This is a genomic window from Sphingomonas soli NBRC 100801, assembly GCF_001591025.1.
In the GTDB taxonomy this organism is placed as follows: domain Bacteria; phylum Pseudomonadota; class Alphaproteobacteria; order Sphingomonadales; family Sphingomonadaceae; genus Sphingomonas; species Sphingomonas soli.
Window position 1 is genome coordinate 1 of sequence record NZ_BCTZ01000003.1, and the last position, 55,053, is coordinate 55,053.

General features: G+C 64.6%; 57 protein-coding genes, 2 tRNA genes and 1 CRISPR repeat array (1 of these 60 only partly in view). Of the genes, 20 read left to right on the top strand and 39 right to left on the bottom strand.

Annotation, left to right across the window (positions count from 1 at the left end; all coding sequences use genetic code 11):
• Positions 1-1,550: direct repeats of the CRISPR family, unit length 36 nt; unit sequence GTTGCTGTTGGCCCGCGATTTCTGAACTGCTAGGCC.
• Positions 1,551-1,622: 72 nt separating this feature from the next.
• The 4 genes from cas2 to SSO01S_RS01790 all read right to left on the bottom strand — a co-directional run bounded on the left by cas2 (position 1,623) and on the right by SSO01S_RS01790 (position 6,666).
• Positions 1,623-1,964, bottom strand: a complete 342-nt coding sequence (gene cas2, locus SSO01S_RS01775; RefSeq protein WP_218000321.1) for a CRISPR-associated endonuclease Cas2 — start codon at positions 1,962-1,964, stop codon at positions 1,623-1,625.
• The gene (cas1, locus tag SSO01S_RS01780; RefSeq protein ID WP_066794299.1) at positions 1,961-2,899 is read right to left on the bottom strand and encodes a type II CRISPR-associated endonuclease Cas1; all 939 of its coding nucleotides are present in this window, start codon (positions 2,897-2,899) and stop codon (positions 1,961-1,963) included. The genes cas2 and cas1 overlap by 4 nt, the downstream gene beginning before the upstream one ends.
• A gap of 42 nt (positions 2,900-2,941) precedes the next feature.
• Complete coding sequence (gene cas9 / locus SSO01S_RS01785; protein ID WP_066794301.1) at positions 2,942-6,082, bottom strand: type II CRISPR RNA-guided endonuclease Cas9; 3,141 nt, start codon at positions 6,080-6,082, stop codon at positions 2,942-2,944.
• 507 nt (positions 6,083-6,589) lie between these two features.
• A tRNA-Arg gene (locus SSO01S_RS01790) sits at positions 6,590-6,666 on the bottom strand.
• 78 nt (positions 6,667-6,744) lie between these two features.
• Here SSO01S_RS01790 and SSO01S_RS01795 point away from each other — a divergent pair.
• The 3 genes from SSO01S_RS01795 to SSO01S_RS01805 all read left to right on the top strand — a co-directional run bounded on the left by SSO01S_RS01795 (position 6,745) and on the right by SSO01S_RS01805 (position 8,703).
• On the top strand, positions 6,745-7,476 hold the full coding sequence (locus tag SSO01S_RS01795) for a queuosine precursor transporter (RefSeq protein WP_066794304.1): 732 nt from the start codon (positions 6,745-6,747) through the stop codon (positions 7,474-7,476).
• The gene (locus SSO01S_RS01800) at positions 7,476-7,802 is read left to right on the top strand and encodes a hypothetical protein (protein WP_066794309.1); all 327 of its coding nucleotides are present in this window, start codon (positions 7,476-7,478) and stop codon (positions 7,800-7,802) included. The genes SSO01S_RS01795 and SSO01S_RS01800 overlap by 1 nt, the downstream gene beginning before the upstream one ends.
• A 73-nt stretch (positions 7,803-7,875) precedes the next feature.
• Positions 7,876-8,703: an alpha/beta hydrolase gene (locus SSO01S_RS01805; protein ID WP_066794311.1), complete on the top strand. Its 828-nt coding sequence runs from the start codon at positions 7,876-7,878 to the stop codon at positions 8,701-8,703.
• 59 nt (positions 8,704-8,762) lie between these two features.
• Here SSO01S_RS01805 and SSO01S_RS01810 read toward each other — a convergent pair.
• From SSO01S_RS01810 to SSO01S_RS17430, 9 genes are all read right to left on the bottom strand, one after another.
• Positions 8,763-8,837, bottom strand: a tRNA-Cys gene (locus SSO01S_RS01810).
• A 476-nt stretch (positions 8,838-9,313) separates the two neighbouring features.
• Positions 9,314-9,979, bottom strand: coding sequence for a phosphoribosylformylglycinamidine synthase subunit PurQ (purQ, locus tag SSO01S_RS01815; RefSeq protein ID WP_066794313.1), 666 nt, complete (start codon positions 9,977-9,979; stop codon positions 9,314-9,316).
• Positions 9,976-10,206, bottom strand: a complete 231-nt coding sequence (gene purS / locus SSO01S_RS01820; RefSeq protein ID WP_066794316.1) for a phosphoribosylformylglycinamidine synthase subunit PurS — start codon at positions 10,204-10,206, stop codon at positions 9,976-9,978. The genes purQ and purS overlap by 4 nt, the downstream gene beginning before the upstream one ends.
• Positions 10,207-10,284: 78 nt before the next feature.
• Positions 10,285-11,655 (bottom strand): surface lipoprotein assembly modifier, encoded by a 1,371-nt coding sequence (locus SSO01S_RS01825; RefSeq protein WP_066794320.1) that lies wholly within the window; start codon positions 11,653-11,655, stop codon positions 10,285-10,287.
• Positions 11,655-12,887, bottom strand: coding sequence for a HupA family protein (locus SSO01S_RS01830; RefSeq protein ID WP_066794323.1), 1,233 nt, complete (start codon positions 12,885-12,887; stop codon positions 11,655-11,657). The genes SSO01S_RS01825 and SSO01S_RS01830 overlap by 1 nt, the downstream gene beginning before the upstream one ends.
• A 168-nt stretch (positions 12,888-13,055) precedes the next feature.
• Positions 13,056-13,835, bottom strand: a complete 780-nt coding sequence (gene purC / locus SSO01S_RS01835; RefSeq protein WP_066794326.1) for a phosphoribosylaminoimidazolesuccinocarboxamide synthase — start codon at positions 13,833-13,835, stop codon at positions 13,056-13,058.
• Between the two features lie 108 nt (positions 13,836-13,943).
• Complete coding sequence (locus SSO01S_RS01840) at positions 13,944-14,645, bottom strand: DUF4349 domain-containing protein (RefSeq protein WP_169798299.1); 702 nt, start codon at positions 14,643-14,645, stop codon at positions 13,944-13,946.
• Between the two features lie 251 nt (positions 14,646-14,896).
• Positions 14,897-15,793: a DUF4349 domain-containing protein gene (locus SSO01S_RS01845; RefSeq protein ID WP_157073589.1), complete on the bottom strand. Its 897-nt coding sequence runs from the start codon at positions 15,791-15,793 to the stop codon at positions 14,897-14,899.
• Positions 15,794-15,927: 134 nt separating this feature from the next.
• The gene (locus tag SSO01S_RS17430; protein ID WP_157073590.1) at positions 15,928-16,077 is read right to left on the bottom strand and encodes a hypothetical protein; all 150 of its coding nucleotides are present in this window, start codon (positions 16,075-16,077) and stop codon (positions 15,928-15,930) included.
• Positions 16,078-16,189: 112 nt separating this feature from the next.
• On the opposite strand from SSO01S_RS17430, the gene gcvA reads away from it, so the two are divergent.
• The 3 genes from gcvA (at position 16,190) to SSO01S_RS01860 (ending at position 21,236) form a co-directional block, all read left to right on the top strand.
• A complete protein-coding gene (gcvA, locus tag SSO01S_RS01850; RefSeq protein ID WP_369404235.1) occupies positions 16,190-17,083 on the top strand; it encodes a transcriptional regulator GcvA in 894 nt (297 codons plus the stop codon).
• A 97-nt stretch (positions 17,084-17,180) separates the two neighbouring features.
• A complete protein-coding gene (gene parC / locus SSO01S_RS01855) occupies positions 17,181-19,433 on the top strand; it encodes a DNA topoisomerase IV subunit A (RefSeq protein WP_066794337.1) in 2,253 nt (750 codons plus the stop codon).
• Between the two features lie 159 nt (positions 19,434-19,592).
• Complete coding sequence (locus SSO01S_RS01860; protein WP_066795140.1) at positions 19,593-21,236, top strand: putative bifunctional diguanylate cyclase/phosphodiesterase; 1,644 nt, start codon at positions 19,593-19,595, stop codon at positions 21,234-21,236.
• Here the strand turns inward: SSO01S_RS01860 and SSO01S_RS01865 are convergent.
• The 4 genes from SSO01S_RS01865 to SSO01S_RS01880 are packed head-to-tail and all read right to left on the bottom strand — an operon-like array spanning position 21,182 to position 24,058.
• Positions 21,182-22,363, bottom strand: coding sequence for a CCA tRNA nucleotidyltransferase (locus SSO01S_RS01865; RefSeq protein WP_066794339.1), 1,182 nt, complete (start codon positions 22,361-22,363; stop codon positions 21,182-21,184). The two genes, SSO01S_RS01860 and SSO01S_RS01865, sit on opposite strands and share 55 nt — an antisense overlap.
• The gene (locus SSO01S_RS01870) at positions 22,351-22,941 is read right to left on the bottom strand and encodes a CoA pyrophosphatase (RefSeq protein WP_066794342.1); all 591 of its coding nucleotides are present in this window, start codon (positions 22,939-22,941) and stop codon (positions 22,351-22,353) included. Before SSO01S_RS01870 ends, SSO01S_RS01865 begins: the two co-directional genes overlap by 13 nt.
• A complete protein-coding gene (locus SSO01S_RS01875; RefSeq protein WP_066794345.1) occupies positions 22,938-23,504 on the bottom strand; it encodes a DUF1285 domain-containing protein in 567 nt (188 codons plus the stop codon). The genes SSO01S_RS01870 and SSO01S_RS01875 overlap by 4 nt, the downstream gene beginning before the upstream one ends.
• Before the next feature lie 32 nt (positions 23,505-23,536).
• Positions 23,537-24,058 (bottom strand): GNAT family N-acetyltransferase, encoded by a 522-nt coding sequence (locus SSO01S_RS01880; protein WP_066794349.1) that lies wholly within the window; start codon positions 24,056-24,058, stop codon positions 23,537-23,539.
• A gap of 139 nt (positions 24,059-24,197) precedes the next feature.
• Here SSO01S_RS01880 and SSO01S_RS01885 point away from each other — a divergent pair, with 139 nt between their 5' ends.
• Positions 24,198-24,566: a dihydroneopterin aldolase gene (locus SSO01S_RS01885; RefSeq protein ID WP_066795143.1), complete on the top strand. Its 369-nt coding sequence runs from the start codon at positions 24,198-24,200 to the stop codon at positions 24,564-24,566.
• A gap of 27 nt (positions 24,567-24,593) precedes the next feature.
• Here SSO01S_RS01885 and SSO01S_RS01890 read toward each other — a convergent pair whose 3' ends face one another.
• Complete coding sequence (locus tag SSO01S_RS01890; protein ID WP_245646548.1) at positions 24,594-25,430, bottom strand: hypothetical protein; 837 nt, start codon at positions 25,428-25,430, stop codon at positions 24,594-24,596.
• A 218-nt stretch (positions 25,431-25,648) separates the two neighbouring features.
• On the opposite strand from SSO01S_RS01890, the gene SSO01S_RS01895 reads away from it, so the two are divergent.
• The 4 genes from SSO01S_RS01895 (at position 25,649) to SSO01S_RS01910 (ending at position 28,170) form a co-directional block, all read left to right on the top strand.
• Positions 25,649-26,320 carry an energy transducer TonB gene (locus SSO01S_RS01895; RefSeq protein WP_066794352.1) on the top strand — a complete coding sequence of 224 codons (672 nt, stop codon included), beginning with the start codon at positions 25,649-25,651 and terminating at the stop codon, positions 26,318-26,320.
• 72 nt (positions 26,321-26,392) lie between these two features.
• On the top strand, positions 26,393-27,145 hold the full coding sequence (locus tag SSO01S_RS01900; protein WP_066794355.1) for a MotA/TolQ/ExbB proton channel family protein: 753 nt from the start codon (positions 26,393-26,395) through the stop codon (positions 27,143-27,145).
• Between the two features lie 95 nt (positions 27,146-27,240).
• Positions 27,241-27,732 (top strand): ExbD/TolR family protein, encoded by a 492-nt coding sequence (locus tag SSO01S_RS01905; RefSeq protein ID WP_066794358.1) that lies wholly within the window; start codon positions 27,241-27,243, stop codon positions 27,730-27,732.
• Positions 27,733-27,744: 12 nt separating this feature from the next.
• Complete coding sequence (locus SSO01S_RS01910; protein ID WP_066794360.1) at positions 27,745-28,170, top strand: ExbD/TolR family protein; 426 nt, start codon at positions 27,745-27,747, stop codon at positions 28,168-28,170.
• Between the two features lie 311 nt (positions 28,171-28,481).
• On the opposite strand, the gene dcd is transcribed toward SSO01S_RS01910, so the two are convergent.
• From dcd to SSO01S_RS01935, 5 genes are all read right to left on the bottom strand, one after another.
• Positions 28,482-29,036: a dCTP deaminase gene (gene dcd / locus SSO01S_RS01915; RefSeq protein WP_066794362.1), complete on the bottom strand. Its 555-nt coding sequence runs from the start codon at positions 29,034-29,036 to the stop codon at positions 28,482-28,484.
• Positions 29,037-29,076: 40 nt separating this feature from the next.
• Complete coding sequence (locus tag SSO01S_RS01920) at positions 29,077-31,023, bottom strand: sialate O-acetylesterase (protein WP_218000322.1); 1,947 nt, start codon at positions 31,021-31,023, stop codon at positions 29,077-29,079.
• A 69-nt stretch (positions 31,024-31,092) separates the two neighbouring features.
• Positions 31,093-31,533, bottom strand: a complete 441-nt coding sequence (locus SSO01S_RS01925; RefSeq protein WP_066794367.1) for a cytidine deaminase — start codon at positions 31,531-31,533, stop codon at positions 31,093-31,095.
• Complete coding sequence (locus SSO01S_RS01930; RefSeq protein ID WP_066794376.1) at positions 31,530-32,222, bottom strand: GH25 family lysozyme; 693 nt, start codon at positions 32,220-32,222, stop codon at positions 31,530-31,532. Before SSO01S_RS01930 ends, SSO01S_RS01925 begins: the two co-directional genes overlap by 4 nt.
• A 3-nt stretch (positions 32,223-32,225) precedes the next feature.
• Entirely contained in the window at positions 32,226-32,708 is a 483-nt protein-coding gene (locus tag SSO01S_RS01935) for a UPF0262 family protein (protein WP_066794380.1), read from the bottom strand.
• 83 nt (positions 32,709-32,791) lie between these two features.
• On the opposite strand from SSO01S_RS01935, the gene SSO01S_RS01940 reads away from it, so the two are divergent.
• Positions 32,792-34,285 carry a replicative DNA helicase gene (locus SSO01S_RS01940; RefSeq protein ID WP_066794383.1) on the top strand — a complete coding sequence of 498 codons (1,494 nt, stop codon included), beginning with the start codon at positions 32,792-32,794 and terminating at the stop codon, positions 34,283-34,285.
• Between the two features lie 327 nt (positions 34,286-34,612).
• On the opposite strand, the gene SSO01S_RS01945 is transcribed toward SSO01S_RS01940, so the two are convergent.
• From SSO01S_RS01945 to SSO01S_RS02005, 14 genes are all read right to left on the bottom strand, one after another.
• Complete coding sequence (locus SSO01S_RS01945; RefSeq protein ID WP_066794385.1) at positions 34,613-34,828, bottom strand: hypothetical protein; 216 nt, start codon at positions 34,826-34,828, stop codon at positions 34,613-34,615.
• Between the two features lie 8 nt (positions 34,829-34,836).
• The gene (locus SSO01S_RS01950) at positions 34,837-35,172 is read right to left on the bottom strand and encodes a hypothetical protein (RefSeq protein WP_066794387.1); all 336 of its coding nucleotides are present in this window, start codon (positions 35,170-35,172) and stop codon (positions 34,837-34,839) included.
• A gap of 96 nt (positions 35,173-35,268) precedes the next feature.
• Positions 35,269-36,030, bottom strand: coding sequence for a phosphoadenylyl-sulfate reductase (locus tag SSO01S_RS01955; protein ID WP_066794389.1), 762 nt, complete (start codon positions 36,028-36,030; stop codon positions 35,269-35,271).
• A complete protein-coding gene (locus SSO01S_RS01960; RefSeq protein ID WP_066794392.1) occupies positions 36,023-36,448 on the bottom strand; it encodes a DUF934 domain-containing protein in 426 nt (141 codons plus the stop codon). The genes SSO01S_RS01955 and SSO01S_RS01960 overlap by 8 nt, the downstream gene beginning before the upstream one ends.
• Entirely contained in the window at positions 36,441-38,072 is a 1,632-nt protein-coding gene (locus SSO01S_RS01965; RefSeq protein WP_066794395.1) for a nitrite/sulfite reductase, read from the bottom strand. The genes SSO01S_RS01960 and SSO01S_RS01965 overlap by 8 nt, the downstream gene beginning before the upstream one ends.
• Positions 38,073-38,074: 2 nt before the next feature.
• Positions 38,075-38,371, bottom strand: coding sequence for a DUF2849 domain-containing protein (locus tag SSO01S_RS01970; RefSeq protein ID WP_066794398.1), 297 nt, complete (start codon positions 38,369-38,371; stop codon positions 38,075-38,077).
• On the bottom strand, positions 38,368-39,153 hold the full coding sequence (cobA, locus tag SSO01S_RS01975; RefSeq protein ID WP_066794401.1) for a uroporphyrinogen-III C-methyltransferase: 786 nt from the start codon (positions 39,151-39,153) through the stop codon (positions 38,368-38,370). Before cobA ends, SSO01S_RS01970 begins: the two co-directional genes overlap by 4 nt.
• A 66-nt stretch (positions 39,154-39,219) precedes the next feature.
• A complete protein-coding gene (locus SSO01S_RS01980) occupies positions 39,220-40,518 on the bottom strand; it encodes a glycoside hydrolase 5 family protein (RefSeq protein ID WP_066794405.1) in 1,299 nt (432 codons plus the stop codon).
• Between the two features lie 139 nt (positions 40,519-40,657).
• Entirely contained in the window at positions 40,658-40,951 is a 294-nt protein-coding gene (locus tag SSO01S_RS01985) for a TFIIB-type zinc ribbon-containing protein (protein WP_218000323.1), read from the bottom strand.
• Complete coding sequence (locus SSO01S_RS01990) at positions 40,938-41,573, bottom strand: Bax inhibitor-1/YccA family protein (RefSeq protein WP_157073619.1); 636 nt, start codon at positions 41,571-41,573, stop codon at positions 40,938-40,940. Before SSO01S_RS01990 ends, SSO01S_RS01985 begins: the two co-directional genes overlap by 14 nt.
• A gap of 88 nt (positions 41,574-41,661) precedes the next feature.
• Entirely contained in the window at positions 41,662-41,877 is a 216-nt protein-coding gene (locus SSO01S_RS17090) for an HP1242/YdcH family protein (RefSeq protein ID WP_083942785.1), read from the bottom strand.
• Positions 41,878-42,088: 211 nt separating this feature from the next.
• A complete protein-coding gene (locus SSO01S_RS01995; RefSeq protein ID WP_066794414.1) occupies positions 42,089-43,291 on the bottom strand; it encodes a hypothetical protein in 1,203 nt (400 codons plus the stop codon).
• A 133-nt stretch (positions 43,292-43,424) separates the two neighbouring features.
• Entirely contained in the window at positions 43,425-44,840 is a 1,416-nt protein-coding gene (gene astD, locus SSO01S_RS02000) for a succinylglutamate-semialdehyde dehydrogenase (protein ID WP_066794417.1), read from the bottom strand.
• Positions 44,841-44,899: 59 nt separating this feature from the next.
• The gene (locus SSO01S_RS02005) at positions 44,900-46,252 is read right to left on the bottom strand and encodes a protein adenylyltransferase SelO family protein (protein WP_066794420.1); all 1,353 of its coding nucleotides are present in this window, start codon (positions 46,250-46,252) and stop codon (positions 44,900-44,902) included.
• Between the two features lie 18 nt (positions 46,253-46,270).
• Here SSO01S_RS02005 and SSO01S_RS02010 point away from each other — a divergent pair, with 18 nt between their 5' ends.
• From SSO01S_RS02010 to SSO01S_RS02025, 4 genes are all read left to right on the top strand, one after another.
• The gene (locus SSO01S_RS02010) at positions 46,271-47,137 is read left to right on the top strand and encodes an alpha/beta fold hydrolase (RefSeq protein WP_066794423.1); all 867 of its coding nucleotides are present in this window, start codon (positions 46,271-46,273) and stop codon (positions 47,135-47,137) included.
• Between the two features lie 163 nt (positions 47,138-47,300).
• A complete protein-coding gene (locus SSO01S_RS02015) occupies positions 47,301-48,434 on the top strand; it encodes a glycosyltransferase family 4 protein (RefSeq protein WP_066795150.1) in 1,134 nt (377 codons plus the stop codon).
• A gap of 64 nt (positions 48,435-48,498) precedes the next feature.
• Complete coding sequence (locus SSO01S_RS02020; RefSeq protein WP_066794425.1) at positions 48,499-49,902, top strand: NAD(P)H-dependent flavin oxidoreductase; 1,404 nt, start codon at positions 48,499-48,501, stop codon at positions 49,900-49,902.
• A 187-nt stretch (positions 49,903-50,089) separates the two neighbouring features.
• A complete protein-coding gene (locus SSO01S_RS02025) occupies positions 50,090-50,776 on the top strand; it encodes a glutamine amidotransferase (protein ID WP_066795153.1) in 687 nt (228 codons plus the stop codon).
• A gap of 240 nt (positions 50,777-51,016) precedes the next feature.
• Here SSO01S_RS02025 and SSO01S_RS02030 read toward each other — a convergent pair whose 3' ends face one another.
• On the bottom strand, positions 51,017-52,015 hold the full coding sequence (locus SSO01S_RS02030) for a 2-hydroxyacid dehydrogenase (protein ID WP_066794427.1): 999 nt from the start codon (positions 52,013-52,015) through the stop codon (positions 51,017-51,019).
• Between the two features lie 77 nt (positions 52,016-52,092).
• Between SSO01S_RS02030 and SSO01S_RS02035 the strand changes: the two genes are divergently transcribed.
• Positions 52,093-52,584, top strand: coding sequence for an SH3 domain-containing protein (locus tag SSO01S_RS02035; protein WP_245646549.1), 492 nt, complete (start codon positions 52,093-52,095; stop codon positions 52,582-52,584).
• 22 nt (positions 52,585-52,606) lie between these two features.
• On the opposite strand, the gene SSO01S_RS02040 is transcribed toward SSO01S_RS02035, so the two are convergent.
• Positions 52,607-53,794, bottom strand: a complete 1,188-nt coding sequence (locus tag SSO01S_RS02040; protein ID WP_066794433.1) for an acetyl-CoA C-acyltransferase — start codon at positions 53,792-53,794, stop codon at positions 52,607-52,609.
• 87 nt (positions 53,795-53,881) lie between these two features.
• On the opposite strand from SSO01S_RS02040, the gene SSO01S_RS02045 reads away from it, so the two are divergent.
• The 3 genes in view from SSO01S_RS02045 to SSO01S_RS02055 are tightly spaced (at most 10 nt apart) and all read left to right on the top strand, a layout consistent with a single transcriptional unit that may run on beyond the window.
• Positions 53,882-54,142: a hypothetical protein gene (locus SSO01S_RS02045; protein ID WP_245646550.1), complete on the top strand. Its 261-nt coding sequence runs from the start codon at positions 53,882-53,884 to the stop codon at positions 54,140-54,142.
• Complete coding sequence (locus tag SSO01S_RS02050) at positions 54,135-54,869, top strand: prepilin peptidase (RefSeq protein WP_174520749.1); 735 nt, start codon at positions 54,135-54,137, stop codon at positions 54,867-54,869. Before SSO01S_RS02045 ends, SSO01S_RS02050 begins: the two co-directional genes overlap by 8 nt.
• A 10-nt stretch (positions 54,870-54,879) precedes the next feature.
• A protein-coding gene (locus SSO01S_RS02055; RefSeq protein ID WP_083942786.1) for a coniferyl aldehyde dehydrogenase crosses the window boundary here: on the top strand, positions 54,880-55,053 show its beginning. 1,233 nt of this gene lie beyond the right edge of the window; 174 of the gene's 1,407 nt are visible here — the first part of the coding sequence; it begins with the start codon at positions 54,880-54,882; the stop codon falls past the right edge of the window.

Below are 55,053 nucleotides of genomic sequence, written 5' to 3' on the forward strand. Positions count from 1 at the left end.
GTTGCTGTTGGCCCGCGATTTCTGAACTGCTAGGCCTCGTAGTTGCCCTTGCCGTCTTCACGAAGTGTTGCTGTTGGCCCGCGATTTCTGAACTGCTAGGCCTAGCATGAAGCGCATTCGCATCACCGGCCCGTTGCTGTTGGCCCGCGATTTCTGAACTGCTAGGCCCGACCTGGCCGAGCGGACCGATGCGCGTGAGTTGCTGTTGGCCCGCGATTTCTGAACTGCTAGGCCCGACTTCGTCGAGCACGCGCGCGGCGTTCTGTTGCTGTTGGCCCGCGATTTCTGAACTGCTAGGCCCCAGAAGCCCTGGGCGCCGCGCATGGGAATGTTGCTGTTGGCCCGCGATTTCTGAACTGCTAGGCCCAGTGTCTTGGCGCCAACCTTGCGGACATAGTTGCTGTTGGCCCGCGATTTCTGAACTGCTAGGCCAGACGCCCCCAACGGCCTTGTTTACAGCCGGTTGCTGTTGGCCCGCGATTTCTGAACTGCTAGGCCCCTGGAGCTTCACTGCTGCACCTCGTCTTTGTTGCTGTTGGCCCGCGATTTCTGAACTGCTAGGCCACCGAGCCGGTTGGTGCCGATACCCAGGCTGTTGCTGTTGGCCCGCGATTTCTGAACTGCTAGGCCCTCAATTCGCCACCGCCTTGCAGGATGGCAGTTGCTGTTGGCCCGCGATTTCTGAACTGCTAGGCCCGATGGGCCGCACCATTTCCTCGATTGCCGGTTGCTGTTGGCCCGCGATTTCTGAACTGCTAGGCCAAGATCTACCGCGAAGTCTCGCGCGTGAAGGTTGCTGTTGGCCCGCGATTTCTGAACTGCTAGGCCTAGCGGGATTGAGAACGCACTCCGGCCAGGTTGCTGTTGGCCCGCGATTTCTGAACTGCTAGGCCTCCGCGCGCAAAGGCGCGTCACCTGTTCTGTTGCTGTTGGCCCGCGATTTCTGAACTGCTAGGCCAGACGCGGAACTCGCCCCAAGCCTTCGAATGTTGCTGTTGGCCCGCGATTTCTGAACTGCTAGGCCTGGCCGCCATGCGCTCCTGTTGCTGGGCCTGTTGCTGTTGGCCCGCGATTTCTGAACTGCTAGGCCTGCCCTGACTCTCGTCCGCGACCGCGACCAGTTGCTGTTGGCCCGCGATTTCTGAACTGCTAGGCCACCATCGTTGGTCATGATCATCGAGAGGGCGTTGCTGTTGGCCCGCGATTTCTGAACTGCTAGGCCCTCAATCCACAACGGAGAGCGAAAGCTTGAGTTGCTGTTGGCCCGCGATTTCTGAACTGCTAGGCCGCCGACGCCGGCGACGAAGCGGATCATCTCGTTGCTGTTGGCCCGCGATTTCTGAACTGCTAGGCCGGCTGGCGCGCGGCCTGTCGCTCCGGGATGTTGCTGTTGGCCCGCGATTTCTGAACTGCTAGGCCGACGTTGGTCGTGGTCGCAGCGCCTGCATTGTTGCTGTTGGCCCGCGATTTCTGAACTGCTAGGCCTTCAATCCGGCTGATTTTATCCATGATTGGTTGCTGTTGGCCCGCGATTTCTGAACTGCTAGGCCGGATGTGCCGCCAACCTGTTGTATGCCATCAGGAAAGTCTCACATCCGGCCCGGCAAAAACCGGCTGTCGGATCAGAATAGCGCCAGTTGATCAGGATTATTGCGCGGCCGTTTGCGGCGTTGGCTAGAGAAGCGGACGATATTTTCATACTGCTTGTCCGTAAAGGTGAGGACATGGATATCGCCCTTCTCCGGCAGGTTTCGTTCGATTCGTCTGAGATGCGAATCGTAACTCTCCCGGCCATTGCAGAACCGAGCATATACTGAAAACTGGCTCATCTCGAATCCCTGATCGAGGAGGAACTCGCGGAATTTGGTGGCTTCGCGCGCCTGCTCCTTGGTCGTAACGGGCAGGTCGAACATCACGAAAATCCACATTAATCTATAGCCGCTGAGATGCGTTCCATCGCTCATTCGGCCGCGAAAGGATCCAGCGGGCGGGTCAGTTTCATCCACCCTGCATGCGCCGGTGGGATAAACAGCACCAAATCGGATGCACTTGTTTCAAAACTGCGCGCCAGGGACTGGGCGAGGCGTTGCGCCGCAACCGAGACTGGTGACATTTCCTCTCCGATCCGCAGATCGAACGCGATCAGCTGGGCGAAGCGGCGCTTGATCGCGGGATCGAGCTTCTCGACGCCCTGGCCGATCAGCGACAGAACCAGCGCATCGACCAATGGACGGAATGGCTCCACCAGATCGTCGGCCAATGCGAAGGCATTGCCGCGGTTTGCGTGGAAGATCCCGATCGTCGGATGCAGCCCCGCAGCGACGACTGCCCGGGCCACCGTTGCCCGCATCACCGCATAGCCATAGTTGAGCAGGGCGTTGGCGCCGGGCGCATTACGATCGCGACGGAAGTCGGGACCCATCAGCGCTGGCCAGTAGCGCCGCGCCGCCTGCGCCTCGAGATTTTCGGGATCGCCGGAGCGCACCCGCCGGCCGAGCAGCGCGAATGCCCCGGCCTCGCGCGCGCCATGGAAATCCAGCAGCGCGCCTTGCATCGCGATCTTCGCCTTGACGATGCGCTGCCAAAGTTGCTTGGTAAGCGGCTTGCTCGCTTCCCATTGCGCCCGCATCCGCCCACCCTGGGCATGAAATCCTGCAATAGGCAGCGTGACGGCCACCGGGCTGTGGTGCGCGTTGCAGAACACGATGGGGCTACCGCGCTCGGCGAGGGCGGCGACGAGGTTACCGGTCCAGGTGCAACCATGCGCGTGGAGAATGATCGCGTGCACATCGTCCAGCGCGATACGCCCCACCTCATCGCGATCCTTCGACACGATCAGGAAGCCGCGGTGGGACGACAGATGCAGCCCCTCGGTGCCGATATCGACGATACGTTCCACTCGCCCTCCCGCGGCTGAGGCTAGGGGAGGGCGGCCACCGTGTCAGCGCGGGCCGGGGTCGAGAATGCGCCCTAATGGATCGACCCGGACTTGACGCGCCTTTATCTTCTTCAGCCCGCTCGCCGAGGAGAGGACATATTTGAACGGGTCAAGCTCGTTGGGAGACGCGTCCCGCGCTTTCAGCGGGCCAGCCTCGTTGTCCCGGGCCAAAGCGATCTGCCCATTACCTGAGAACTTCACCACCCGCACAATCTCCCGCAGTCCACCGTCGCGCTCGATCGCGAGCATGTCGTTTTGGCGTAGGCTCAGCACCTTCTTGGCGGCGGGATGCGGTCGGCGGTCGGCCTGGTCGGGCTGGTGCGCGTCGAACATAGAGACGATGTCAGACACCCATTTCCCATCGGGCAGCCGCCATACATCGAAGCGCGCATTGGAATCGCCCTTATAGGCCTTGTACACGCGCCCCTGGGCATCCTTGATCGGGATGACGCTCAGTGGTTCCCGCACGCGTAGCCGCCGGATGCCAGCAAACTGCGGATGGTTCTTGCGGAAGCGCTCGAGCGCCGCCTGGAAGTCGTTGCCCATTTTGCCCGCAGTCGCGTCGGCGAGCGCCTGGCGCAGCACGGGATCCTCGATCCGCTCCGGGTCTGCGATATCGGCGGGCTTGAGGCTGGCCAGCGGCACGCGGTGCACCACGATCGGGAGCCCCTTGGCCGAGGTTATGCCGGTCAGCCCATAGGCCGTGTCGTTGTGCAGCCGACCAGCGGTCATGCCGCGCCCCGGCGCGGGCTTGCCCTTGCGGCCGTGATCGGGCTTGTGGCTAACGGTCACGGCAAGCAGCCGCTCGCGCAGCTGCTCGCGAAAGCCGGGCCAGGGCGGCTCCAGCCCTTCGAAGAGCCGATCGAGATTCTTGTCCTCGGCCTGGCCCGCCGTCCGCGCGATCCGCTGCAACAGGCCGCGCGTCGTCACCGCGACCACCGCCGCGTCGATCGCATGGTGGCGGTGGTCCAGCCGGTTCTTCGGCGCATTGCTGTGCTTGTTCTCGACGATATTGTGGTCGAACAGGATATCGTTCAGCCCCCACAGCCGCCGCAGCATCGCGGTCATTCGGCCGGGAATGACATAGACGCTGCCTTCGTCCTTGGTCGCGTAGAGGCTGCCAAGATACTTGCCGGCAAGCCTCGACAGATATTGCGTGTCTGTCAGTTGCCGCGCCAGAAAGCCGCCGTCCTTTTCCGCGCGCGCCATCGCGTCGGGGCCGAAGCGCCACTGTTTGGATTTGTGCAGGCGCGCCACCTGCGCCGAAATCACCTCCCAGCGTTCCTCGTCATGGCCCCATTTTTCATAAGGGGTGCGATTGCCCTTGGCGCGGTTGCAGGATCGGTGCGCGACGACCTTGTTGCCGGCGCTGTCGTCAAGCGAGCGGGAATAGGGGATGATGTGGTCGACGTCCGCCTCCCCCGAAAACAGCATCCGCATCCCGATCGGGTCGCCGCAATAGGGGCAGCGGCGGTCGAGCGGATTGGCGGGATTGAGCTCCTCCCACAGGCGCAGCAGCATCCGGTTTGCGCCGGTATCGGGAAATCCTTCTGCGAGCAGCTTTTCGGACCGCTTCACCGCCGCAGCGGTATCGCGGCGGATGCGGCGGTTATGCTCCTCCTTGTCCTTTTCGTTGAGCTTCAGCTCGCGCGCCAGCTCGACGACAATCTGGTCGGGTCGGCCATGGACGGCGATGATCGCGTTCACCAGCTTCTCCAGCTGGCGCATGCCGATATGAACGGTGGGGTTGGTGATCTTGCCCCAGCGCTTCTCGGGCGGATCGTTCGGATTCTGCGTGCCCGGCGGAATCTCGCGGCTCAGCAGCTCGCCATAATAGGGGAGTTGCGGCAGGATCTCGCCGCTGCGGTGATCGGAATGATGCCAGCCGCAGCGGCGAACCGCCTCGTCATAGGTGATCACATCGGCCTGCAACTCGTCCAGAATGCGCGCCGTCGCCGTCGGGCCCAGCCGCCCATATCCCTCGGGCAGCGAAGTCTTCGCCGTGGTCGCCGCCTGCGCCTCGTCCAGCCCGCATTCCTGAGTCAGAAAGGCGTGGAGCGCATCGGGATCCTCCTCGTCCAGCAGCCGCTCGATTATCTCCCACTGCCGGTCGCGGTCGAAATGCTCCCACGCGGTGCCGAACCGCTTCTTGTCACCCAGCACCGCGCGGATCTCGTCACCCGCCAGTTGGGTCCGCGTCTCGCTCGCCTTGTTGAAGCTCTGTCCGGGCGCCAGTTTGATCTTGGTCGCCAGCGATGTGAACAGGATCGCCTTCTTGTGCGACAACTCGCGCACCAGCCGGTCGCGCTCGTCCAGCGTCAGCTTGCGATTGGCCTCGCCGGGCGTCGTCACCTCAAGCTGGTTGACCTCTTCGTATAGCCGGCGCTGCTGGAACAGCGGATGCGCCTTGGCCAGGCGGCGCTCGTCGGGCGCGAAGGTGCACAGCCCCACCTCCTGTTCCTTCAGCGGCCGCTGGAAGAACAGGATGCGGTGGAGCGCGGCGCGGGCGGCTTCGGTCAGCAGGGCAGGGTGATGCTTCGCCTGTTCCTCCCAGATGCGCTGGAACTCATATTCGACATGGCGGCGCTGCGGGTAGAAGTCATATTCCTGGTGCTCGCCGCCCATTCGCACGCGCTTCGTCTCGCGGCGATTGAGGAACTGGCCCAGCGTATCGGCACCTTCCTCGGCCATCGCCTGATCCAGCGCACGTGCCCCGCTGGCGATCTTCCCGTCCTCATTGTCGTTCGCCTTGCGCTCGGCCTTGCGGTTCGATTTGAAACCGCGCCGCTGGTTGAGGTGGAGCAGCGCGCGCCCGATCTCATGCGGCGTCAGTTTCTCATCGAGCGCCCGGGCGCGGAGAACATAGGGGTCGAGCGCCGCGATCAGCTTCGCCTCGTCCGTGTCCGCGGGCATCAGCCCATGCACCACCAAAGCGTCCAGGAATGCGGAGCGCCGCCCGATATAGCGGTCCCGCCGCCGCCGCGCCGACCGAGCCTCGCGCCGATCGACTGCGAGCGACGTTCCCGACTGCGGGTCGCGGCCATCGGAGAAGATGCGGACGCCGATATCGATAATCCGCGCATCGTCTTCGATCAGAGACCAGCCGATCGAATTCGTGCCAATATCAAGCCCCAGCCGCCGCATACTTTCGCCCCCCCCAACGCGCGACAGTGACTCGCGCGAGCCGCCCGTCTCAAATCCCCCATCTCCACGGTTCAAGTCAGTGGAAGTAACGTAACGCTAAGTGGATTGGTTGATTGGTCAATATTCTTTGTGGGAAGAAGCCGCCGGACAGTTCAAAATCGAACAGATTCCCTGACCGCCGATAGAACTCCGCTCCGCGAGGTTTTCGGAGATCATATTTTGAAAGACCCCGCGCCGACGTGTCGCGCCCTCAAACAAAAAAGGCGAGGCCGTAGCCTCGCCCTTATTTGGTGCAGTCAGACTGCTTGTTAACAGCCGGCCCGCGATTTCTGAATGGTCAGATTGCGCCCGGCACTGCCTCATGTCAACGCAGATTGCGCAGAGCTTCGCCAAAACGGTGCCATTGCCTCCTCCGCCGGGAGAAGGCGCCGTGACGGCATTTACGCGCGGCAGTCCCCGGCGCGAACCGGATAAGGGCAATCCGGGCGCGTCGGCCAGAATCGCGATTGGCGCGCCCGGCTGGATTCGAACCAGCGACCACAAGCTTAGAAGGCATGTGCTCTATCCAGCTGAGCTACGGGCGCGCGCCGCATCCCGTTAGCGCGGATTGCATGGGGTGCAAACTGCGATAAACTCGGCCGCACTTGGCGCGGGGGAAAGCGATGCCGGCTCAGGTTTCAGCGCATGAAGTGGCTGCGCGCCATTTCCGCTATTTCGATTTCGTGATGGCCGCCTTCGTTGCGATCATTCTGCTTTCCAACGTGGTGGGGGCGGGGAAGGTCGCGCAGGTCTGGCTGCCGGGGTTCGACGTCTGGTGGCCGTTCGGCGCGGGCATCCTGTTCTTCCCGCTCTCTTATGTGATCGGCGATGTGCTGACCGAGGTCTATGGTTATGCGGGCGCGCGGCGGGTGATCTGGGCGGGCACCGTCGCGGTATTGTTCATGGCGCTGATGTCGTGGGTGGTGGTGGCGCTTCCGCCCGCGCCGAGCTGGACCAATCAGGGCGCGTACGAGACGATCTTTGGACAGGTGCCGCGCATCGTGCTTGCGTCGGTCTGCGCGTTCTGGGCCGGCGAGTTCGTCAATTCCTATGTGCTCGCGCGGATGAAGGTCTGGACGCGGGGCAAGGCACTCTGGGCGCGCACGATCGGATCCACGATCGCGGGGCAGGGGGTGGACAGCCTGATCTTCTATCCGCTCGCCTTCTGGGGCGCGGCGGGCTGGACCAATGAACTCGTCATCACCGTGCTCCTCACCCAATGGCTGTTCAAGGTTTCGTGGGAGGTGATCCTGACGCCGGTCACCTATCTGGTGGTGGGTTTCCTCAAGCGCCGCGAGGGCGTGGACATCTTCGATAAGGATACTGATTTCACCCCGTTCACGGCCCAGGTCTGATGAGCCCGCTTCAATCGGCCAAATTCTGGCTGATCGATCATGTCCATCTCGCGAAGGATGCACTGCACATCTATGTCGGGCTGTTGCTGTTCTTCGGTGTCGCGCTGGCGTTCAGATGGCCGGTGCGGAGCTGGAAGCCACTGGCGGTGGTGCTCGCGGCGGCGCTGATCGGCGAGGCCTGGGATCTGCGTGACAGCGTGGCGTTCGATACGCCCATAAACCTCTGGGCGAATTGGCATGACGTGTGGAACACGATGTTCTGGCCCTGCGCGATCCTGCTGCTCGCGCGCTTCTCTCCGGCTTTTGGCCGCACCCCCAGCAATTGAACCGGTTGCACAGTAATCACTTGCGCGAATGTGAAGGTGTGCGCAGTCTTGTCTGACCTTACGGGAGGCAGGCATGGCGGCGACCGAGGCGACGTTCCCCGGATCGGGCGGGCTCAACATCTTCTACCGGGCATGGCGGCCAGAAGGCCCGCCGCGCGCCGTGGTGGTGATCTGCCACGGCGTCAATTCGCATGGCGGGCAGTATCTCTGGGCGGCCGAGCGGCTGGCGGAGCAGGGTTTCGCTGTGTTCGCGCTCGACCTGCGGGGCAGGGGCCGCTCGGACGGGCGGCGCTTCTATGTCGAGGATGCCGCCGATTATGCCGGGGACGTCGCGGGCACGATTGCGATCGCCAAGGCGACATATCCGGGGATCAAGCTCTTCCTGCTCGGCCATAGCGCGGGCGGCGTGACGGGCTCGCTCTATGTGCTCGATCACCAGCACGAGATTGACGGGTTCATCTGCGAGAGCTTCGCATTTCAGGTGCCTGCGCCCGCCTTCGCGCTGGCGATCATCAAGTTCCTGGGGAAGGTCGTGCCCAGGCTCGGCGTGCTCAAGCTCCATAACAAGGATTTCTCGCGCGATCCGGCCTGGGTCGCGGCGCTGGATGCCGATCCATATACGCAGAATGAGAAGCAGCCCGCAGCGACCGTCGCCGCGCTGCTATATGCTGCGGACCGGATGCGCGTGGATTTTCCCACGATCACCATCCCGCTGCTGATCCTCCACGGCACCGAAGACAAGGCGACGATGCCCGCAGGCAGCAAGTTCTTCTACGAAACCGCCGGATCGGCGGACAAGACGCTCAAGCTCTATGAGGGCCATTACCACGATCTGCTCGCCGATTACGGCAAGGAAAGCGTGATGGCGGATATCGGGGTGTGGCTCGCGGCTCGCGTATAGGAGAGCGGCGGACGGGCGCGCGGCATCGGCCGACAAAACCATATAGGTTTGTTCGGCAATGGAGTCCGAGGCCGGAATCGAACCGGCTCTTCACGGGTTTGCAAGCCGCTGCGTTCCCATTTCGCCACTCGGACCCGGGCCGGGCCAAGCCGCTGCCCTCAGGGGTGGCCGGCGGGATTTGCACCCGCTAGCACCGGAATCACAAACCGGCCGCGCACTATATTGCGTTCGGCCACACCTGAAGGCAGCAGAAAAGCTCGGAAAAATCGGGATTTCATGAGGCTGTGGCTTGCCGGCTTGAACCGCGTGCCTGACTTTATGACCGCACCCGTCAGACGGGCGCAGCCTAGCTATCCGTCAATGTCGGTGGGTAGCGGGTCGCGGACGCGAACAGAGAGGGATTGCGGTCATGATGCTCGCTCTCTAGCAGAGAATTATCCCCGTGGGAAGCCTATTTGGATAAAAATATCCGTGACGCGGCTGCGGCGGCAAATGAGACTCCCTGTCTGGAGCCGAGCGGACGCGATTGAGAGGTCCGGCTGAGCGGGCTTGCCGATCTGGGGAATAGAAGGTCCGGGGGCGAATCGCTGGCGGAATCGGCTTGTTCCGCTCAGGCGATCGCTTCGAGGAGCCCTTCGAACAGGCGGCGTCCGTCCGTGCCGCCATGCGCCGCTTCGATGCGACGTTCCGGGTGCGGCATCATGCCCAGCACGTTGCCGCTCTTGTTGAGTAGGCCCGCGATCCTGCGCGCGGAGCCATTGACGTCGGTGGCGTAGCGGAAGGCGACGCGTCCTTCGCCTTCGATCTCGTCGAGCGTCGCTGCGTCGGCAAAATAATTGCCGTCATGGTGCGCGACCGGAATCGTGATGCCTTCCCCGGCAGCATAGGCCGATGTGAAGATCGACTGCGAAGTCTCGACCGTGAGCGGCACATCGCGGCATACGAAGTTCAGCCCGGCGTTGCGCATCAGCGCGCCCGGCAGCAGCCCGGTTTCGGTGAGCACCTGGAAACCGTTGCAGATGCCGAGCACCGGCACCCCGCGTCCTGCCGCTTCGACCACCGCGCGCACCACGGGGGAGCGCGCAGCAATCGCGCCGCAACGCAGATAATCGCCATAGGAAAAGCCGCCGGGAAGCGCGATCAGGCCCAGGCCGGCGGGCAGTTCGCTTTCGCCATGCCACACCATTTCGGGTTTGCGGCCGGTCACGCTTTCCAGTGCGACTGCGATGTCGCGATCGCAGTTCGAGCCAGGGAAGACGATGACCGCGGTCTTCACTGCTTTTCGATCCGGTAATTCTCGATCACTGTGTTGGCGAGCAGCTTGCGGCACATCTCGTCGATCGCGGCGTCGCTGGTCGACTCCGCGACCTCCAGCTCGAAGATCTTGCCCGCGCGAACGTCGTCGACGCCCTCGAATCCTAGCCCGCCCAGGGCATGCTGGATGGCCTTGCCCTGTGGGTCGAGCACGCCGTTCTTTAGGGTGACGATGATGCGCAGCTTCATGGCCGCGCCCTATGGCGTGCCGGGCCGAGTCTCGCAACGTGAAATCTGCCCGCGCCCGGAAAGAGAGCGGCATGCGCGCTAGAAATAACGCGCCACCGCGAATTTGAAGCGCAGCCGGTCGTTGGCGAAATAGGGCAGGGTGGAATCGATCCGCGAATAGGAAGCGCTCACCTGGGGCGAGAAGCCCCAGAGCCGGATCGAACGATTGCCCAGCGTCGCTCGCGCCGAATAGCGCCAGTCCTTGCGGGAGTCGTTGGAGAAGATCGTCATCGGCATGTCATAGACCGCCCGGCTAGCCGTGCCGCTGATCCCGAAGGTGATGCCATGCGGCAGCTCTCCGCCGAACCCCGCGATCACGCCCAGTTCCTTGCTCGAATAGACTTTCGCGACCAGCGCATCGCGCCGCGCGAACACGCCTGCGGAGGCGACGAGGCTCTTGCTCACTGCGCGCTCATAGGTGGCGTACAGGCCGGTCTGCCAACCGTCATAGTTGCCGTCGAAGCGCGCGTCGGTCTTGCGCGTATCAAGCTGCACGCCGATCTGCTGAGTGTTGCTGAGACGCATCTGGAAGCCGATCTTGATGCCGAACTGGCTGGTGACCAGCCGCCCGCCATACCAGCGCCGCGCGGTCAACGCCTGGAGCGATACGCTGGTGCCTTCCGATATCCGGTATTCGGCCCCGGCTGCCGCCTGGGTCTGCACGTCGTCGAAAGCTGTTCCGGCATAATTGCTGCCGCTGCCGTCCACATCGATCAGTGCCGAAAAGCGCTCCGCAACCGGCAGGCGCAGCCCGCCCGAAACCGAGGCGGTCTGCCCGGTGCCCGATCGCGCCTTTGCCTGCGCATCCAGCGTCAGCGGTAACTGCCAGCCGCCGAAATTGATGCTCACCTGATCCACCGAGGTGGCGTTGTTGATGTTGCTGTCCGGCGCGATGCCGAAATCCAGATCGAGCCGCCATGCGCGCCGCGCGCGAATCACGTCGCGCACCGCGCGGATCGTGCGCGCCACGTCCTCGGGCAGGTCGTCGGTCTGCTCGGCCAGACGAAACTGCTTGTCGGCGCTCTGATATTTGCCGAGCGCCAGCATCTCGCGGCCCAGCTCCAGCCGCACGCGGGTCTGCGAGGGGTCTTCGGCAAGGATCGCCATGTAGAATTCGGCTGCTGCCGCGTGCTGGCCCTGCGCCGCTGCCAGCTGCCCGCTCAGGTAGCGGGTTTCGAGCTTGTACGCGGGGACCGTCGCGAGCGCGGCAAGCATCGGCCGCGCCTCATCGAAGCGCTTGGCCTCGATCAGCTTGGCCGTCTCGCCCAGGAGCTGATCCGGGGTCAGCCGGGCCTTGCAGGTCTCTGCCCGGCACTGGTCGAGCAGGGATCCGTTGGACAGGGATTGCGCGCCAGCCGCTGCCGGCGCCAGCAGCGCCGCCCACAGGGCAAACGCCGCGAGGAAGCGCATTACGGCTTCTTGCCGGTGTAGGCGCCGAGGATGTCGATCCGCTCATCGGGCGTGCCGCCGACGATGCGCCAGCCGCCGCCGATCTCCTGGCCGTTGGGCCCGAAGAATGCGCCGTCGAAGCTCGAGCCCGCGATCAGCAGCGTGAAGCTGCCCAGGCCGGGCCGGGTGAAGGTCGCGGTGGTGAAGCGGCCGGTGAAGCCGCCCGTGTTGACCAGATCGATCGTGCCGATCGCATTCGCCGAGAATACCGAGCCGGTCGGCAGCGAATGCACGCGGCTGGTATAGGCGTCATAGGTCGGTGCCAGCATCGTGCCGGTGAAGGTGGAGGCGACCGCCAGCGTTGCGAAGTTGATGTCGGTGCTGTGCGTGCCCTGCATCCATTGGAGGTAGGTAGGGGCGCTGGGATCGGTGTCGAGATTGGGGTTGAACGCGACCGATGCGATCATCTCGCCGGTATAGGTGCCGGAGCCGGTCTTGGGCACGGCGGTGTTGTTGGTCCGCTCGCCGAACACGAATGCCGCGCGGTCCAGGCTGTAATTCTCGCGCAGGCGCGGCGTGACCGATCCTGTCGGCGTCTCCTCGGCGGCGCTGATCGTGTTGCGCACGAAACCGGCATAGGTGACGTATTTCGTGGTGGTGCCGGGCTTCTGGTAGAAGAATGTCTGGTTGGTCGAGGTGTAGCCGTCCGCACCCACCGCATAGGTCGATCCTGCGGCGCCATAGCCCGATGTATAATAGGCGCTGGCGGGGGATAGCAGCGAACCGCTGCCGCTGCCTGCCTCCAGATACTGGATCTGCCGCGCCGAATCGAAATTGGGAACGCCCGGCTGCGGCTGGATCGCGCCGCCAAAGTCCGTGCGGTGCGCGGGGTCCTGGAAGCGGAAGGCCGCGACGTTCACCATGCCCTTCGGCCGGGTGATCGTCAGCTCGAAGATCGCGTCGCGGGGATTATAGGTCAGGCTGATGCCGCTATCGCGCGCCGTGTTTGCGTCGCCCGCGTAAAGCTGTCCGGCTTGTCCTGCGCCGTCAGACAGCGTGGAATATTGATAATGCTGGACCGCCCCGAGACCTTCATAGGTCTTGCTCTCGGTGGGGCTGACGAAGCTGTGCGTAGGGGTGGGCGTGCCCACCGGGGCTGCGGCGCTGCCGACGGTCTGCGGGCGAGTGTCGCCGCCACAGGCGGCCAGCGTGACCGCGCCCGAAAGGGCAACCAGGTTGCGGAACGAACGCATCGAAAATCCCCCTGAGAGTTCCGATGCAGGGGTAAGCAGATGTGGTTAAGAAGCTGTTTATGCCCAAAGCGTAAAAAGGGATGACCCGGGCGCAACTATAGCGCCTGGCCATGTTATTCGCGGCTCGGATGCCGCTTTACTGCCTTTTCATCCGATGGCGCGGGAGTGTTACTTCCCGCGCTTCTTCCGGTGCGTTTCCAGATCGAGAACCGCAGAATCCTCACCCTCGGGCAGCAGGCCAAGGCGGCGCGCCACTTCCTGATAGGCTTCGACCTCGCCGCCAAGATCGCGGCGGAACCGGTCCTTGTCGAGCTTCTCGTTGGTGGTCATGTCCCACAGGCGGCAGCCATCGGGGCTGATTTCGTCGGCCAGGATGATGCGCGGATAATCATTATCCCAGATCCGCCCGAATTCGAGCTTGAAGTCGACCAGGCGGATGCCGATTCCCGCGAAAAGACCGGCCAGGAAGTCGTTCACGCGGATCGCCATGTCGGCCATGTCGTGCAGTTCTTCCTGCGCGGCCCAGCCGAAAGCGAGGATATGCTCGTCGGTGACCATCGGATCGCCGAGCGCATCGTCCTTGTAATAATATTCGATGATCGTGCGGGGTAGGGGCGTGCCCTCTTCTATCCCCAGCCGCTTGGCGAGCGATCCGGCCACGACATTACGCACCACCACTTCAATGGGCACGATCTCAACCTGACGAATAAGTTGTTCGCGCATGTTGAGACGGCGTATGAAGTGTGTGGGTACCCCGATATTGCCGAGCAGCGTAAAGACATGCTCGGAGATCCGGTTGTTCAGCACGCCCTTGCCGCTGATCGTGCCCTTTTTCTGGGCGTTGAACGCGGTCGCGTCGTCCTTGAAATATTGGATGAGCGTGCCCGGCTCCGGGCCCTCATAGAGGATCTTCGCCTTGCCCTCGTAGATCTGCCGGCGGCGTGCCATTTGAGTCCCCTGAAATACATGGCCCCGGCGCCGCGGAGGACCGCGTCTGCGCCGGGGCCGTGGAATGGCCGGGCCTATATCGGAAGGGCCGCCGCCACGCAATCAGGGTTAGGCGGGTGTCCTTTCGCCCTTTCGGCGGAGCCAGCGGACCAGCATCCCCAGCGGGAAGACGAGCAGCACCCACGGCAGCAGGTAGATCGCCAGCGTGAAGACGGCGCGCAGCCCGATCAGGAAGGTGGCGGCAGATGCCTGGGTGGCATCGCCGAGTTGCGCGCCGACGCTGCCTGCATTGGCCGAAGGCGCGATGGCCAGGTATCGAATGTCGAATTCGGACATTGCAACGCGGCCCTGCTGCGTTTTCAGCCAGGCGTGGGCCTGCTCAAGGTCCTCCTGCGCGGCGGTGACGCTCCGTTCGGCCTCGACCAGCTCGCTTACGCTGCCTTTGCGGGTGCGCAACACGGCGGTGAGCCGCGCCACGAGCAATTCGCGCTGCTTGATCCGTGCCTGTGTGTCGACGATCGATTTGGAAACGTCCTCGCCCTCCACCTTCGTATCGGTGGAACGGCCGCCTGCATCTTCGATAACCTTGGAAAGCTCGCTGGAAAAGGCGCGGGCCTCGCTGCTGACGACGCGCAGCTTGAGAGAGCCGGCCCCGGTCTGATCGGTACCCGTGCCGCGCTCCAATGACAGGATCTGGCAGCGCGCGGCGCCCATATCCTCGCACAGGCCGCGGTGCCGGTCCTGCGTGCTGGCGAGCTTGTCCTCGGGAATGAGGAAGCCGAGCGACCAAGCGTAGGCCAGTTGTGGCACGCTTCCTGCGACGGTGTCCGCCTTTGCGCCGTCGTCTGCGGTGGCGGCGGTTCCGACGGATTCGCTGGCGGTGCTGTCCTTGTCTGCAGAGCAGGCGCTCAGGCTAAAGGTGGCGACAGAAAGGGCAATTAAGGCGCGGATGGCATTATCTCCCGTAGTCCGGGAGATAATGCCATCACAACGCTATGACTTAATCAAGACACAATCGCGCCACATTTACGGTGAAATTGTGGCAAGGCTGGTCCCGACCGCTAATCTTCGTCCCGATCGAACCAGCGTTGCATCAGCGTGCGCTTGTCGCGAGCGGGGGGCGGAGGCGCGTGATAATCGCCATCGCCGTGCTGATAGGCGGCGGGCTCGGCGTCACCATTGCCAACCGGGCGACCATGGATGATCCAGCGCAGGATAAGCACCACCACCAGCATCAGCAGCAGCCACGGTCCCACGCCCGCGAGGATCACCACCAGTTGCGCCAGTGAGTTGTTCAGCGTCTGTCCCGCATTGCGGAAATTGGCGCTGGATGATCCGAGACCGGTAAGCGCGTTGCTCGATTCATAGGTGAGCAGCAAAGGCGCTGTCGCCAGGGTCTGACCCTGGCTTGCTTCGCTCTCCGCGATTTCCGCCAGCGCCGCAGTGATCCGCTGCGCGCGTGCTGCCCCTTCGGGCGTGCGCAGGCCCTGTGCGTTGCTCAGCCGCTCGCGCAGGCGGTTGACCACCGCCGTGCTGCGCGCCTGGGTGGTCGCGTCGGAACCCTTGATTTCCGTGTCGATCAGCACGCCGTCCGAACCGGTGACGTTGTTGGTGACGGCGTCGCCAAAATTGCGAGCGATCGAGGGGTCAATGCGGATCGTCAGCACCGCGCGGGTATGGTTCGAATCATCCACCCGGTAGCGCATCGACAGGATACGGCAGCGCGCCGGCCCCAGCCGGTCGCACGCATCCGCGTTCGACTGGAGCACGCCCTTCACCCGGTTGCCGGGCAGGCGATAGGCATAGCGATAATCAAATCCCGTGCCGGTAGAGGCAAAGGCTTCCGCATCCGCCGCAGTGGCGAATTCCGATTTGTCCTTGGCTGCGGAGGGTTTCGCCGTCCCATTGTCGCAACCCGCGAGCAGCGCCAGCGCCGCCAAAGCCCATACGACTCGCATCGAGTCCTCCCTGTTGGTTGACAGGGAAGTAACCGGTTTTTGGGCGGCGCCCAACTGGATGCCACGAGCGAGCGTTCCGTTTCGGGAAGCACATCCCTCCGCGCCCTTCCCGAGGCGCAAAAGGTTGAGCCGGGTCAGCGGCGCGAGTGCTTCCAGGGGGCGTCAAACTGGATCTCGGTAAGCCGCTTGAATCCATAAGACAGCTTTTGAATCAGCGTTGCGACAGAATCGCTCAGATGATGATGGGCGTCGGCCCAGTTATGGCTGTCAAAATCGCGTCCCATTTCTGATCTCCTCAATTTTCAGACGCATCGGAGATGGTCGTTTCGCAGCCGGAGCGCCAACAAATCGTTGGACGCAATCGACAAGTACGGCTTATGCTAGGTAATGCGCCGCATGCCCCCTCTTTCCGCCGTTCGCGTTTTTGAGGCTGCCGCGCGTCACGGCAATTTCACCCGCGCTGCCGAAGAACTGGGCATGACCCAGGCTGCGGTCAGCTATCAGGTGAAGCTGCTCGAGGAGCGGCTGGGCGCCAGCCTGTTTCGCCGCGAGGGACGCGGCGTGGTGCTGACCGACGCTGGCGCGCGCGCGGCACCGCAGGTTAGCCGCGCTTTCGATGCGATCGATCAGGCTTTTGCCAGGGTGCGCGCCGATGAAGAGGGTCTGCTCGTCATTTCCACCTCGAATACGTTTGCCAACGCCTGGCTCGCCTGGCGGTTGGGCAGCTTCCAGATGGCGCATCCGGAGATGGCGGTGCGGCTCGATACCAGCGACACGATCGCCGATCTGGAGAGCGGCGAGATCGATTGCGCGATCCGTGCGGGCCGCGGGGGCTGGCCCGGCCTGGCCGCAGAAAAGCTGCTCGAGGTTGATTTTACGCCCATGGTCAGCCCGGCTTTCCTCGCGCGTCATGGCGATATGCAGCCCTCCGATCTGCTCCACCTGCCGCTGATCAGCCCGCACGACGCCTGGTGGACGGCGTGGCTGCGGGAAGCCGGCGTCGATGTGCCGGATGGTCCGCCGCGCCCCGGAGTCCGTCTCGACAGTCAGGCGCATGAGGGACACGCCGCCATGGCGGGGCAAGGCGTCGCGATTCTCACGCCCTTTTTCTGGCGAAACGATCTGGCGGAGGGTCGCCTCGCGATGCCGTTCGATCAGGTTACGACGCGGGGCTATGCCTATTGGTTTGTCGCGCCGGAGAGCCGCCGAAACGTGCCCAAGATCAAGCGCTTCCGCGAATGGTTGATCGAGGAGATGGTCCGAGAGAGCCCGGTGCCGGTATTGGGCTGATGTTTTGCGGGCGGACGCGTCCTGCCTCTACCTATCCCCATAATTTCCCGGCTCCGGATTGGCTTGGCCGCTATGGCTTTGCTATCGCGGCGCTCTCATGACTCTTGATACCGAAATCACCGATCCCGGCAGCCCCATCGACGGCCCCACCGACGTCCCGTTCGATAGCGCGCTTTCGGAGCGCTACCTCGTCTATGCGATGTCGACGATCACGGCGCGTTCGCTGCCGGATGTCCGTGATGGGATGAAGCCCGTGCACCGCCGCTTGCTCTGGGCAATGCGGCTGCTCAAGCTCGATCCGGCGAGTGGCTACAAGAAATGCGCCCGCGTCGTCGGCGATGTAATTGGTAAGTACCATCCGCATGGTGACCAGTCGGTCTATGATGCGATGGTCCGCCTAGCCCAGACCTTTGCACTGCGTTACCCGCTCGTCGACGGGCAGGGGAATTTCGGCAATATCGATGGCGATAACGCCGCGGCGTATCGCTATACCGAAGCCCGGCTGACCCAGGTCGCGATCGATCTGATGGACGGGCTCGACGAGAATGCGACCGATTTCCGCGCCACCTATAACGGCGAGGACGAGGAGCCGGAGCTGTTTCCCGGCCTGTTCCCCAATCTGCTCGCCAATGGTGCGTCTGGCATCGCGGTGGGCATGGCGACCAGCATTCCGCCGCACAATGCCGCCGAACTGATCAACGCCGCCGTCGCGCTGATCGACAATCCCCAGGCCGACGTGCTGCAGCATGTGACCGGCCCCGATTTCCCGACCGGCGGCGTGGTTGTCGACAGCCCGGCGGCGATCGCAGAGGCCTATAATACCGGGCGCGGCAGCTTTCGCGTGCGCGCGCGCATCGAGAAGGTGGTCGAAAAGGGCGGGGGCTGGCACCTCGTCGTCTCCGAAATCCCCTACGGCGTGCAGAAGGGCAAGCTGATCGAGGGCATTGCCGAGCTGATCAACGAGAAGAAGCTGCCCATCCTGGGCGATGTACGCGACGAATCCGCCGAGGATATCAGGGTTGTGCTTGAGCCGCGCAGCCGCACGGTCAGCGCCGAGGATCTGATCCACAGCCTGTATCGCCTCTCGGACCTTGAAGTCCGCGTGCCGCTCAACCTCAACGTTCTCGATGCGCAGCACACGCCGCGGGTGATGAGCCTCCACGAAGCGCTCAGCCAGTGGCTCCAGCACCAGTTCATCGTCTTGCAGCGCAAATCGCAGCATCGGCTCGACAAGATCGCCGACAGGCTCGAACTGGTCGCGGGCTATATCATCGCCTTCCTCAATCTCGATCGCGTCATCGAGATCATCCGGACCGAGGATGAGCCGAAACAGGTGATGATGGCCGAATTCCAGCTCACCGACCGCCAGGCCGAGGCGATCCTCAACATGCGCCTGCGCTCGCTGCGCAAGCTGGAGGAGATGGAGCTGAAGCGCGAACAGGAGGCGCTGGAGAAGGAAAAGGCCGAGCTGGAGCAGTTGCTCTCCTCGGACGCGCGCCAGCGCACGCGGATGAAGCGCGACCTGGGCAGGATGCTCGTCCGCTATGGCCTTGATACGCCGCTCGGCAAGCGTCGCACCACGGTCGAGGAAGCGGCACCCGCTCGTGAAATTCCGCTGGAAGCGATGATCGAGCGCGAGCCGATCACCGTCATCCTGTCACAGCGCGGCTGGGTTCGCGCTATGAAAGGCCATGTCGAGACGGGGAGTGGCGAGGCGCTGAAATTCAAGGAAGGCGATGGTCCTTTCCTCGCTTTTCATGCGCACACGACCGACAAATTGCTGCTCGCGGCGGACAATGGCCGGTTCTACACGCTGGCGGCGGACAAGCTTCCCGGCGGACGCGGCTTTGGTGAGCCGGTGCGGCTGATGATCGATCTGGATGGCGATCGCCAGATCGTGACGCTGCGCAGGGCCGCGGCATCGCAGCGCCTGCTGGTTGCTGCCAGCGACGGGCGCGGCTTCGTTGTCAAGGCAGAGGACGTCCTCGCAGAAACTCGCAAGGGAAAGCAGGTCGTGAACCCCCGCGCAGGCGCGCATCTGAAGGTCGTGCGCGGCATCGCCGACGACGAAGACATGGTCGCGGCGATCGGCGACAATCGCAAGCTGGTGGTGTTTCCGCTCTCCGAAGTTGCCGAGCTGGCGCGCGGGCAGGGCGTCCAGCTCCAGCGCTACCGCGACGGCGGCCTGTCGGACGCAACCACCTTCAAGATGGCCGAGGGGCTTAGCTGGGCGATGGGCGGGGAGACCGGCCGGATGCGCACCGAAACGGATCTTTCGGGATGGCGCGCGGCGCGCGGCGCCGCGGGGCGGATGCCGCCCACCGGTTTCCCGCGCGACAACCGCTTCTGAACGCTGCGCTAATTCCTGGATACTTCAGAGCGATTTAACCATTTCGGGTTTAGCGCTGGCGGGATGGCGTTCCGTAGAGCCAAGCCTGTGCCCGTGCCAACGACCGAGCGTGCCCCGCCGGTGCTGGATCCGCGCGCCTTCGGGCCGACTTCGGCAGGCATGGTACTCGATATGCTGCCGATCCCGGCCGCGATCGTCGCGCTCGCTGAGGAAAGCCTCCATTTCGAAGGTATCAACAAGCCATTCCGCATGGCTGGCCTGGGTGCCATCGCTTCGGAATCGCCGGTCATCCGCCTACTTGGCGATCGCATCCGCCGCTTCGTCGAATCGGAAGAGACCAGCGAGGAATTTCCGTGGCGTTTCGGCAGCGAGGTCGATAGCCGCCATTTCCGCGTGAAGCTGGCCCGCCGCAGCTTCAACAGCGAAAAACTGAAATGCATGGTCAGCCTGGTCGACCAGACCTCCGAGCTGCGTACCGAACAGAGCCTGCGCCGCGAAATGGCGACCGACAGCCTCACCGGCCTGCCCAACCGGACCGGCTTTTCCGACGAGCTCGAAGACACGATCACGCCAGAAAATTGCGGCGGCCATGCCGTCATGGTGATCGATCTGGCGCGCTTCGGACGCGTCAATGCGTGCATGGGCGGGCTTGCCGGAGATGAGCTGCTGATCTCGGTGGCGCGCCGGATCAAGGGTGCGCTGCGCGGCCGCGATGTGCTCGCCCGGCTGGGCGGAGACGAATTCGGCGTTCTGCTGACGCTTGATGACGGGCCGCAGGACGCGCTGCACGTCGCCAAGCGTATCGAAGCGGCGCTCACCAATCCCTTCCGCCTCTCCGATTTCGAGATTCGCGTCGAATGTTCGATCGGCATCGCGATGGGTTCGGACAATGACGGCGATCCCGAGGATCTGATCCGCAACGCCCAGTTCGCGGTGAAGCGGTCGAAAAAGACCAGCCGCGCGGAAGTCTATCAGACCCATGCCTTCGATATCGCCCGCGAGCAGTTCAGCATCGAAACCGAGCTGCGCCGCGCGATCGAGAATGGCCAGATGGCGCTTTATTACCAGCCCATCTGCGACCTCAACACCGGCAAGATCACGTCGTTCGAGGCGCTTGCACGCTGGACCAATGAGGAGGGCGTGACGCTCTCCCCCAACGATTTCATCCCGGTAGCCGAGGAATCGGGCCTGATCGTCCCGCTCGGGCGCTGGGCGATGGACGAAGCGGCGAAGACGATCGCGGCATGGGATCGTGGCGCCGGCGGCGATTGCGGCGCGCGGGTCGCGGTAAACCTTTCCGCGATCCAGCTTCACCGCGACAATATCCCCGACATGGTCAAGCGAGCGCTCGATACCTATGGCGTGCCGGGCACCCGGCTCACGCTGGAATTGACCGAAAGCGCCATCGTCACCGATCCGGATCGCGTCGCGCGGGTCATGACCGCGCTCAAGGGCCTGGGCGCCACGCTGGCGATGGACGATTTTGGCACCGGCTATTCGAACCTCGCCTTCCTGCAGAAGCTTCCGATCGACGTGCTCAAGATCGATCGCAGCTTTGTCTCGGGCATGCTCGCCGATCGTGACAAGATCGCCATCGTTCGCGCGATCCTATCGCTCGCGCAGGCGCTGGGCATGAAGACCACGGCAGAGGGCATCGAGACCAATGAGCTGGCGCAGACGCTGGCCGCTTTGGGCTGCAGCTATGGCCAGGGCTTCCTCTATTCGCGCGCGCTAGCCCGCGACGACGCTTATTCGCTGCTGATCGAGCGCAACGGGCCGCCCGCGATTTCATCGGCGATCTGATCGACGCGCGCCGCGTCCGGAAACCCTTCCGCGATCCAGCGATCCTCCACCTGCCGTAGCAGCCGCGCGACCTCTGGCCCCGCCTTGATTCCCCGCGCCAGGATAGCACCGCCCGACAGCGGAAAGCGCGGCGCTTCCCAGCTTGCGGCGGTCACGGCATCGCGCACCGAATAGTCCGACAATAATATGCGATCGATCGCGCTTTCCTGTCCCGCGCGGTAAACCAGCGCCCTGGTGTCTCCCTCTGGCGGAATCACCGCGGCCGACAGGCGGCGGCGCTGGAGGTTGGAAAGCTTGAAGCGCGCGCCAACGGCCTCGACGTCTTCGGAAGGGACCAGCGCGGCAAGGCGGCGAATCGGATCCGGTGCGATGCCCGCTTCTTCCTCGCGCGCCGCAACATAAGCCAGCCGATCGGCGGAGCGCACTGCGAGGACGGGCGCGAACATGCGATGTTCGAGCATCAGCCGCACGACCCGAACCGCATCCTTCGCCACCAGCAGCTTGAGCAATTCGTCGCGAATCCGCTCGCGGCTCAGCGCCATCAGGTCGTTGGCGCGATCCGAGCAGGCTTTGAGCGCGGCGCCATCGGGTTCGTCGCCGAATCGGGCAAGGAAGCGGAAGAAGCGCAGGATGCGCAGGTGATCCTCCGCGATCCGCTGATAGGGATCGCCGATGAAGCGCACATGCCGCGCTTCCAGATCGGCAAGCCCGCCGAAATAATCGGTGATCTCGCCCGTCGCCGGATCGGCATAGAGCGCGTTCATGGTGAAATCGCGCCGCGCCGCATCCTCGCGCCAGTCGTCGGTGAAGGAAACGGTCGCGCGACGGCCATCGGTGGAGACGTCGCGGCGAAGTGTCGTCACCTCTACCGGCCCGCTCTCGATCACGGCGGTCACCGTCCCGTGCGCGATTCCCGTCGGCACGGCGGTGATCCCGGCTTCCTTCAGATATTGGACCACCGTCTCCGGCGCGAGCGAGGTAGCGAGATCGACGTCCGATACCGGGATGCCGAGCAGCGTATCGCGCACGCAGCCGCCAACGAATCGCACATCGCCCAGCACGCGGACCAGCCCGTCCAGCCCTGCACGGTGCCGCCACTCCGCATCGGGGAGAATCATGCCGTCCATTGCAGCCGCCGTGAGAGATTGACGATCATCGCCGCAGTCGCCCCCCAGATACGGCGCTCGCCCCACATGATCTCATAATATCGGCGCTCCCGGCCCAGATACTCGACCGTGTTGTGCCGGTGATTGGCGGCGTCGAGCAGGAAGGAGAGGGGCACTTCGAAGACGCTGGCCACTTCCGCTTCGGCGGGGACCAGCACAAGCCCCGGCGGCACGACGCCCAGCACGGGGGTGACGTCATAGCCGGTGATGGTGCGGTAACGCTCTGCCAGGCCGATCACGTCCACGGCCGCGCGGGGCAGGGCGATCTCCTCCTCGGCCTCACGCAGCGCCGCAGCGACCGGGCCGTCATCTTCGGGATCGATTCGCCCGCCTGGAAACGCGACCTGGCCAGGATGCCGGCGAAGCGCTTCGTTTCGCTGGGTCAGGATCACGCCGGGGTCGGCGCTGTCCGTCACGGCGACGAGCACTGCGGCGGGGTGGCCCGAGATGCCAGGATCGAAATCGAAATGATCGCCCGGCAGCATCGCCGCTTCGTGCGGCGATTCAAGCGCGGCGCGCAGCCGGTCGGCGAGAGTCACTTGGCCGGCTCCAGCGCGAAGAACGCGCCGTCGCTCCATACGCCCGCCGGATCGCTGCCGTTGGCCAGCGCGATCTGGGCGAGTTCGTAATAGACCGGACGTGCGACCAAAGCTTCCAGCCCGCCGCGCACATGGAGATAGGGGCGGGGGCCCTCCGCAGTCTCTTCGAATCGCAGCGCGCGTTCCGGCCCGGCGGTCACCAGATCGCCGGTGTTCAGGCGGAAGGCGAGCTTCATTGATTCGCCCGCGCCCTCGGCCTTCATCTCCACCGCCTGGAACGGCGCATCTTCCACCTCGATGTCGAGCTTTTCGACCGGCGTGACCAGCACGAACCGGCCATCGGCCTCTCGGCGCAATATGGTCGAGAACAGCCGCACCATCGCGGCGCGTCCGATCGGCGAGCCTGCGTGAAACCAGGTTCCGTCGCGGGCGATCCGCATGTCGCTATGGCCGCAATGCTCCGGATTCCAGCTATCGACCGGCGGCAGGCGGCTTTCCTCCGCGAGCCGCGCAATCTCTGCGAGCGAGAGGCTGCCGAAATCGGGAGGCGGCGCGGAAGACATTCCTGTTCCGTTAGGCGAGCGCGCCCCCGCCCTCAAGCCGCCTGGCGGATTCGCGGGCCCAGCATGCCGGCGCAATCTGGCACATTGCATCCGCGCGCGAGCAGGCGGCGCGGCTCGAATGGGCCGGGCAGGCGCCAGCGGCCGGTCCGCTCAGCCGTGAAGCCGAAGAAACGCTCATAATATTCCGGGTCGCCGATCAGCATCAGCGCATCGCAGCCGGGCGTCCGGCAATCGGGCACGGCCGCCAGCATCCGCTCCATCAGCGCGCGGCCAATGCCCTCCTGCTGCCATTCGGGCTCGACCGCGACCGGGCCGACCATGTTGAGCGGGATCGCGCCGCCTTCGTCGCATAGCAGCGACACGGGCCAGCACTGGATCGTGCCCGCCAGTGCGCCATCCTCGCGCACCGCGGCGAAGCTCAGCTCGGCGATCGGATCGGTGCCGCCGCGGATGCGATATGCGGTACGCGCACGTCGATCGGTCCCGAAAGCGCGGTCGAGCAGCGACTCGACGGCCTGGGGGTCGATCTGGGCGAGCGGCACCATCTTGATCACTACATGCATATCCTTTGTCCGGGGGCGCGGCCTTAGACCTCTCCCGCAGTGAAGCAAGGATGAATGTCTGCCCGGCAGGCTTTCGCGCGCTGCCCCTTCTGCTATGGGGCCGCGCAACAATTTCCCCGAAAGGCCCGCTTTGTCCGATCTCCTCCAGCTTCAGGTGCATGATCTCGAAGTCGATGTGCTGACCGGAATCTATTCGGAAGAGACGCATCTCCCGCAGCCGCTGCGAATTTCGATGAATGTCGATATCGACATGCCCGAGCGTTTCGCGCCGGATACGCCGCTCAGCGCCTCGAAAAGCTATATCGACCTGAAGGAAGCCGCCACCGCGCTGCCCGAGGGGGTCCATTTCAAGCTGATCGAGGCGGTGGCCGACTATATCTGCGACACGCTGTTCGTCTCGGACAAGCGGGTCCGCCGCGTCGAGATAAAGATCGTCAAGCTCGCCATCGCGGAGCGCGGCGAATCGATCGGCGTCACGCTGGTGCGCAACCGCCGCTAGAATCGCCTCGCTGCTGCAAACCAGGCCTCAGGCACACGGCCCCAGCGCGCGAAGGACCATCGCATAATCCTCCGCGGCGATGCGCGCATTCTCGGGATCGTCCGATTCGAACGCTTCCGGGCGCAGCGTGCGGGGCAGGCCGCATGCGAGCCGGTACCAAAGCAGCGTGTTTGGCGCGGGCGGACCGGCCGAATCGTCGACAATGTCCCCTAATGATACACTCCAGCGCGGCGCTTCGCCCGGCCGGCGGACCACCTGAAGCGATACCGGCGCATTGCTCTCGGTCGTCAGGAATATCTGCGTCTCGCCTTCGCCGGGGAGCGCGCCCGGCACGTGGAAGGCGTTGCCCACGCCCGTGATCCCCGGCGGCGCATCGGCGGCCACCGCCTCGCGCGTGATCGTGCGGACCAGTGCGTCGCTTTCCGGCAAGTAATTGCGCTGGCTATTGATTCCGGTGAGCTGAATCTGGTCCGTCCGCCCCGGCACCGGCTTCGCGAACAGCAGCACGCGCTGTTTCTTGAGCTTGGGGACCTTGCCGCGAGAATCGAGCGGCACATCGGCCACATAAGCGACCTGCACCGGCATCGCATTATTGCCGCGAATCAGCGCGAGCACGTCTGCGACGATATAAAGACGGGCATGGCCGGCGGCGACGCCAATCGCCTGATCGGGCTCCAATTTGGTGGCCTGACGGATGCGCGCATCGAGGATCAATGGCGCGCGCACGACCTGCCCCGCGAGCACGGCGTAACTCGGCCCGGAATGGACCAATGTGGCCGGATTCTGCGGGTTTTGGGCGAAAGCGGGCGCAGCGGCGGAAACCGCCATCGCGCAACAAAGCGCAACATTTCTGATACGGATCATGCCTAGTCCGATACCCGATCGCGCATGGGGTTTACAGAAATAATTCCATCGCGGCACGGAACCAGTGCTGAATGTCTGACAAAGCGTTTGCGTACCCCGGGACACCGCGATAGAGGTCGCGCTCTGCCGAAAGGACGCAACAGCGCGGCAGGCGGACTTGTGCGCGGGAAACCGTGGCAGGAGGATCGCAGTCAGATTATAGGAGTGACGTTCCCGCAATGGCTTACGCTGACCGGAATACAGGTGGTAGCCGCATCGTCGCGATCGTATTGGTCGCGTTGATCGTCGCCGGCATGGGATATGCCTTCGTCACCGGACTAGCCTTCCAGTATGTTAAGAAGGCCACTGAAAAGCTCGACGTGTTCGATGTGAACGATCCGCCGCCGCCGGAAGAGGTTCCCCCTCCGCCGCCGCCGCCGGATTCGCCGGTTCCCCCGCCGCCTACCCTGGTGGTGACGCCGCCCGCGATTGTGTCGGTGCCGCAACCCTCGCCGCCCATGATGACGACGCCGGTTCCACAGCCCGCGCCGCCCATCGTGCCCCCGGCTCCTCCGGCGCCGCCGGCTCCTCCTGCACCGCCGCCTCCGCCGCGCATTGCAAAGAAGCTGACGCCAAGGGGTTCGCCCCAGAGCTGGGTGACCGACGACGATTATCCGTCCGCTGCGCTTCGCGCAGAACAGGCGGGAACCGTGGGCTTCCGCCTCGACGTCGATGCGGCGGGCAAGGTGACCGATTGCACCGTCACGTCTTCGAGCGGCTCGTCGCTTCTGGATAATACGGCGTGCTCGTTGCTCAAGCGCCGGGCCCGGTTCAATCCGGCGGAGGATGCGAGCGGCAACAAGATCCCGGCTGCGTTCAACAGCCGCTTCACCTGGAAGATACCGAGATAATGAGTGTCCGGCGCGCCGGGGAGGCGCGCCGGATGTTTTGCCAAACGCGCTATTTTTAGAGGAAAGACCGAAATGCTCACGACCATTCTTGCCGCTGCGGCGCCCCACGCTGAGAACCCGTACGGCCTCCAGGCAGCACTCCGTGAAGGCGGCATCATCGCCCAGTCCGTGTTCGGCATCATGGTGATCATGCTTTTCTTCTCGCTCTACATCCTGTTCACCAAGCTGTTTGAGCAGCAGAAGATCATCGCGCAGGCCCGCCGCGTTCGCGCGTCGTTCTGGAGCGCGGCTTCGCTGCGTGAAGGCGCTGCCAAGCTCGAGAAGAACTCGGCATATCGCCAGATCGTCGAAGACGGTCTTGCGGCGCAGGAGCAGCACAGCCGCCTGACCGATCCGGTCGAAGCGCATGACTGGCTGCACAACTCGCTGGCCCGTTCGGAGGCCGACATCCTTTCGCAGCTGAAGAAGGGCCTGTCGTTCCTCGCTACCGTCGGTTCGACCGCACCGTTCATCGGTCTGTTCGGTACCGTTATCGGTATCATCCGCGCACTGGTGAAGATCGGTTCGTCGGGCCAGGCTTCGATCGACGCGGTCGCAGGTCCGGTCGGTGAAGCACTGATCATGACCGCCGTTGGTCTCGCCGTCGCCGTTCCGGCCGTGCTCGCCTTCAACTGGCTCCAGGCTCGCAACAAGAAGATCAGCGAAGACCTCAGCGCGTTCTCGAACGACATCCTGGGCTACCTGGCTTCGAACGGCGCTGTGCGCCCGGCTGCTGCCAAGGGCGCTCCGGCCAAGGCCGCTGCTGCAACGACCACCAAGGGCTAAGGGTAGTCGGGATCGCGGGCTTGCCGCGATCCCGCCTTCCGCCGCGCAGGGCATGTCCCGGCGGCAATGAACGCGTAAGAATAGGATAGCGCGCAATGTCGATGAGTGTAGGCGAATCGGACGACGATGGCCCGATGTCGGACATCAACACCACGCCGCTGGTGGACATCATGTTGGTGCTCCTGATCATCTTCCTGATCACCGTTCCTGTCGTGATCCAGACGGTTAAGCTGACCCTGCCGAAGGTGCAGTTCGAGCCGACGATCACGAAGCCGGAGAACGTGGCGCTGTCGGTGACTGGTGATGCCAATGGCTGTCAGGTTTATTGGGGCATGACGCCGGTGAACAGCACGGAGCTGCTCGACAGGGCGGTGAAGAAGCTCAAGTTCGAGGTCGAGAAGGTTGGCGGCGAAGCCGCTTTCAAGGCTGATCCGACGCTCGAGCTTCCGGAAGTGCATATCCGTGGTGACGTGGATACTCCGTATCGCTGCATCGGCGGCACGATCTTCACCATGCAGATGGCAGGTTTTGCAAAGGTCGGGTTCATCTCCGAACCTGAAGCTGGCACTGCTGTTACCCGTCTTTAAGGAGTAGTTCGCATGGGAGCGAGCGTAGGTAAGAGCGATGATGGTCCCATGATGGAGATCAACACGACGCCGTTGATCGACGTCATGTTGGTGCTGCTCATCATGATCATCATGACCATCCCGATCCAGAGCCACGCGGTGAAGGTCGACCTTCCGCAGAATACGAACACCAACCAGCCGGTGATCGATACGCAGAAGAACAAGATCTACATCCAGCCGGATGGGGTTGTTCAGTGGAACAGCATCCCTGTCGATGACGTGACGCTGCGCCAGTATCTGGATGCGACGTTGCAGATCAGCCCTGAGCCGGAGCTGCACTTCCAGCCCGATCCTCAGGCGCGCTACGAAGTCGTCGATCGTGTCCTCGCGATCGTGAAGCGTGCGCAGGTGAACAAGCTCGGCTTCGTCGGCAACGACCAGTATCGCAGCGCGTTCTGATCCATCTGTAGCGCTCCGGCGCGGCAAGCGATCAAGGGCGGTCCTTCGGGGCCGCCCTTTTTCGTTGTCCGCAGCGCTGCTTTGGGCCTTGCAATGTCGGCTTTCGGCTGCCTGGTCGCGCCGGTCGAGGGGCTCGGTCGCTTCTTTGAAGTCGTCACCCGGATACGTCTTCGTCACTGCGAACATTGGGAACATTCGCATGTCGAGGCCCGCGCGCCGCCGGAATTTTGTTCAGGTCAGTCTGCTGCGCGAACGCGCGGCTGGCGGGCTTCAGTGACCGGTCGCGCGAACCATCGCGCGTCTGGGTACCCTCAGAGCCGCGGCAGCGTCACGCCGCGCTGGCCCATATATTTGCCCGCGCGATCGGCATAGCTCGTCTCGCACGGCTGCTCGCCCCGCAGGAACAGGAACTGGCAGGCGCCTTCATTGGCGTAGATCTTGGCGGGCAGCGGCGTGGTGTTCGAGAATTCGAGCGTCACATGCCCCTCCCATTCGGGCTCGAGCGGCGTCACGTTCACGATGATCCCGCAGCGCGCATAGGTCGATTTGCCCAGGCAGATGACCAGCACGTCGCGCGGCACGCGGAAATACTCCACCGTCCGCGCCAGCGCGAAGCTGTTGGGCGGGATGATGCAGCAATCGGTCTGGCGATCGACGAAGCTCGTTGCGGCGAAGTCCTTCGGATCGACGACGGCGCTGTCGATATTGGTGAAGATCTTGAATTCGTCCGCCACCCGCGCGTCATAGCCGTAAGAGGACAGCCCATAGCTGATGCAGCCCTCTCGGCGTTGCCCCTCGACGAAGGGCTCGATCATGCCGTGGTTGAGCGCCTGCTCGCGAATCCAGATGTCGGAAAGAATTGCCATGGCCAAACCTTCGCGGCTGCGCGCCTCGCGGGCAAGGGGGCTATTCGATCCTTAGCTCGAAAGGCGTCACCGGCAGCCCTGATCCGTCGGTCAGGTTGCACACCGGGCTGTCGCCCCAGCAATATCGCAGGCGGTCGGCCGGGCCTTGTCCGGCATCGATCCGGATCGTGTCGCCCGCGATCCGCGCCGGAACGAATCGGCAGGTGCCGGGTCCCGCGCCACACAGCTCGAAGCTTGTCGGCACGCCGCTGAACGTCAGGAGCATCTTCTCGATCGATCCGAACGCCACGATGACGCCGTCTCCCTCGCGTCGTGCCGCGAGCGGCTCCGCGCCCGAGCGCGACAGCGCGGCGCCATAGCTCAGCACCCGCGCCGCGCGGGAAAGGCGGTGGCCAACATCCTGCTTGTTGGTTGGGTGGATGTCGCCGACATCGCCCAGATCGACCGTCACCGCGATCGCAGCGTTCCCATCGGCCCGCGCCGCGCGGCGCTGCGCCTCGCGTATCTCCGCCGTGCCGCTCTCGATCGGGGCGGTGTTGCGCGCACCCCATCCGGCAAGCTGCGCGATCAGGAAGGGTGCCTGAGGATTCTCGAACTGTGCCCGCCAGCCCGCCATCATGCCCGCCAGCCGATCGGCATAGCCCGCGGCCTTCCCCGCATCGGTCTCGCCCTGATACCAGGCGATGCCGCGCAGCCCATAGGGGCCAATCGGGGCGATCATCCCGTTATAGATTCCCGCCAGCCCCGCGATCCCGTCCCACGGCGCGCGCGGCGGCTCTCCCGCGCTGGAGGGGGTGGCGATCAGATATTGCCAGTCCTTCGCCTCGGGCAGCGGCACCACGCGGCCATCGTCCAGCCGGATGCCGCGCTGTGCCGGCGTGCCGGCCAGCCCGCCATTTCCCCAACTGTCATATACCGACAGGGCAATCCGGTTGCGCCCCGCCTTCAGCGTGCCCGGCGCGAGCCGGTACGCGCGCGGCACGCCCCATGCGGTGTTGGTGCCCACGCCAATGCCGTTGACCCAGGTCATGTCGGTATCGTCGGGCGGGCCGAGCAGCAGCGTCGCGCCCTGCTTCGCCTGCGCGGCGGTCAGCACCACTTCGGTGCGGTAGAAAACCAGCCCGTTGAAGTTGCGCAGCGCCTCGACGCCCCAGCTCTCCCAATTGTCGAACGAAGGCACCGGCTTCCAATCGCCCTTCGCACCCGGCTGCCAGGGTTCGGCGGGGCCGCGTCCGGTGGCGGTCCACCAGTTGCGCCAGGTCGCGCCCCATGCGGCCGATGCCCGGGCCGGGTCGGTGCGATAGTCGCGCAGCAGCTTCAGCCGTTCGGCGGCCGTTGGATCGCGCTCCAGCGATACCTCGCTGCGCCATGCGTCGATCGCGGTGCCGCCCCAGGATGCGTTGATCAGCCCGATCGGCACCTTCTCTGATCGGCGCAGGTCGCGCCCCATGAAATAGCAGACCGCTGAAAAGTCGATGACGCTCTGGGGATCGGCGATCTGCCACTTCACCGGGGTGCGGAAATGCCGCCCGGCGGCGGGGCTCACATTCTTGCCCACGGTCAGCAGCCGCAACTGCGCATCGGCGGCCCCAGCGGCTTCCATCCCGCCGTTCAGCGCGCCGCGCACCTGGAATTCCATGTTCGACTGGCCCGAGCACAGCCATACATCGCCGATCAGCAGGTCCTTCGCGATGCTGGTCGCTGCGCCTGTGGAAACGGTGAGTGTATAGGGGCCGCCGGCGGGGAGGGCGGGCAGCCCGGCGCGCCAATGGCCATTGCCATCCGCCTTGGCCGTGGTCTGCGCGCCCGCCATCTCCACGCTGACCTCCGCGCCGGGCGCAGCGTCGCCCCATATCGCGATCGGCCGGTCGCGCTGGAGCACGGCATGATCCTGAAACATCGGATGGAGCAGGGAAGGCGCGTCCTGCGCCAGAGCCGCTCCCGGCAGCAGGGCAAGCGCAAGAACCGCGCGAATCATCCGGTGCATCAGCCTCTCCCTCGTTAGCGCTAACAAAGCATGGCACCGGGGGGCAGGCAAGCAGCCGTCGTCTCGGCCTCAGGCCAGCCCGAGATCCTTGGGGCCGAACGCGGCGGGCAGCAGTTCGGAAAGCCTGTAGGTCGTCAGCGCGTCGCCCGTCGCGCCGCCGCAATGCACCGGCAGATCGCGTCCGCCCAGTTGCGCCGCTTCGTTGATCACCTGGCGGCAGCGTCCGCAGGGCGAAACCGGTGCGGTGTCCGCATGCCCCATCCGCCCGCCGATCACCCCGATCGCCACAACATCGCGCAAGCGCCCCATCGAGCTCACCGTTCCCAGCGCCACCGTTTCGGCGCAGAGCGTCAGGCCATAGCTCGCATTCTCGAAGTTCGCGCCGGTCACCACGCTGCCGTCGGTCAGCAGCACCGCCGCGCCCACGGCGAATTTGGAATAAGGCGCATAGGCGTTCTTCGAAGCCTCGCGCGCCCTGGCGACGAGCATCTGGGGGTCATAGTCGGTCATTTCGCCATCACATTCCAGTTCACGGGGCCGCTGAGCCCTTCGATACGGCGAAAGCTCGATGCCTGCCATATCGTCCAGGGACGGGAGAGATAAGAGGGTGGGAAGAAAGCCTGCCGGCTCCACAGGATGCGGGCAAAGGCTTCGCTGATCGCGTAGCGCGCCTCGAAATTCTTGCTCACGCGCAGCACCACATGCTCGCCCAGATGGGTCTCGATCGCCTCGATGAAGCGGCCAAGCTCGCCGATCACGACGCCGCGCTCCGGCCGCGCGGCGCAATCGGACTGGAAGTCCAGATCGATCGCGGGCGGAAGCTGGTCGTCCGAACGCGGCACCAGCCGGACGAAATTGGCGGCCTGATCGCTCGCCAGCTGGCAGAGCGAAAAGGCGTGGAGCGCCCCGCGCCGGAAGCCCGCCTCGAATGTGCCTCGCCAATTCTCGGTAAAGCGCAGGTCGGTGCCGGTCGCGCCGGTTGTCGCATGGATATAGGCGAATTGTGCGCCGGATTTCTTGACCGTCCACCATTCGATCGGCCCCTGCGCCTCGCTTACATCGACGCCCTGTACCGGGAAATCATTGGGGTGCGGCCGCCAGTTGATCGCGAAAAGCCAGGCGCACAGGCCGGTCACCGCCAGCACCAGGGCGATGGCTGCGGCCAGCCGGAAGCGCCGCGCGAGGACCCGGATGTGCAATGGTCAGCCCTTGATGTGCAGTACGCAGATCAGCGTGAACAGCCGCCGCGCAGTATCGAAATCCACGTCGATCTTGCCCTCCAGCCGTTCCCTGAGCAGCGCCGCCGCCTCGTTGTGGATGCCGCGCCGCGCCATGTCTATCGTCTCGATCTGCGCGGGGCTCGCGTTGCGGATGGCCTGGTAATAGCTATCGCAGATCGCGAAATAATCGCGGATCGGGCGCCGGAAGCGGGCAAGGCCCAGCACCAGTATCTCCAGCGGCGATCCATCCTCGCGGCGAATCTCCAGCGCCAGCCTGCCTTCCTCCACGCTCAGGTGCAGCCGATAGGGGCCGGCATAGCCATCCGCATGGGCGCGCTGGGGCGCAAAGCGGTTGTCTTCGAGCAGGTCGAAGATCGCGATGCGCCGTTCCTGCTCGATATCGGCCGAGCGCCACAAGATAGTGCGCTCGTCCAGAGTCACGTCTATGATGCGCGGATCGGCCATTGCCCGCCCCTTATGGGGTAATGCCCGTTATCCACAAGCGCCCGCCGTTGATGGCACATCGCTTTATGAGCAACAGAAGAATCATGGCCCAGCCGATCCCGTTCCCAGCACCCGAAGCGCCCGAAGGGCTGCAGCTGCCGCAGAATATCGAGGCGGAGGCCGCCTTGCTGGGCGCGATGATGATCGACAACCGCGTGGCGGAGGATGTTCTCCAGAAGCTGCGCCCCGAGCATTTCTATGAGCCGCTGCACGGCCGCATCTATGATGCGATCGCCAATATGGTGGGCGATAACCGCCTTGCCACGCCGGTCACGCTTCGTCCGCTCTTCGTGAACGATGCCGCGATGAAGGAACTGGGTGGCCCCGCCTATCTGGCGCAGCTCACCGGCAACCCGGCGAGCCTGATCGGCGCGCGGGCGTTCGCGGATCAGGTCTATGATCTCGCCGTGCTGCGCGCACTGGTGACGGTCGGGCGCGATCTCGTCGATTCGGCGCTCGATACCAGCGAGGATATCAATCCCGCCAAGCAGATCGAGCAGGCCGAGCTCAAGCTTTACGAAGTCGCCGAGACGGGCGGCGAGGATAGCGGCGCGAAGAGCTTCATGCGCGCCGCAACCATGGCGGTGCGCAATACCGAGCGGGCGATGAATTCGGGCGGCAGCGTCTCGGGCGTCACCTCGGGACTGACCGATTTCAACGCGATGACCGGCGGTCTCAACCGGTCCGATCTTCTGATCCTCGCCGGGCGGCCGGGCATGGGCAAGACCTCGCTCGCCACCAACATGGCGTTCAACGCCGCCAAGCGCTGGATGGACGATCTGGAGGCGGGGATTCCGGAGGAGAAGTCGATCGGTGCCCCGGTGGCGTTCTTCAGCCTCGAAATGTCGGCCGATCAGCTTGCGCTGCGTATCCTGTCCGAACAGTCCGAAGTCTCGTCGGAGAAACTGCGCACGGGCAATATCAGCCCTTCCGAATTCCAGAAATTCGCGCGTGCTTCGGGCGATATTGAGCGGCTGCCCCTGTTCATCGATGATACGCCGGGCCTCACCATCGCGGCGCTGCGCACCCGCGCGCGGCGGCTCAAGCGCCAGCACAAGATCGGTATGGTCGTGGTCGATTACCTCCAGCTGCTCACGGGCAGCAGCAAGAGCCAGGGCGACGGCCGCGTGCAGGAAATCTCGGAAATCTCGCGCGGGTTGAAGACCCTGGCCAAGGAGCTCAACGTCCCCGTGCTCGCGCTCTCGCAGCTCAGCCGTGCGGTGGAAAGCCGTGAGGACAAGCGCCCGCAGCTATCGGATCTTCGTGAATCGGGCTCGATCGAGCAGGACGCCGATATCGTTCTGTTCGTCTATCGCGACGAATATTATCATGATTTCAAGGCGCCCAAGGTGCCCGACGGCAATTCGTCCGCAGACGAGATCGCCAAATATCAGGCGTGGCAGGACCACCAGCTTCAGGTCGCGAACAAGGCCAGCGTGATCATCGCCAAGCAGCGCCACGGCGCCACCGGTACCGTCGATCTGCGTTTCGATCGCCAGTTCACCAAGTTCAGCGATCTCGCCCCGAACAGTTATTGAGGGATTTGCTTCGCGGTTTTCTGCGTTTTCGTTGCGCAAGTTAGGCCGTAGACTCATTAAAGCAGCCTGTCGGCTAGCGATCCCTTGCGGACCTTGAATCTTCGTCACCCCGGGCTTGTTCCGGGGTCCACGAAGCCTCGGATGTTAAGACTGGAGCCTCTTGTCCACCGAGTGCCGCCAGGTGGATCCCGGAACAAGTCCGGGATGACGGGTGTCGACCTGGAGTATGTCGGCCCTGAGAACCGTGGTCGCGGCCGGTGCGAAGCGATCGCACCGCAAGCGGGCGAGCCTGACCGAGCAGGCGAGCTTGCCTCGCAAGCATGGTGCTCAGTCGGTCGCATAGCTTTCGAGAAAGCCGCAGCGATTGCAGCGGAAGGTGCGCACCGGGACTTTCTCTCTCGGCAGTTTGATGCCGCTCCAGAAGCTCTTCACCGGTTGCCCTTCGACCCAGTTGCTGACGCCGTGCGCGCCATAGGTTTCGTCCACGATGAATCCCTCGGTGAACGAACTGCCGCATTTGGGGCAGGGGCCAGGTTTCTGCATTGAACCTCCTACTGAGTCTGCTCGCCCATCGCTTCGCGCATTTCCTGCGCGGTGCCGACATGGCCGCCGATCCGCGGCTCCTCGCAGCTCGGAAATATCGAATCGAGCCGCTTGCGCAGCGTCTCCTCGAATTCGCCCTGGCCGTGCTTGCCGCGCCGCGAGATGGTGATGTCCTTGCGGATCGCATGCTTGATCCGCTCGACCGCTGCATTGTCCAGCACGCCCACCGCGACCAGCTCGGCACAGAGCTGGAGAAGCCCCACCGACGTTGCCTGCGCGCGCAGGCCGATGAAATCGAGGCTCTCATGCAGGCGGATCGCCTGCTCCTTCTCGGTGCGTTCCATCCTCGTCCTCCACAAGCTCTCCCGGGCGGAAGCCGCCGGTGGCCTGGGCATAGGCTAGAACAATACCTGCCGTCTGCAAGTGTACCGACGGTGGTGTCAGAACACGGGCAGGTCGGGGTCTCCGTCGGCGACGGGGGTGTGGATGCCGCACTCGGTCTTGTCCCAGCCGCTCCAGCGGCCCGAACGCGGGTCTTCGCCCGGTTTCACGATTGACGTGCACGGCGCGCAGCCGATCGAGAGATACCCCTTTTCCACCAGCGGGTGCGGCGGCAGGTCATGCTCCGCGAAATAGGTGGCGATGTCTTCGCGGGTCCAATCGGCCAGCGGGTTGAACTTCAGCCGGTCGCCGTCAACCTCGAAGCGGGGCAGGGCGCTGCGCGTGCTTGCCTGATGCGCCTTGCGCCCGGTGATGCTCGCGTCGAAGCCGGCCATCGCCTTTTCCAGCGGGATGACCTTGCGAATCTCGCAGCAACCGTCGGGATCGTAGGACCAGCGCAGCCCGGTGCCGTCGCGCGCCTCGATCGCCTGGGGGTCGGGGTGGATGACACGCAGGTTCAGGCCCAGCCTTTCGGCGAGCATGTCGCGATACGCGAGCGTCTCCGCGAAATGCTTGGCGGTGTCGAGGAACAGCACCGGCACGCTGGCATCGACCGAGGCGACCAGATGCAGGAGCGCCGCCGATTCCGCGCCGAAGGAGGAAACCAGCGCAACTTCGCCCAGCAGATGCTCGCCCAGCACCGCGCGCACCAGTTCCTGCGTGCCCGTGCCGCGGAACATGTTGTTGAGCCGGATCGCATCGTGCGCGGTAAAGCGCGGCGACAGGTCGATCCGGTCCACCCTGCGCGCCGTCTCAGCCATGGCGGCGTTTCCAGACGGGCGTCTGTGCGTCTGCCGCCGCCTGATAGACATGCTCGTACCGCGCCAGCGATGCCGTGAGCACGGCTTCGTCCACCGGAGCCTCAGGCGCGAAACTGTCAAAGCCGCAGCGGCGCATCAGTGGGATCTGATCGACCAGCACATCGCCCTGCGCGCGCAGTTCGCCGGTATAGCCCGCCTCGCGCAGCACCCGCGCGGACGAATAGCCCCGCCCATCGCGAAACTTGGGGAAGCTGACTTCGACCAGCGCAATGCGATCGAGATAGGGCAGCAGCGCGCGCGCATCGTCGCCCGCCTCGATGCGCACGGCGGTCGCGTTGGATTGGCCAAGAAAGCTGTCGAGCGTCACAGCGGGCTCGTCATGCGCTGCGTCGTCGCGGAAGCGCAGAATGTTATCCATAAAGGGCATCCTTGAACGGCTCCATGCCGATGCGGCGATAGGTGTCGACAAAGCGCTCGCCCTCGGTCCGCTGGGCGAGATAGACATTGGTTGCGGTCTCGACCGCATCGACGATGCCGTCCTCCGAGAAGCCCGGCCCGGTGATCTTGGCGAGGCTCACATCCTCCGCCCCCGATCCGCCGAGCAGCAGCTGGTAATTCTCGGTGCCCTTACGATCGACCCCGAGGATGCCGATATGCCCGGCATGGTGGTGGCCGCATGCATTGATGCAGCCGCTGATCTTGAGCTTGAGCTCGCCCAATTCGCGCTGGCGCCCCAGATCGGCGAACCGCGTCGAGATCTTCTGCGCAACGGGAATCGAGCGCGCATTGGCGAGGCTGCAATAATCGAGCCCCGGGCAGGCGATGATATCGCTGATCAGGTCGAGATTGGCCTCTGCCAGGCCCGCATCCGCCAGCTTCTGCCAGACCGCGTACAGATCGGCCTTGCGGACATGCGGCAGCACGATGTTCTGCGCATGCGTGACACGCAGCTCGTCAAAGCTGTATTCCTTGGCCAGATCGGCCATCAGGTCGATCTGCGCGGATGAAGCGTCACCTGGAATGCCGCCCTGCGGCTTCAGGCTGATATTGACGATCGCATAGCCCGCGGCCTTGTGCGCGACGACATTCTGATCGAGCCAGACGGCGAAATCGGGATCGCTGCGGTCGATCTCGTTGGAAAGCCCTGCTTCGAAAGCGGGCGGGGCAAAGAACGCCGCGATGCGATCGAATTCCGCCTGGGGCGGATCGATGCCGAGCTTCTTCACCTCGATGAACTCTTCCTCGACCTGACGGCGATATTCATCGGCGCCGATCTCGTGGACGAGGATCTTGATCCGCGCCTTGTAGATGTTGTCGCGCCGGCCGTAGCGATTGTAGACGCGCAGGCACGCCTCGATATAGCTGAGCAGGTCGTCCGCGCCGACAAAGTCCTTGATTTCCGGCGCGATCATCGGGGTGCGGCCCATGCCGCCACCGACGAAGACCTTGCCGCCGAGAACGCCGTCGCGCTCGACGAGCTGGATGCCGATATCGTGCAGCCGCATCGCCGCGCGATCCTCGTCCGACGCGATCACCGCGATCTTGAATTTGCGCGGCAGGTAGCTGAACTCGGGGTGGAAGGTGCTCCATTGGCGCAGCAGCTCTGCCCAGGGCCGCGGATCGGCGACCTCGTCGGCCGCAGCGCCGGCATATTGATCCGACGAGATGTTGCGGATGCAATTGCCGCTCGTCTGGATCGCATGCATCTCCACCGACGCCAGATCGGCGAGGATGTCGGGCGCGTCTTCCAGCTTGATCCAGTTATACTGGAGGTTCTGGCGCGTGGTGAAATGGCCGTAATCGCGGTCATACTTCCGCGCGATATGCGCCAGCATGTGCATCTGGCGGCTGTCCATCGTGCCATAGGGCACGGCGACGCGCAGCATGTATGCGTGTAGCTGCAGGTACAGACCGTTCATCAGCCGCAGCGGCTTGAACTGGTCTTCGGTGATCTGGCCGGCAAGGCGGCGCTTCACCTGATCGCGAAATTCCTCGACGCGGGCGTCGACGATCGCCTGATCGTAATTGTCGTATTTGTACATGTTCAGATTACCCAGGAGCCGGCATTGGGGTCGGCGGGTTTGAGCGTCAGGTCTGGCCGCACGGTGGGACCAAGCGCGCGGACGCGGTCCTTGATATGCGCGGGTCTCGGCCCTGCATCGGTCAGCGTCGCATCGATCACATAGGGCGCGTTCACACGCCGCGCGCCTTCCTCGGCATGCGCGATCGCCTCGCCCTGATCGCCCACGTCCACAGCGTCCTCCACATGGCGCGACCAGCCCTCGCCGGTCCACCAGGTCACGTCGCCGCTGGCGAGATCGTTTCCGGTCAGGATCTTCATGCAAGGCTCTCCGCGGCCCGCGCCCATGCGGCAAGCTTGTCCTCGGCGTCAGCCAGCAGGGTCACTTCGCCGACGACGATGATCGCCGGGCTCTGGACATTCTCGCGCGTCACCATCGGCCCCAGATCGGCCAGCAGCGTCCGCAGCGCGCGGCTGCCCTCCAGCGTCCCGCGCTCCAACACCGCGACGGGCATGTCGGGTGCCACGCCGTCTTCCATCAATTTGTCCGCGATATCGGGGCAGGTCGCGACACCCATATAGATGACGAGCGTGCGGCCCTTGCCGGCCAGCCCCGACCAGTCCTGATCTTTCAGCCCCTTGCACTGGCCCGCGACGAAGCTCACCGCGCTCGACCAGTCGCGGTGCGTGAGCGGCAGCATCGCTTCGGCGGCGGCACCCAAAGCCGCGGAGATGCCCGGAATCACTTCCACCGGCAGCCCGGCCGCGCGCACGGCTTCCACCTCTTCGCCGCCACGCCCGAAGATGAACGGATCGCCGCCCTTCAGCCGTACGACGATCGCACCGGTCTTTACGTGCGCGATGATCAGCGCGTTGATCTCGTCCTGCGACAGCGTGTGCTTCGAGCGCTGCTTGGCGACCGAGATGCGGTGCGCCTGCGGTGCCATGTCGAGCACGCGCGGATCGACCAGCCCATCGTGCACCAGCACGTCCGCCTGCCTCAGCGCTTCGACAGCGCGCACGGTGAGCAGCCCGGGGTCGCCGGGACCTGCACCGACCAGGATTACGCGCCCGCGCGCGGAAGGGTCTAATAAACTAGCCATGCCAGCGAGATGCGCCGCGCAGGGCCGCGCTTCAATCCAAGGTTGCTTGGGGTCGCGGTAGGGAAACTATCGGGCCAGCGCCGCGGCATGCGCCTTGATGATCGCCTTGGTCGTCTCGTCGCTGTCGAAAACGCCGTACCAGCCCTGCGGCTCATGGGGTGGGTCGCCCAGCCAGGCGGTGTCGCCCGTGCGGAAACGGTGATCGCCATGCACCGCGCGGCCCTCGCCGTTCCACGCCCAGAAGTTCGAGCCCGCGATCGGCCCGCCAGCCTTCACGCTGGCCTCCACCGCCGCGAAGATCTGGCGGTAATAGCGATCCTTGTACGCGGTCGACGCCTCGGGATCATAGCCGCCGCCGTCGCGCGGATAGCCGAATTCCTCGATCACCAGCGGCTTGCCCATCTCGGTCGCCAGCGCTTCGTGCTGCGCAAGATATTCGGCCACCTTGGCAGCACCGGCGTCATGGGTGCCGGGAATGTCCCTGGCGTTGATCCAGCTCCAGTTGAGCGGCCAGATATGCGCGGTGAGATAATCGATCTCGGCGAACGCATGGGCTTTCCGGAAAACGTCCGCGCGCTCGATCGAGCCCTTCAATCCTTCGCTGCCGGTTGAGACGAGATGGTTCGGCGCGATCGACTTGATCAGCTTCGCGGTCGACTGGATCCAGCCATAATATGCCGGGAGCAACGGTTCGGCGATCTTGGCGCTGCCACCGGGGCGCGGTTCGTTGGCCAGTTGCCAGGCCATGATCGTCGGCACGTCGGCGTAAAGCTTCACGACGGACGCGACATAATCGTGATAGAGCTTCACCGCCTCCGACTTGGCGTAGAATTGCGCGGTCATGTCCGGGAATTCGGGCCAGGGATGCGCGGGATCGTTCATGTCGATGAACTTGCCGCCGTTCACATAGCTGAGATAGGTCATCATCCCGCCCGACCACTCCCAGAAGTTGGTGAGGTAGAGCACGGCCCGCATCCCGCGCGCTTCCATCTGGGCAAGCAGGTGGGCAAGCCCGTCCGTCAGGTCCGGATTCCATTTGTTGCCCGCGTTGCGGAATGCGGGGCTGACAGCGTTCTTGAGCGGGGATTCCTCCGCCCCGGCGAGGATCCGGATATTGGTGACGCCAAGCTCCAGAAGCGCATCAAGCTCGCGGGCGAGGCGAGCGCGATTGCCGAAGTCCGGGCGTGCACCGAGCCATGCGCCGTACCACATGTTCGCCCCGGCAAAGCGATAGGGCTTGCCGCCAAGCGTTAGCGATGTGCCTTTGCGGCGGATGTAGGGATCAACAGGCGTGAACGCGGCTGAAGCGGGCAGGGCGGCCAGCGCCGCTCCGGCACCAAGGATTGTTCTGCGTGTGACCATCATTGCCCCTCCGTTTGAGAGGAGGTTAGCGCTAACAGCGCTCCGCGTCACCCCGGCTAACCGGGTTCGCGGATCAAGGCGTCTGGACAGAGGGCATCCCCGCTTTCGCGGGGATGCCGATCAACAAGTCCGGAATTTCGTTCTAGTCGAACAATTCCTCGAAAAAGGATTTGCGCTTCTTGTGCGGATAGCGCCCGCCATGGCCGCGATCGTCAAAACGCGCGCGAGTGTCGCCGCGATACGGGTCGGTCGCGGGTGCGGGCGCGGCATAGTGCGCCGCGCTCCGCTCGATGATCTTGTCCAGCTCGCCGCGATCGAGCCACACACCCCGGCACGTGGGGCAATGATCGATCTCGATGCCCGAGCGTTCGGTGGGGACCAGGGTGGCCCCGTCGACCGGGCACGTGAAACTGCTCACGGGATTATTCCTTCTCACCCATCAGGTTCAGCAGAAGCTGGAACATGTTGATGAAGTTCAGATAGAGCGAAAGCGCGCCCATGATCGCCAACTTGTCCGCGGCTTCGCTGCGGCCATAGGCGATATATTCGCTCTTCAGGCGCTGCGTATCCCAGGCGGTGAGCCCGGCGAACACGATCACGCCGACAATCGAGAGCAGCATCTGGAGCATGGATGAACCGATGAACAGGTTGACCAGGCTCGCGCCGATCACGGCGATCAGGCCGACGAACAGGAACGTTCCCATGCCGGTCAAATCGCGGTTCGTGGTGTAGCCCAACAGGCTGAGACCTGCGAACATTGCGGCGGCCGTGAAGAACGCCATCGCGATGCTGGTGCCGGTGAAGACCAGGAAGATGCTGGCCATCGACACGCCCATCACTGCTGCGAATGCGAAGAAGGCGGTGCGCGCGCCTGCGGTGGTCATCCGCTCGATGCGGAAGGTGAAGAAGAACACGAAGGCTAGCGGCGCGAGCATCGCGACCCATTTCAGCGGCGTGCCGAAAATGAGCGCGACGAGCGCCGGGGTCATCGCCACGCCCATCGCGACGAGGCCGGTCAGCGCCAGGCCGATCCCCATGTTGCGATAGATGCCCAGCATATGGGTGCGCAGGCCCTCGTCGAAACGGGCCTGCGCGCCGGATGCGGCAGTGCGATTGAAATGCGAAAGTTCTTCCAACGTTGTTCTCCTAGGCGATGTGTTCGCGACGCATCGCGTCGCGGACGACGCGGCGCATATGGCTCGCGTCGGGGAAAAGGCGGAAAAGACGGTCCTTGATCGCCAGCCGTTCCTTTTTCATCCGGGCAAGCCGGATGCTGTCAGGCGCACGGCGTGAAAGCTCGTCACGGATTTCACGGTTGAGTTGGCGGTGCGCTGCAATCAGGCGCTGAACAAGGGTCGACATACACGGCTCCATCGATGGTTGCATCGATCGAGCGGCCCAGTGAAGCTCAGTGGGAGGAGGGGGCAAACCACCAAACCTGCACCGAGCACGCTCGATGCGGTCCGACATCACGAAGGCTTTTTACAGCCCACGCCAGAGGGGCCCGGTCCCGCAATATCCAGAGTAGGGGTGGAGCCTGGCGGTTTCAACCCCCGGGAGGGACGCGTGCCGCTCAATCGGCCCGGCTGATCGGTCCCGATGTGCGATCGGCGGCAGCGCGCGCCTCACTCTGGGCGGATGCGCGCAGCGGCGCGGAAATCTCGTGCTCGAACCGTTCGGTCCGCCGCTTGCGTACGCGCAAGTGAACCACCGTCGCGGCGATCATTGCGAACGGGAAGCTGAACAGGATCGGTATCGCCGCCATCACCCCCATTCCCTCCCGAACGGGAAGCGTCGCGAAGATGCCGGCAAGCAGCAGGCCGACATTTCCGATCGAGAGCGTCAGCCCCGCCCAACCCAGGAAACCCAGACCGAACATTCTCTTGATCGCCGCCCGATTGCTCGTCGCCTCGTCCAGCGTGAAGTTCCAGACGCGCAGATAGGGCCCGGTCCGGCGGCGATTGCGGATCGCATGCATGGCACCGATCAGGTGCCCGCCGCGCGCCGAGATGCTCCAGTCATCGAGCCGCAGCACCTGCTCGCGCCCGGCGCTGTCGACCAGGTGAATCGTTTCGTGGAGCGTGGTGTAGCTGTATCCCGCAGTCGAACTGACGACATGGCTGTGGCCATATTGATTGGTCGCGATGGTTTGCGAACCGGGAACATGATGCGTGGAGTGCGAAGCGGCTGCCTGCACGACCACGCCGCCCTGCCGATAGAAAGTGAAGCTCCGCGCGCCGAAGCGGAGCAGGCCGCTCTGGCTGTCATATCTCCATGGGCGCAATGCGCGCAGGACCAGGAGCGCCCCGGCCGCAAATACAAGGAGATAGGGGACGAGCATGATCAGGTTGAAGTAGCGCGTATTCGCATCGATCTCGTCGGCGAGCTGCCATTGGATTTTCTGGCCGGATTCCCAGATTTCGTAATCGGCGGACGAAAGGTAGCGGCGCGCGACCTCGCGCTGGAAATCCGGATCCCGAGCCTTCTCTTCGAGCCGCCTCGAGACCGTGCCGACAGCCGAACCTTCCGCCCGGGCGTCGTTGATCGCCTGGACGCGGCACTTCTCATAGTCGCGGAAGCGTTTCGGCTCGGCCCCCGATCCCAGACGCAGATTCGTCTCTTTGCTCAGGGAGCGAAGGGCGTCGGCGAGTATCGCGCAGGCGGCACCCTGGCTGGGCCGGTCGGGGGCGTAGTCGCGGACCACTTTGTCGACGGCGGGTAGCCGCGATACCAGCGGACTCTCGCGCTTCGCCGACGCCGCCGGCGCGAGCGCCACCGCAAGACAAAGAAATGCCGCAAATCGAAAAAAAGCGCCCGTCACCGGCGACCCTCCCGATACCTTCCCACGTTCCCGAATGGATCGTGGGTCATTGCGGGGGCGTCAAGAACCAAAGCGTTTCGGATTTCTTTCAAGCGTCGCGCAGGCCGAGGCCGATCGAGGCACGCGCGCTGTCCGCTTCGGAACTCACCACCGGATAGGCGCAGTAATCGGCGGCGTAATAGGCGCTGGGGCGATGGTTGCCCGACCAGCCGATGCCGCCGAACGGCGCCGAGGAAGAGGCGCCGTTGGTCGGACGGTTCCAGTTGACGATGCCCGCGCGGATATTGGCCCAGAACTGATCGTAGAGCTTGGGGTCCTGGCCCACCAGGCTGGCGGAGAGGCCGTAGCGTGTGTCGTTTGCCTCGGCGATCGCTTCTTCGAACGTATCGACGCGGAAGACCTGGAGGATCGGGCCGAACAATTCGACGTCCACCTTCTCGCTGGCGCCGGTCATGTCGATCAACCCGGGGGTCAGGAACGGGCGGCTTTCGATCGGGCGCTCCATGTGGCGCAGAGGGCGGCCGCCCATGGTGGAGAGCGCGACGAAGCTCTCGGTCAGCATGTCGGCGGCGTCATTGTCGATCACCGGGCCCATGAACGGGGCGGGATCGGCATGCGGTTCGCCGATGATCAGCCGTCCGATCAGCTTGTTGATCTCGCCGATCAGCGGCTCGTAGAGGTTTTGATCGACGATCAGTCGGCGCGCGGCGGTGCAGCGCTGGCCCGCGGTGGTGAAGGCGGACTGCACCACGAGCACTGCCGCCGAATAAAGATCGGGCGTGTTCCACACGACGATGGGATTGTTGCCGCCCATCTCCAGCGCCAGGATCTTCTCCGGCCGCGTGGCGAACTGGCGGTTGAGCGCGATACCGGTGTTCGCCGATCCGGTGAAGAGCAACCCGTCGATATCGGGATGCGCGGCCAGCGCCTTGCCCTCGTCCGCGCCACCGATCAGCAGCCGGACGCAGCCCTCCGGAATGCCCGCCGCATGGAAGCAGTCGACCAGGAAGGAGCCGGTCGCCGGCGTCTTTTCCGACGGCTTGAACACCACGGCGTTCCCCGCGAGCAATGCGGGCACGATATGGCCATTGGGCAGGTGCGCCGGGAAATTATACGGGCCGAGCACCGCGAGCACGCCGTGCGGCTTGTGGCGCAACGCCAGCCGCGTGTTCATCGGCGCGTCGATCCGTCGCTGGCCGGTCCTCTCGGAAAAGGCCGTGACCGAGATATCGACCTTGGCGATCACCGTGTCGACTTCGTTGCGCGCTTCCCACAGCGGCTTGCCGGTCTCGCGCGCGATCAGGTCTGTAAAGGCGTCGGCCTTCTGGCGCACGACATTGGCGAAGCGGCGCAGCGCCTCGATCCGATAGGCGAGCGGGCGCGCCGCCCATTCCGGCCAGGACCGGCGTGCCTGCGCTACTTCCGCGTCTGCGTCTCCCGCCATCCGGCGCCACAGAACGGCGCCCGTGGCGGGCTCGGTCGAGATGATTTCCTGTCCGGCCATCTGGTCTTTGTATCGGCGCCCCAAGAGAGATTTGCGGGCTTTTGCACCAATTTCGGTGGCTATGCCAGAGCCTCGCCCATCCGCCGGACCGCCGCGACCTTCGCGCCCAGCATGGACCAGTCGTCACGTTCGGCGATCGGCACCCAGATCGCCTCCACCTCCTCGATCAGCATCGAGCAGGGTGCGGGATCGGACCAATAGCCATGGTCGCGCGGCTTGCGCGGCGCGTAGCGGGCCAGCAGCCCGCGAAGCTCCGCAAACGGCTCGCCATAGCTTTCCGGAAGCTGCCCGCCGAACATTTCGAAATAGAACAGGTCGAGCGGCGCCTTGCTGGCGGTAAGCGCGCGTTCGGCCGCCTGCACCAGCGTGCGATCCCGCTTCTCCGTCTGCGGCTTGAGGCCCATCCGCCATAGCACCGCCCCGGTCACTTCGCGCGTATAGGCGGGCTCGAACGTCTCCATCGCTTCGATCAGGGGCGCTTCTTCGGCGATCAGCCGCAGCGAACTGGCGAGCTGCATCACGTCCCAGAAGATCGCCTCGGGCTGGCGGCCGAACGCATAGAGTCCGGCATGGTCGAAATAGGCTGCGGTGAACCCCGGGTCCCATGTCGGGGCAAACCGCCACGGCCCATAATCGAAGCTCTCGCCGCTCACATTGATATTGTCGCTGTTGAGCACCCCGTGGACGAATCCGGCGGCCATGAACTGCCCCGCCAGCCGCGCGGTGCGTCCCGCGACCAGGGTCAGCAGCCGCTGCGGCGCATCCTCCCCGGCCTCCTCGCCATAATAATGGCGCAGCACATAAGCGGTGAGCCGCTTCAGATTCGCTTCGTCCTTGAAATAAGCGAGCCGCTGGAACGTGCCGATCCGGATATGGCCATGGTTGAGCCGCACCATCACAGCGGATCGGGTGGGGGAGGGTTCGTCGCCCCGGTGCAGGGCCTCGCCCGTCTCGATCAGCGAAAAGGTCCGCGATGTCTCGACGCCCAGCGCCTCCAGCATCTCGGCCGCCAATATCTCGCGCACGCCGCCCTTCAGCGTCAGCCGCCCGTCGCCGAACCGGCTGTACGGCGTCTGCCCCGAGCCCTTGGTGCCCAGGTCCATCAGCCGCCCGCGATCGTCGAGCATCTGCGCGAACAGGAAGCCGCGCCCGTCGCCGATATCGGGATTGTACACGCGGAACTGGTGCCCGTGATAGCGCAGCGCCAGCGGCCTGGGCTGCGCCCCCGGCAGCGGCTCGAAGCGCCCGAAATGGCGAATCCACTCCGCATCGCTCAGCCCGTCCAGCCCGATCTGCGCCGCCGCGCGGCCGTTACGGAATCGCAGGATCGCCTCGGGAAAGGCCGCGGGGGTGACGGTATCGGCGAATTCGTCGCCAAGTTCGTCGATGGCGTGTTGCGGAGTGAAGAGCATGCCGCGATATGGGGATCGATGGTCGAACGGCGCAACTATGAAGACGGCTACTGGTGGTCGAGCGATGAGCTGAGGCTCCATTATCGCGATTATGCGGGGCCTGCGGACAAGCCGCCGGTGTTCTGCTTCCCCGGCCTGACGCGCAACGCGCGCGATTATGAGCAGCTTGCCGAGCGGCTGGCGGGCGATTGGCGGGTGATCCTCGTGGAATTCCGCGGCCGCGGCGAAAGCGCCTATGCCAAGGATCCGATGAGCTATGTTCCGCCGACCTATCTTCAGGACGTCGAGATATTGCTAGCCGAGCTCAAGATAGATCGCTTCGTCTCGATCGGCACCTCGCTGGGCGGCCTCGTGACGATGCTGATCGCCGGCACGCAGCCGGAGCGGTTGGCCGGGGTGGTGCTCAACGATGTCGGCCCGGAAATTGATGCGGCGGGGCTTACGCGCATCCGCAGCTATGTCGGCAAGGGTGTCTGGCATCCCACCTGGATGCACGCCGCCCGCGCGCTGGCCGAAAACAATGCGGAAGTCTTCCCCGATTACGGGATCGAGGATTGGCTACGCATGGCGAAGCGGCTGTACCGGGTGAACAGCCAGGGCCGTATCGTGCTCGATTACGACATGAAGATCGCCGAGCCTTTCCGCGTCCCCGGCAACGAAGCCGCCCCCGATATGTGGCCGACGATCGATGCGCTTCAGGGCAAGCCGCTGCTGGTCGTGCGCGGCGAACGCTCGGATATCCTCAGCGCGCCCGTTGCTGCGAAGATGGTTCAGCGCGTCAAGGACGCCGAACTGGTAACCGTGCCCGGCATCGGCCACGCCCCGACGCTCGACGAGCCCGAAGCCGTTGCCGGGATCGAACGCCTGCTGGCGAAGATTCGCTAGGCCGTCACGCCAACCACCCGTCATCCCAGCGAAAGCTGGGATCTTCAGCGGACAACGCCGTCATCCCAGCGAAAGCTGGGATCTCCAGCCGCCCGCGCGACCTCTGCCGCACGCGATCCCAGCTTCCGCTGGGATGACGACTTGGCTAAGCACGCTCCCCAGCATGTCCATCCACATCCTCCATCTCCATTCCACCTTCAATCTGGGCGGCAAGGAAGCGCGCGCCGTCCGGCTGATGAATGCCTTTGGTGACAAGGCGCGGCACACGATCGTCTCGGCAATGCCCGATCAGCTCGCCGCGCGCGATGCGATCGCCAAGGGCGTCAAATACGAGATCGCGCTCGATCCGCCGCCGCTTTCCGGCCGGCCCTCGGTCAAGCGCTATGAAGCGATCGCGCGCTATATGCGCCGCTTCGATCTGGTGCTCACCTATAATTGGGGTGCGATCGATGGCGTGATGGCGGCGCGGGTGTTCGGAAAGGATCTGCCCCCGATCGTCCATCACGAGGATGGCTTCAATCAGGATGAGGCCCAGCGGCTCAATCCGGTGCGCAACATGTATCGCCGCATCGCGCTGCCTGCCGCCAATGCGCTGATCGTCCCTTCCGAAAAGCTCCAGCAGATCGCGCTCACCCAGTGGCGGCAGCCCCCCGAGCGGCTGCGGCGCATACCGAATGGCGTGCAGACTGCGCTATATGCGGGAAAGCCCGATCCCCGGCTGATCCCCGCCTTGCAGAAGCGCAGGGCGGGAGAGGTGTTTATCGGCTCCGTCGCGGGGCTGCGCCCGGTGAAGGATCTACCGATGCTCGTGCGCGCCTGCGCCGGGCTCAACAGCCGCTTCAAGCTGGTGATCGTGGGGGAGGGGCCGGAGCATCAGGCGATTCTCGATGCCGCCGAAGCGATGGGGATCGAGGATAATGTGATCCTCACCGGCTTCCTGCCCGAACCGCACAAATATATGGGCCTGTTCGATATCTTCGCGCTTTCCTCAAAGAGCGAGCAGGCGCCGATTTCGGTGATCGAGGCGATGGCGGCGGGGCTGCCTGTGGTCGCGCCCAATGTCGGCGATATCTCGGCGATGGTCTGCGAATATAACCGCAGATATATCCCGCCCGAGCGCACCGAGGTGCTGCTGCGCGATCGTCTGGATATTTTTGCGCAGCATGCGGATTTGCGGCAATATATCGGTGCCGCGAACCGCGAGCGCGCCCGCGCGTTGTATGACGAGAGCGAAATGGTTTCGGCCTATGCCCGGCTCTATGGCGAGGCGATGGGACGGCCAGGCGCCCTGGGATAGCGATTGCCACTCGCTTGTTGCGGCCGATCAGTCTAGGCCGCACCTGAATTTTATTGGAGGCGACGTGTTCAAGGGTCTTAAGCCCATTCTCTATAGCGGCCGCGAAGTATGGCCGATTGTCGAAGGCGGGAAGGGTGTTGCCGCGACCAATCATGCGAGCGCGGGCGCCTGGGCGGCTGCCGGCGGCATCGGCACGGTCAGCGCGGTCAATGCAGACAGCTATGATGCCGAAGGCAAGATCATCCCCCAGATCTACAAGGCGCTCACGCGCCGCGAACGCCATGAAGAGTTGATCGAATATGCGGTCGAGGGCGCTGTCACCCAGGTGAAGAAGGCGTATGAGATCGCGGGCGGCAAGGGCGCCATCAATATCAACGTGCTGTGGGAAATGGGCGGTGCCCAGCGCATCCTGCACGGCGTGCTGGAGCGGACCCGGGGCCTCGTCGCGGGCGTCACCTGCGGCGCGGGCATGCCCTATAAATTGAGCGAGATCGCTTCGTCCTACGGCGTCACCTATCTCCCGATCGTCAGCTCGGGCCGTGCCTTCCGCGCCTTGTGGAAGCGGGCTTATTCCAAGGCGGCCGAATGGCTCTCCGCCGTGGTCTATGAGGATCCCTGGCTGGCGGGCGGGCATAATGGCCTGTCCAATGCCGAAGATCCGCTCAAGCCGCAGGACCCCTATCCGCGCGTCAAGGAATTGCGCGAAGTGATGCGCGAAGGCGGCATCCCAGATAGCGTTCCGATCGTGATGGCCGGCGGTGTCTGGTATCTGCGCGACTGGAATGACTGGATCGACAATCCCGAGCTTGGCTCGATCGTCTTCCAGTTCGGCACGCGTCCGCTTCTCACGCAGGAAAGCCCCATCCCGCAGGGGTGGAAGGACGAATTGATGAAGATCGAGCCCGGCGACGTGCTCCTCCATCGCTTCTCGCCCACCGGCTTCTATTCCTCGGCTGTTCGCAATCCGTTCCTGCGTGCGCTTGAGGCGCGCTCGGAGCGCCAGATCGCCTATTCGACGGAGCATGCCGGCGATCATGTCTTCCAGCTCGATGTGGGCGTGAAGGGCAAGAATTTCTGGGTGACCAAGGGCGATCTGCTCCGCGCCCGCGAATGGTATGGCCTCGGCCACACCAGCGCGCTCAAGACGCCGGACAACACGCTCGTCTTCGTCAGCGAAGAGGAAAAGGCGATGATCCGCAAGGATCAGGCCGATTGCATGGGCTGCCTCAGCCAGTGTGCTTTCTCTTCCTGGGCGGACAGCGAAACCAACTCCACCGGCCGCCTCGCCGATCCGCGCAGCTTCTGCATCCAGAAGACGCTGCAGGATATCGCGCATGGCGGACCTACCGACCAGAACCTGATGTTTGCAGGCCATGGCGCGTACAACTTCAAGAAGGACCCGTTCTACTCCAACGGCTTCGTGCCCACGGTGAAGCAGCTGGTCGATCGCATCCTCACCGGCGACTGATCCTCCCTAATTCCTCCCCCGCAGGGGGAGGGGGACCGCCGAAGGCGGTTGAGGGGGCCGTCACAGGCGATCCCCCGCCATCTCGTTCCTTCCATTCGGGCAAATGCGCGCAAGGATTCCGGTCTTTCGCGCCCCCAAGAAACCCTTGGCTGGCGCTGCGCCGCACAATCGCTACGTTGTGCCCGGCATGAAGAAGGGCCTGATCGTCCGGCACGTTCCGTATGAGGGTATCGCGGGCTTCCGCGAGCCGATCGAGGCTGCGGGATATGAACTCGACCGGTTCGACGTCACGGATCCCGGCTTCTGGCAGCTCGATCTGACAACGCCCGATCTCGTCATCCTGATGGGCGGGCCGATGGGCGTGTACGAGCAGGATGCTCATCCCTGGATCCGCTGCGAGATCGATCGCCTTGCAAAACGCGTCGAGCGCGGCCTGCCCACCCTTGGCGTATGCCTCGGGGCGCAGATGATCGCCGCCGCCATGGGAGCGGACGTCCATCCCGGCCCGGTCAAGGAAGTCGGCTTCGCGCCGGTAAGCCTGCACGTGGATTCGCCGCTCCGCCATGTCGACGAGGTTCCCGTGCTTCATTGGCACGGCGACACCTTCACGCTCCCGGATAATGTCGAATTGCTCGCGTCGAGCACCGCCTATGCCCATCAGGCGTTTCGCCGCGGCGCCGAAATCCTCGCGCTGCAATTCCACGCCGAAATGGGCGAAGACCCTCGTTTCGAGGCATGGCTGGAAAGCGGCGCGGATTATGTGACCGAGGCGGGCAATTCCCCAGAGCGGCTACGCGCCGATCACGACGCGCTCGGCTCGGGCGCGGTCGAGGCGGGCCGGGCGATGATCCGCGAGTGGCTGCGCGGGCTTTAGGCCGGTCGCCAGTCGGCTATCGACCCCGTTTGTGGAAGTCGGTCCCACTCCCATTCTTCGTCACCCCGGGCTTGCCCCGGGGTCCCGCTTCTCCGTCGCCCACCGTCAGCGCGTCCCGGATCGCTTGTCCGGCCCGCGCATGCTCCCAAGCCATGCTTCCACAGAAATAGCGGGACCCCGGGGTCGAAGCCCGGGGTGACGGGAAAAAAGCGCCGCCGAAGCGCCCTTACGAAACCGCCCCTAAAGCCAGCCGTCCAGCACCTGATCGGGCGGGCGGTCACCGCGTGCCCATACGCCGATATTGACGATCACCTTCTGCCCCATCGCCTCGCGTCCCTCGAAGGTCGCGGAGCCGAGGTGCGGGAGCAGCACCACGTTATCCAGTCCCATCAGCCGGGGGTCGACCGCGGGCTCGTTGACGTAGACGTCCAGCCCCGCGCCTGCGATCCGGCCATGGGTCAGCGCGTCGACCAAAGCTTCGGGATCGACGATTTCGCCACGCGCCGTGTTGATCAGCCAGCCGTCGCGCCCCAGCAGATCGAGCCGGCGCGCGTCGATCAGCCCGCCGGTCGCGTCGGTGTGCGGCGTGTGGATCGTCAATATGTCCACCGCTTCCAGCATCGAATCGAGGTCCGCGTGGAAGGTCGCGCCCAGTTGCGCCTCCAGCACTTCGGGCACGCGGTGGCGGCCGTGATAATGGATCTGCAGACCAAAGGCGCGGGCGCGCTGGGCCACCGCCTGGCCGATCCTGCCCATGCCCAATATGCCCAGCTTCTTGCCGCCGATCCGGTGCCCGCGCATGCTCGTGGGGCACCAGCCGGTCCATCCGCCGGTGCGGACGAGCTTGTCGCCCTCGACCAGCCTGCGCGGCGTCGCCAGGATCAGCGCCATCGCCATATCGGCGGTATCCTCGGTCAGCACGCCCGGCGTGTTGGTCACGACGATCCCGCGCTCGCGTGCGGCCTTCAGGTCGATATGCCCGTACCCCGCGCCGTAATTGGCGATCAGGCGCAGCCGTTCGGGTGCGCCCCGGATCAGATCGGCGTCGATCCGGTCGGTGACGGTCGGCACCAGCACGTCGCAATCGGCCATCGCGGCGGCCAATTGGTCGCGGCTCAGCGGCGCATCATCCCGGCTCGGCACCGCGTCGAACAATTCGGCCATCCGCGCCTCCACCGACGTGGGAAGCGAGCGCGTGACAAACACACGCGGACGGGAAGGGCGGATCGCTTGTGCCATAAAGAGCGGATTGGCCGCAGCGGCACACACAGTCAACGGCTTGAAGCCGCGTGCGGCCTCAGGATATGGATCGTCCCATGTTAAACCGGCGCATGCGCATCTTCGGCTGGATCATCCTGGCGCTCGTCGCGCTCGGCATGGCGATCCCTGCGTTCGCCCAGCGCAAGCCGCCTTATTTCGCCTCGATCGCCGCCGACAAGGCGCGGATGCGCACCGGCCCTGGCCGCAACTATCCCGCGAGCTGGCTCTATCAGCGCGCCGATCTGCCCATCAAGGTGATCGACATCTATGGCGACTGGCGCAAGATCGAGGATCCGGACGGCACGCAGGGCTGGATGCAGGTCAATCTGCTGAGCGACACGCGCACCGCGATGGTGACCGGCACCGTGACCGAGATGCGCGCCGCGCCCAATTTCAACGCCCGGATCAACTGGCGGGCCGCGCCCGGCGTGGTCGGCCGGATCCGCGCCTGCTCCGGGGGCTGGTGCTGGTTCGACGTTCGCGGCCGCGGCGGCTATGTCGAGCAGAGCCACATCTGGGGCACTGAACCGGGCGAAACGCTGAACTAGGCGCGCCGCCCCGCTGGCCGCCTCAGTCCAGCAGTTCCACCGCCACCGCCGTCGCCTCGCCGCCGCCGATGCACAGCGACGCGATCCCGCGCTTCTGCCCGTGCGTCTCCAGCGCCGAGAGGAGGGTCGCAAGCACCCGCGCGCCGCTCGCGCCGATCGGATGGCCCAGCGCGCACGCGCCGCCATGCACGTTCAGCTTGTCGTGCGGGATGCCCAGATCGTGCATCGCGATCATCGCGACGCATGCGAACGCCTCGTTCACCTCGAACAGGTCGACATCGCTTGCGCTCCAGCCCGCTTTCTCCAGCGCCTTGCGCATCGCGAAGACCGGGGCGGTGGTGAAGAGCGCGGGCGCATGGGCATGCGCCGCATGGCTCACGATCCGCGCGACCGGCGTGAGCCCCAGCCGCTCGGCGACCGACGCCCGCGTCATCACCAGGGCCGCCGCACCGTCCGAGATCGAAGAGGCATTGGCCGCCGTGATCGTGCCATCCTTGGCGAAGGCCGGCTTGAGCGTCGGGATCTTCGACGCATCGCCCTTGGCGGGTTGCTCGTCGAGCATCACGGTGGTCACGCCCCTGCGGCCCTTCACCTCGACGGGAACGATCTCGCGATCGAACGCACCCGATTTCTGCGCCTTTTGCGCGCGCTCCAGCGAAGCGATGGCGAACGCGTCCTGCGCCTCGCGCGTGAACTGGTAATGCTGCGCCGTCTCCTCGGCAAAGCTGCCCATCAGCCGCCCGGGCTCATAGGCATCCTCCAGCCCGTCGAGATACATGTGGTCCTTCAGCACATCATGCCCGATCCGCGCGCCGCCGCGATGGCGCATCGAAAGATAGGGTGCGTTGGTCATGCTCTCCATGCCGCCCGCGATGAGCAGATCGGCCGATCCCGCCGCCAGCGCATCCGCCGCCATGATCGCTGCCTGCATCCCCGATCCGCACATCTTGTTGAGCGTGGTCGCTTCGATATGGCTCGGCAGCCCGGCCTTGAGCGCCGCCTGCCGCGCCGGCGCCTGGCCCAGCCCGGCGGGCAGCACGCAGCCCATATAGATCCGCTCGATCGCATCGCCCTTCAGCCCCGCGCGCTCCACCGCCGCGCCCACTGCCGCCGCGCCCAGATCGGTGGCGCTGGCGTCGGTCAGCGAGCCCTGGAAGCTGCCCATCGGCGTGCGGGCATAGGATGCGATGACGACGGGGTCTGCGGACATAAAGGCTCCTCTCGGGTGTTGGGCGCGATCTAGTCCGTTGCGCGGTGGTTTGCAAAAGCCGCGCTCAGCCCGCAGGAAGCTCCCGCAATGACCTTCGTCGATATCTGCAAATGGTTCGCCTCGATCAGCGGTATCATCGCCTGCCTGATGGTGTCGCTCGACAATGGCCGCCGCGTGACCGGCTGGGGATTCGCGCTGTTCGTCGCCTCCAGCATCGCCTGGATCACCGGCGCATTGCTCTCCAGCGACGAGCCGCTCTGGACGCAGAACATGGTGCTCTTCTGCATCAATTGCTTCGGCGTGTACCGCTATCTGATCCGCAAGCGCCCGCCGCGTGACGATGATTGAATCCTGGCTCTGGCCCGCCGCGCTCGGCCTGCTCGGCCTCGTCTTCGGCAGCTTCATCGCCACCATCGCGATCCGCTGGCCCCAGCGGCGCAGTGCCGCGCGGGGCCGCTCCGAATGCGATTCCTGCCATAAGCCGCTCGGCGTCCGCGAACTCGTCCCCGTCCTCAGCTATCTCGCCCAGCGGGGCAAATGCCGCGCGTGCGGCGCGAGCATCTCCGCCTGGCATCCGGCGGTGGAGTTGCTCGGCCTCGCCATCGGCCTCGCCGCCGGGATCGCCGCGCCGGGCTGGGCAGGGGCGGCGGGGGCGATCTTCGGCTGGCTGCTGCTCACGCTCGCCGCGATCGATCTGCGCGCCTTCTGGCTGCCCAATCTGTTCACCGCCGCGCTCGCCTTTACCGGCCTCGCGCTCGGCCCCGGATCGCTCGCCGATCGCCTGATCGGCGGTCTGGCGGGCCTTGCCGCGCTCTGGCTCGTCGCTTCTGCCTATCGCTGGTTGCGCGGCCGCGACGGGCTGGGTGGCGGCGATCCCAAGGTGTTCGGCGCGATCGGCTGCTGGCTCGGCTGGCAGGCTTTGCCTCAGGTGATGCTCGCCGCCTGCGCGCTCGGAATCACGATCGTGCTGGCGTTGCGGCTCGCAGGGCATAAGATGACGGGAACCGATCGCCTGCCGTTCGGCACGCTGCTGGCCCCGGCAGCGTTCGCGGTGTGGCTGGCCATGATGATCTAAGGGAGAGCGCGTGCAGGATATTCTCGAACGCCAGCGTCAGGCATTCATGGCGGAGCTTCCGGTCTCGCTGGAGGCGCGCCGCGATCGCCTCAACCGCGCCATCGCGATGCTCACCGAAAATGCCGATCGCTTCTGCGATGCGCTGAGCGAGGATTTCGGCCATCGCAGCCGCGATCAATCCATG

Bases quoted from the DNA above. Each gene is read 5' to 3' on its own strand.
- parC (WP_066794337.1), top strand. From the start codon at position 17,181: ATGACTCTTGATACCGAAATCACCGATCCCGGCAGCCCCATCGACGGC.
- SSO01S_RS01800 (WP_066794309.1), top strand. From the start codon at position 7,476: ATGAGCCCGCTTCAATCGGCCAAATTCTGGCTGATCGATCATGTCCAT.
- gcvA (WP_369404235.1), top strand. From the start codon at position 16,190: ATGCCCCCTCTTTCCGCCGTTCGCGTTTTTGAGGCTGCCGCGCGTCAC.
- dcd (WP_066794362.1), bottom strand. From the start codon at position 29,036: ATGGCAATTCTTTCCGACATCTGGATTCGCGAGCAGGCGCTCAACCAC.
- SSO01S_RS02040 (WP_066794433.1), bottom strand. From the start codon at position 53,794: ATGTCCGCAGACCCCGTCGTCATCGCATCCTATGCCCGCACGCCGATG.
- SSO01S_RS01970 (WP_066794398.1), bottom strand. From the start codon at position 38,371: ATGAAGATCCTGACCGGAAACGATCTCGCCAGCGGCGACGTGACCTGG.
- cas9 (WP_066794301.1), bottom strand. From the start codon at position 6,082: ATGCGGCGGCTGGGGCTTGATATTGGCACGAATTCGATCGGCTGGTCT.
- SSO01S_RS01960 (WP_066794392.1), bottom strand. From the start codon at position 36,448: ATGGATAACATTCTGCGCTTCCGCGACGACGCAGCGCATGACGAGCCC.
- SSO01S_RS01900 (WP_066794355.1), top strand. From the start codon at position 26,393: ATGCTCACGACCATTCTTGCCGCTGCGGCGCCCCACGCTGAGAACCCG.
- SSO01S_RS01825 (WP_066794320.1), bottom strand. From the start codon at position 11,655: ATGCGCTTCCTCGCGGCGTTTGCCCTGTGGGCGGCGCTGCTGGCGCCG.
- SSO01S_RS01795 (WP_066794304.1), top strand. From the start codon at position 6,745: ATGCCGGCTCAGGTTTCAGCGCATGAAGTGGCTGCGCGCCATTTCCGC.
- SSO01S_RS01875 (WP_066794345.1), bottom strand. From the start codon at position 23,504: ATGTCTTCCGCGCCGCCTCCCGATTTCGGCAGCCTCTCGCTCGCAGAG.
- SSO01S_RS02015 (WP_066795150.1), top strand. From the start codon at position 47,301: ATGTCCATCCACATCCTCCATCTCCATTCCACCTTCAATCTGGGCGGC.
- SSO01S_RS01895 (WP_066794352.1), top strand. From the start codon at position 25,649: ATGGCTTACGCTGACCGGAATACAGGTGGTAGCCGCATCGTCGCGATC.
- SSO01S_RS01805 (WP_066794311.1), top strand. From the start codon at position 7,876: ATGGCGGCGACCGAGGCGACGTTCCCCGGATCGGGCGGGCTCAACATC.
- SSO01S_RS01990 (WP_157073619.1), bottom strand. From the start codon at position 41,573: ATGCTGGGCATCTATCGCAACATGGGGATCGGCCTGGCGCTGACCGGC.
- SSO01S_RS01920 (WP_218000322.1), bottom strand. From the start codon at position 31,023: ATGCACCGGATGATTCGCGCGGTTCTTGCGCTTGCCCTGCTGCCGGGA.
- SSO01S_RS01910 (WP_066794360.1), top strand. From the start codon at position 27,745: ATGGGAGCGAGCGTAGGTAAGAGCGATGATGGTCCCATGATGGAGATC.
- SSO01S_RS02050 (WP_174520749.1), top strand. From the start codon at position 54,135: ATGATTGAATCCTGGCTCTGGCCCGCCGCGCTCGGCCTGCTCGGCCTC.
- SSO01S_RS01940 (WP_066794383.1), top strand. From the start codon at position 32,792: ATGGCCCAGCCGATCCCGTTCCCAGCACCCGAAGCGCCCGAAGGGCTG.
- SSO01S_RS01965 (WP_066794395.1), bottom strand. From the start codon at position 38,072: ATGTACAAATACGACAATTACGATCAGGCGATCGTCGACGCCCGCGTC.
- SSO01S_RS02010 (WP_066794423.1), top strand. From the start codon at position 46,271: ATGGTCGAACGGCGCAACTATGAAGACGGCTACTGGTGGTCGAGCGAT.
- SSO01S_RS02025 (WP_066795153.1), top strand. From the start codon at position 50,090: ATGAAGAAGGGCCTGATCGTCCGGCACGTTCCGTATGAGGGTATCGCG.
- SSO01S_RS01845 (WP_157073589.1), bottom strand. From the start codon at position 15,793: ATGCGAGTCGTATGGGCTTTGGCGGCGCTGGCGCTGCTCGCGGGTTGC.
- SSO01S_RS02005 (WP_066794420.1), bottom strand. From the start codon at position 46,252: ATGCTCTTCACTCCGCAACACGCCATCGACGAACTTGGCGACGAATTC.
- SSO01S_RS01945 (WP_066794385.1), bottom strand. From the start codon at position 34,828: ATGCAGAAACCTGGCCCCTGCCCCAAATGCGGCAGTTCGTTCACCGAG.
- SSO01S_RS01950 (WP_066794387.1), bottom strand. From the start codon at position 35,172: ATGGAACGCACCGAGAAGGAGCAGGCGATCCGCCTGCATGAGAGCCTC.
- SSO01S_RS01860 (WP_066795140.1), top strand. From the start codon at position 19,593: ATGGTACTCGATATGCTGCCGATCCCGGCCGCGATCGTCGCGCTCGCT.
- cobA (WP_066794401.1), bottom strand. From the start codon at position 39,153: ATGGCTAGTTTATTAGACCCTTCCGCGCGCGGGCGCGTAATCCTGGTC.
- purC (WP_066794326.1), bottom strand. From the start codon at position 13,835: ATGGCACGCCGCCGGCAGATCTACGAGGGCAAGGCGAAGATCCTCTAT.
- SSO01S_RS02030 (WP_066794427.1), bottom strand. From the start codon at position 52,015: ATGGCACAAGCGATCCGCCCTTCCCGTCCGCGTGTGTTTGTCACGCGC.
- purS (WP_066794316.1), bottom strand. From the start codon at position 10,206: ATGAAGCTGCGCATCATCGTCACCCTAAAGAACGGCGTGCTCGACCCA.
- SSO01S_RS01925 (WP_066794367.1), bottom strand. From the start codon at position 31,533: ATGACCGACTATGACCCCCAGATGCTCGTCGCCAGGGCGCGCGAGGCT.
- SSO01S_RS01830 (WP_066794323.1), bottom strand. From the start codon at position 12,887: ATGCGTTCGTTCCGCAACCTGGTTGCCCTTTCGGGCGCGGTCACGCTG.
- SSO01S_RS02045 (WP_245646550.1), top strand. From the start codon at position 53,882: ATGACCTTCGTCGATATCTGCAAATGGTTCGCCTCGATCAGCGGTATC.
- SSO01S_RS01935 (WP_066794380.1), bottom strand. From the start codon at position 32,708: ATGGCCGATCCGCGCATCATAGACGTGACTCTGGACGAGCGCACTATC.
- SSO01S_RS02035 (WP_245646549.1), top strand. From the start codon at position 52,093: ATGTTAAACCGGCGCATGCGCATCTTCGGCTGGATCATCCTGGCGCTC.
- astD (WP_066794417.1), bottom strand. From the start codon at position 44,840: ATGGCCGGACAGGAAATCATCTCGACCGAGCCCGCCACGGGCGCCGTT.
- SSO01S_RS01890 (WP_245646548.1), bottom strand. From the start codon at position 25,430: ATGATCCGTATCAGAAATGTTGCGCTTTGTTGCGCGATGGCGGTTTCC.
- SSO01S_RS01955 (WP_066794389.1), bottom strand. From the start codon at position 36,030: ATGGCTGAGACGGCGCGCAGGGTGGACCGGATCGACCTGTCGCCGCGC.
- cas2 (WP_218000321.1), bottom strand. From the start codon at position 1,964: ATGAGCGATGGAACGCATCTCAGCGGCTATAGATTAATGTGGATTTTC.
- SSO01S_RS01865 (WP_066794339.1), bottom strand. From the start codon at position 22,363: ATGGACGGCATGATTCTCCCCGATGCGGAGTGGCGGCACCGTGCAGGG.
- SSO01S_RS17090 (WP_083942785.1), bottom strand. From the start codon at position 41,877: ATGTCGACCCTTGTTCAGCGCCTGATTGCAGCGCACCGCCAACTCAAC.
- SSO01S_RS01905 (WP_066794358.1), top strand. From the start codon at position 27,241: ATGTCGATGAGTGTAGGCGAATCGGACGACGATGGCCCGATGTCGGAC.
- SSO01S_RS17430 (WP_157073590.1), bottom strand. From the start codon at position 16,077: ATGGGACGCGATTTTGACAGCCATAACTGGGCCGACGCCCATCATCAT.
- SSO01S_RS01980 (WP_066794405.1), bottom strand. From the start codon at position 40,518: ATGATGGTCACACGCAGAACAATCCTTGGTGCCGGAGCGGCGCTGGCC.